General features: G+C 72.8%; 50 protein-coding genes (2 of these 50 running past the window's edge). 13 read left to right on the top strand and 37 right to left on the bottom strand.

Translation table 11 applies throughout. The features are described 5' to 3' along the window. The 3 genes from ELQ39_RS21795 to ELQ39_RS21785 all read left to right on the top strand — a co-directional run. Positions 1-190, top strand: the 3' portion of a protein-coding gene (locus ELQ39_RS21795; RefSeq protein ID WP_225628130.1) for a metal ABC transporter ATP-binding protein. Its footprint begins 581 nt before the window's first position; the window shows 190 of its 771 coding nt (coding positions 582-771); its start codon lies off the left edge, out of view; its stop codon occupies positions 188-190. After that, positions 190-1,092: a metal ABC transporter permease gene (locus ELQ39_RS21790; RefSeq protein ID WP_033275789.1), complete on the top strand. Its 903-nt coding sequence runs from the start codon at positions 190-192 to the stop codon at positions 1,090-1,092. Before ELQ39_RS21795 ends, ELQ39_RS21790 begins: the two co-directional genes overlap by 1 nt. A 61-nt stretch (positions 1,093-1,153) precedes the next feature. After that, on the top strand, positions 1,154-1,576 hold the full coding sequence (locus tag ELQ39_RS21785; RefSeq protein WP_190000547.1) for a Fur family transcriptional regulator: 423 nt from the start codon (positions 1,154-1,156) through the stop codon (positions 1,574-1,576). A gap of 295 nt (positions 1,577-1,871) precedes the next feature. Here ELQ39_RS21785 and ELQ39_RS21780 read toward each other — a convergent pair whose 3' ends face one another. Together ELQ39_RS21780 and recO are read right to left on the bottom strand one after the other, a co-directional pair. Beyond that, the gene (locus ELQ39_RS21780) at positions 1,872-2,705 is read right to left on the bottom strand and encodes an isoprenyl transferase (RefSeq protein ID WP_190000548.1); all 834 of its coding nucleotides are present in this window, start codon (positions 2,703-2,705) and stop codon (positions 1,872-1,874) included. A gap of 33 nt (positions 2,706-2,738) precedes the next feature. Then, the gene (recO, locus tag ELQ39_RS21775; protein ID WP_190000549.1) at positions 2,739-3,488 is read right to left on the bottom strand and encodes a DNA repair protein RecO; all 750 of its coding nucleotides are present in this window, start codon (positions 3,486-3,488) and stop codon (positions 2,739-2,741) included. Between the two features lie 209 nt (positions 3,489-3,697). Here recO and ELQ39_RS21770 point away from each other — a divergent pair, with 209 nt between their 5' ends. Then, positions 3,698-4,006 (top strand): hypothetical protein, encoded by a 309-nt coding sequence (locus ELQ39_RS21770; protein ID WP_242593521.1) that lies wholly within the window; start codon positions 3,698-3,700, stop codon positions 4,004-4,006. On the opposite strand, the gene ELQ39_RS21765 is transcribed toward ELQ39_RS21770, so the two are convergent. The 9 genes from ELQ39_RS21765 to ELQ39_RS21725 all read right to left on the bottom strand — a co-directional run bounded on the left by ELQ39_RS21765 (position 3,970) and on the right by ELQ39_RS21725 (position 15,130). Further along, entirely contained in the window at positions 3,970-4,635 is a 666-nt protein-coding gene (locus ELQ39_RS21765) for a response regulator transcription factor (protein ID WP_190000551.1), read from the bottom strand. The genes ELQ39_RS21770 and ELQ39_RS21765 overlap by 37 nt on opposite strands. Beyond that, entirely contained in the window at positions 4,632-5,903 is a 1,272-nt protein-coding gene (locus ELQ39_RS21760; protein ID WP_228757119.1) for a sensor histidine kinase, read from the bottom strand. The genes ELQ39_RS21765 and ELQ39_RS21760 overlap by 4 nt, the downstream gene beginning before the upstream one ends. Positions 5,904-6,046: 143 nt before the next feature. Beyond that, positions 6,047-8,128, bottom strand: a complete 2,082-nt coding sequence (locus ELQ39_RS21755; protein ID WP_242593519.1) for an MMPL family transporter — start codon at positions 8,126-8,128, stop codon at positions 6,047-6,049. 164 nt (positions 8,129-8,292) lie between these two features. Then, positions 8,293-9,468, bottom strand: a complete 1,176-nt coding sequence (locus tag ELQ39_RS21750) for a hypothetical protein (RefSeq protein WP_225628133.1) — start codon at positions 9,466-9,468, stop codon at positions 8,293-8,295. Positions 9,469-9,583: 115 nt separating this feature from the next. Beyond that, positions 9,584-10,606, bottom strand: coding sequence for an SCO2521 family protein (locus ELQ39_RS21745; protein WP_242593517.1), 1,023 nt, complete (start codon positions 10,604-10,606; stop codon positions 9,584-9,586). Between the two features lies 1 nt (position 10,607). Continuing rightward, complete coding sequence (locus tag ELQ39_RS21740; protein ID WP_242593516.1) at positions 10,608-11,570, bottom strand: SCO2522 family protein; 963 nt, start codon at positions 11,568-11,570, stop codon at positions 10,608-10,610. Beyond that, positions 11,567-12,484, bottom strand: coding sequence for an SCO2523 family variant P-loop protein (locus tag ELQ39_RS21735; RefSeq protein ID WP_225628136.1), 918 nt, complete (start codon positions 12,482-12,484; stop codon positions 11,567-11,569). The genes ELQ39_RS21740 and ELQ39_RS21735 overlap by 4 nt, the downstream gene beginning before the upstream one ends. 3 nt (positions 12,485-12,487) lie before the next feature. Further along, on the bottom strand, positions 12,488-14,332 hold the full coding sequence (locus tag ELQ39_RS21730; protein ID WP_006129643.1) for an SCO2524 family protein: 1,845 nt from the start codon (positions 14,330-14,332) through the stop codon (positions 12,488-12,490). Between the two features lie 45 nt (positions 14,333-14,377). Beyond that, positions 14,378-15,130 (bottom strand): SCO2525 family SAM-dependent methyltransferase, encoded by a 753-nt coding sequence (locus ELQ39_RS21725; protein WP_242593515.1) that lies wholly within the window; start codon positions 15,128-15,130, stop codon positions 14,378-14,380. A gap of 336 nt (positions 15,131-15,466) precedes the next feature. Between ELQ39_RS21725 and ELQ39_RS21720 the strand changes: the two genes are divergently transcribed. After that, positions 15,467-16,006: a GNAT family N-acetyltransferase gene (locus tag ELQ39_RS21720; protein ID WP_190000557.1), complete on the top strand. Its 540-nt coding sequence runs from the start codon at positions 15,467-15,469 to the stop codon at positions 16,004-16,006. A 75-nt stretch (positions 16,007-16,081) separates the two neighbouring features. Here ELQ39_RS21720 and ELQ39_RS21715 read toward each other — a convergent pair whose 3' ends face one another. Further along, a complete protein-coding gene (locus ELQ39_RS21715) occupies positions 16,082-16,786 on the bottom strand; it encodes a TerB family tellurite resistance protein (protein ID WP_225628139.1) in 705 nt (234 codons plus the stop codon). 188 nt (positions 16,787-16,974) lie between these two features. Continuing rightward, positions 16,975-18,696 (bottom strand): 2-isopropylmalate synthase, encoded by a 1,722-nt coding sequence (gene leuA, locus ELQ39_RS21710; RefSeq protein ID WP_225628140.1) that lies wholly within the window; start codon positions 18,694-18,696, stop codon positions 16,975-16,977. A 328-nt stretch (positions 18,697-19,024) separates the two neighbouring features. Between leuA and ELQ39_RS21705 the strand changes: the two genes are divergently transcribed. Genes ELQ39_RS21705 through ELQ39_RS21695 form a run of 3 tightly spaced genes read left to right on the top strand, consistent with a single transcriptional unit; the run spans position 19,025 to position 21,763 of the window. Further along, a complete protein-coding gene (locus ELQ39_RS21705; RefSeq protein WP_242593514.1) occupies positions 19,025-20,095 on the top strand; it encodes a M4 family metallopeptidase in 1,071 nt (356 codons plus the stop codon). A gap of 20 nt (positions 20,096-20,115) precedes the next feature. Further along, positions 20,116-20,382, top strand: a complete 267-nt coding sequence (locus ELQ39_RS21700) for a protealysin inhibitor emfourin (protein WP_190000561.1) — start codon at positions 20,116-20,118, stop codon at positions 20,380-20,382. Between the two features lie 58 nt (positions 20,383-20,440). After that, the gene (locus ELQ39_RS21695) at positions 20,441-21,763 is read left to right on the top strand and encodes a GH1 family beta-glucosidase (protein WP_242593513.1); all 1,323 of its coding nucleotides are present in this window, start codon (positions 20,441-20,443) and stop codon (positions 21,761-21,763) included. On the opposite strand, the gene era is transcribed toward ELQ39_RS21695, so the two are convergent. From era to ELQ39_RS21680, 3 genes are all read right to left on the bottom strand, one after another. Then, positions 21,760-22,713 carry a GTPase Era gene (gene era, locus ELQ39_RS21690; protein ID WP_242593512.1) on the bottom strand — a complete coding sequence of 318 codons (954 nt, stop codon included), beginning with the start codon at positions 22,711-22,713 and terminating at the stop codon, positions 21,760-21,762. The two genes, ELQ39_RS21695 and era, sit on opposite strands and share 4 nt — an antisense overlap. Before the next feature lie 95 nt (positions 22,714-22,808). Then, positions 22,809-23,162, bottom strand: coding sequence for a cytidine deaminase (locus ELQ39_RS21685; RefSeq protein ID WP_225628143.1), 354 nt, complete (start codon positions 23,160-23,162; stop codon positions 22,809-22,811). Positions 23,163-23,199: 37 nt separating this feature from the next. After that, a complete protein-coding gene (locus tag ELQ39_RS21680; RefSeq protein ID WP_190000565.1) occupies positions 23,200-24,099 on the bottom strand; it encodes a helix-turn-helix transcriptional regulator in 900 nt (299 codons plus the stop codon). A gap of 112 nt (positions 24,100-24,211) precedes the next feature. Here ELQ39_RS21680 and ELQ39_RS21675 point away from each other — a divergent pair, with 112 nt between their 5' ends. Further along, entirely contained in the window at positions 24,212-25,657 is a 1,446-nt protein-coding gene (locus ELQ39_RS21675; protein ID WP_242593511.1) for an MFS transporter, read from the top strand. On the opposite strand, the gene ELQ39_RS21670 is transcribed toward ELQ39_RS21675, so the two are convergent. The 6 genes from ELQ39_RS21670 to ELQ39_RS21645 form a co-directional block, all read right to left on the bottom strand. Continuing rightward, entirely contained in the window at positions 25,619-25,987 is a 369-nt protein-coding gene (locus ELQ39_RS21670) for an MmcQ/YjbR family DNA-binding protein (protein WP_190000567.1), read from the bottom strand. The two genes, ELQ39_RS21675 and ELQ39_RS21670, sit on opposite strands and share 39 nt — an antisense overlap. Then, complete coding sequence (locus tag ELQ39_RS21665; RefSeq protein ID WP_190000568.1) at positions 25,984-27,294, bottom strand: CNNM domain-containing protein; 1,311 nt, start codon at positions 27,292-27,294, stop codon at positions 25,984-25,986. Before ELQ39_RS21665 ends, ELQ39_RS21670 begins: the two co-directional genes overlap by 4 nt. Then, positions 27,291-27,788: an rRNA maturation RNase YbeY gene (gene ybeY, locus ELQ39_RS21660; protein WP_225628145.1), complete on the bottom strand. Its 498-nt coding sequence runs from the start codon at positions 27,786-27,788 to the stop codon at positions 27,291-27,293. Before ybeY ends, ELQ39_RS21665 begins: the two co-directional genes overlap by 4 nt. Positions 27,789-27,800: 12 nt before the next feature. Continuing rightward, positions 27,801-28,871: a PhoH family protein gene (locus ELQ39_RS21655; RefSeq protein ID WP_190000570.1), complete on the bottom strand. Its 1,071-nt coding sequence runs from the start codon at positions 28,869-28,871 to the stop codon at positions 27,801-27,803. A 205-nt stretch (positions 28,872-29,076) separates the two neighbouring features. Next, positions 29,077-30,222, bottom strand: coding sequence for a carbohydrate kinase family protein (locus ELQ39_RS21650; protein ID WP_242593510.1), 1,146 nt, complete (start codon positions 30,220-30,222; stop codon positions 29,077-29,079). A 95-nt stretch (positions 30,223-30,317) separates the two neighbouring features. Further along, the gene (locus ELQ39_RS21645; RefSeq protein WP_242593508.1) at positions 30,318-31,625 is read right to left on the bottom strand and encodes a glucarate dehydratase family protein; all 1,308 of its coding nucleotides are present in this window, start codon (positions 31,623-31,625) and stop codon (positions 30,318-30,320) included. A gap of 362 nt (positions 31,626-31,987) precedes the next feature. On the opposite strand from ELQ39_RS21645, the gene ELQ39_RS21640 reads away from it, so the two are divergent. After that, positions 31,988-33,331, top strand: a complete 1,344-nt coding sequence (locus ELQ39_RS21640; protein WP_242593506.1) for an MFS transporter — start codon at positions 31,988-31,990, stop codon at positions 33,329-33,331. Between the two features lie 397 nt (positions 33,332-33,728). Here ELQ39_RS21640 and ELQ39_RS21635 read toward each other — a convergent pair whose 3' ends face one another. From ELQ39_RS21635 to hrcA, 8 genes are all read right to left on the bottom strand, one after another. Next, a complete protein-coding gene (locus tag ELQ39_RS21635) occupies positions 33,729-34,637 on the bottom strand; it encodes a ribonuclease Z (RefSeq protein ID WP_242593504.1) in 909 nt (302 codons plus the stop codon). 6 nt (positions 34,638-34,643) lie between these two features. Further along, the gene (locus ELQ39_RS21630; RefSeq protein ID WP_190000575.1) at positions 34,644-34,997 is read right to left on the bottom strand and encodes a histidine triad nucleotide-binding protein; all 354 of its coding nucleotides are present in this window, start codon (positions 34,995-34,997) and stop codon (positions 34,644-34,646) included. Positions 34,998-35,075: 78 nt separating this feature from the next. Then, positions 35,076-38,219 carry a S41 family peptidase gene (locus ELQ39_RS21625; protein ID WP_391665023.1) on the bottom strand — a complete coding sequence of 1,048 codons (3,144 nt, stop codon included), beginning with the start codon at positions 38,217-38,219 and terminating at the stop codon, positions 35,076-35,078. Between the two features lie 108 nt (positions 38,220-38,327). Beyond that, positions 38,328-38,870 carry a hypothetical protein gene (locus ELQ39_RS21620; RefSeq protein ID WP_391664778.1) on the bottom strand — a complete coding sequence of 181 codons (543 nt, stop codon included), beginning with the start codon at positions 38,868-38,870 and terminating at the stop codon, positions 38,328-38,330. 113 nt (positions 38,871-38,983) lie between these two features. Continuing rightward, positions 38,984-39,724, bottom strand: coding sequence for a 16S rRNA (uracil(1498)-N(3))-methyltransferase (locus ELQ39_RS21615; RefSeq protein WP_242593500.1), 741 nt, complete (start codon positions 39,722-39,724; stop codon positions 38,984-38,986). After that, positions 39,721-40,794, bottom strand: a complete 1,074-nt coding sequence (locus ELQ39_RS21610; RefSeq protein ID WP_242593499.1) for a nitronate monooxygenase — start codon at positions 40,792-40,794, stop codon at positions 39,721-39,723. Before ELQ39_RS21610 ends, ELQ39_RS21615 begins: the two co-directional genes overlap by 4 nt. A 112-nt stretch (positions 40,795-40,906) precedes the next feature. Beyond that, positions 40,907-42,046, bottom strand: coding sequence for a molecular chaperone DnaJ (gene dnaJ, locus ELQ39_RS21605; protein ID WP_190000579.1), 1,140 nt, complete (start codon positions 42,044-42,046; stop codon positions 40,907-40,909). After that, positions 42,047-43,063, bottom strand: coding sequence for a heat-inducible transcriptional repressor HrcA (gene hrcA, locus ELQ39_RS21600; protein ID WP_190000580.1), 1,017 nt, complete (start codon positions 43,061-43,063; stop codon positions 42,047-42,049). Positions 43,064-43,225: 162 nt separating this feature from the next. Between hrcA and ELQ39_RS21595 the strand changes: the two genes are divergently transcribed. Together ELQ39_RS21595 and ELQ39_RS21590 are read left to right on the top strand one after the other, a co-directional pair. Continuing rightward, positions 43,226-43,954: an MBL fold metallo-hydrolase gene (locus ELQ39_RS21595; protein ID WP_242593497.1), complete on the top strand. Its 729-nt coding sequence runs from the start codon at positions 43,226-43,228 to the stop codon at positions 43,952-43,954. Between the two features lie 34 nt (positions 43,955-43,988). Further along, complete coding sequence (locus ELQ39_RS21590; RefSeq protein ID WP_242593494.1) at positions 43,989-44,795, top strand: DUF3097 domain-containing protein; 807 nt, start codon at positions 43,989-43,991, stop codon at positions 44,793-44,795. 139 nt (positions 44,796-44,934) lie between these two features. On the opposite strand, the gene hemW is transcribed toward ELQ39_RS21590, so the two are convergent. The 5 genes from hemW to lepA form a co-directional block, all read right to left on the bottom strand. Then, positions 44,935-46,167, bottom strand: coding sequence for a radical SAM family heme chaperone HemW (hemW, locus tag ELQ39_RS21585; RefSeq protein ID WP_190000583.1), 1,233 nt, complete (start codon positions 46,165-46,167; stop codon positions 44,935-44,937). A gap of 43 nt (positions 46,168-46,210) precedes the next feature. Beyond that, entirely contained in the window at positions 46,211-48,406 is a 2,196-nt protein-coding gene (locus tag ELQ39_RS21580; RefSeq protein WP_242593492.1) for a SpoIIE family protein phosphatase, read from the bottom strand. Between the two features lie 223 nt (positions 48,407-48,629). After that, positions 48,630-49,574: an NADP-dependent oxidoreductase gene (locus ELQ39_RS21575; RefSeq protein WP_242593490.1), complete on the bottom strand. Its 945-nt coding sequence runs from the start codon at positions 49,572-49,574 to the stop codon at positions 48,630-48,632. A 105-nt stretch (positions 49,575-49,679) separates the two neighbouring features. Further along, positions 49,680-51,554, bottom strand: a complete 1,875-nt coding sequence (locus tag ELQ39_RS21570) for an AMP-dependent synthetase/ligase (protein WP_242593488.1) — start codon at positions 51,552-51,554, stop codon at positions 49,680-49,682. Positions 51,555-51,799: 245 nt separating this feature from the next. Next, positions 51,800-53,668 carry a translation elongation factor 4 gene (lepA, locus tag ELQ39_RS21565; RefSeq protein ID WP_190000586.1) on the bottom strand — a complete coding sequence of 623 codons (1,869 nt, stop codon included), beginning with the start codon at positions 53,666-53,668 and terminating at the stop codon, positions 51,800-51,802. 251 nt (positions 53,669-53,919) lie between these two features. On the opposite strand from lepA, the gene rpsT reads away from it, so the two are divergent. Continuing rightward, complete coding sequence (gene rpsT, locus ELQ39_RS21560) at positions 53,920-54,186, top strand: 30S ribosomal protein S20 (RefSeq protein WP_006136062.1); 267 nt, start codon at positions 53,920-53,922, stop codon at positions 54,184-54,186. 183 nt (positions 54,187-54,369) lie between these two features. Here the strand turns inward: rpsT and ELQ39_RS21555 are convergent, their stop codons facing one another. Both ELQ39_RS21555 and holA read right to left on the bottom strand, forming a co-directional pair. Next, positions 54,370-54,765, bottom strand: coding sequence for a nuclear transport factor 2 family protein (locus ELQ39_RS21555; protein WP_242593486.1), 396 nt, complete (start codon positions 54,763-54,765; stop codon positions 54,370-54,372). Between the two features lie 132 nt (positions 54,766-54,897). Continuing rightward, positions 54,898-55,729, bottom strand: the 3' portion of a protein-coding gene (gene holA, locus ELQ39_RS21550) for a DNA polymerase III subunit delta (RefSeq protein ID WP_242593484.1). It continues 158 nt past the right edge of the window; the window shows 832 of its 990 coding nt (coding positions 159-990); its start codon lies beyond the right edge, outside the window; it ends in the stop codon at positions 54,898-54,900.

Below are 55,729 nucleotides of genomic sequence, written 5' to 3'. Positions count from 1 at the left end.
CCTCGTCCTGCACGAACTCGGGCCGCTGGAGCCTCTGATCGACCGGGCGGTCGTCCTCCGCGACGGCTGCGTGCTGCACGACGGCCCGCCGCCCAAGGCGGTCGGCCAGCACGCCCTGCCCGGGCACGACCACGTACACCCGCACGCACCGGCGGACGCCGGACCGATCCGCACGGGACTGCTGAGCTGATGGAGATCCTCGACTACGCCTTCATGCAGCGGGCGCTGCTCGCCGCCGTCCTGGTCGGCGTGACCGCCCCCGCCGTCGGCGTCTACCTCGTCCAGCGCCGGCAGGCGCTGATGGGCGACGGCATCGGCCATGTGGCGATGACCGGCGTGGGCCTCGGCTTCCTGCTGTCCTGGTCGCCGGTGTGGATGGCCGCCGTGGTCTCCGTCCTCGGCGCCGTCTTCATGGAACTGGTCCGCTGGTACGCCCGGACCCGCGGTGACATCGCCCTCGCGATGCTCTTCTACGGCGGCATGGCCGGCGGCGTCATGTTCATCAACCTCGCGCCCGGCGGCTCCACCTCGAACCTGTCGTCGTTCCTGTTCGGCTCGCTGTCCACGGTCTCGCCGTCCGACGTGACGGCGATCTGCGTGCTGGCCGCGTTCGTGGTGCTGGTCACCGTGGGTCTGCGACGGCAGCTGTTCGCGGTCAGCCAGGACGAGGAGTTCGCCCGGGTGACGGGGCTGCCGGTGCGGTTCCTGAATCTGCTCACGGCGGTCACCGCCGCGGTCACGGTGTCCGTGGCGATGCGGGTCGTGGGCCTGCTGCTGGTGAGCGCGCTGATGGTGGTGCCGGTCGCGGCGGCCCAGCAGCTCACCCGGAGCTTCGCCGCCACCTTCGCCGTCGCCGTCGCGATCGGCGTCAGCGTGGCCGTCGGCGGTACCGTCACCTCGTACTACCAGGACGTGCCGCCCGGCGCGACGATCGTGCTGCTGACCATCGGCGCCTTCATCCTGCTGACCGCGCTGGCCGCCCCGCTGGCCCGGCGCCGCGCCCGGGCGCTGGCCGCCGCACGGCCGGGACCCGACCCCGCGGAGTGCTCGATTCCGGCCAGTCGTCCGGCGGACGGCAAGGTCGGCGCCTGACTCGCCGGTTCCCGGACTGGCACAATGGCCGGGCAGCAGCCAGACGTGAGGAGGCATTCCGGTGACGACCGCAGGACCGCCCGTGAAGGGCCGCGCCACCCGGCAGCGTGCCGCCGTGGCGGCGTGCCTCCAGGAGGTCGACGAGTTCCGCAGCGCGCAGGAACTGCACGACATGCTCAAGCACAAGGGCGACTCGGTCGGGCTCACCACGGTCTACCGCACGCTGCAGTCCCTCGCCGACGCCGGTGAGGTCGACGTCCTGCGCACCGCCGACGGCGAGTCCGTCTACCGCCGCTGCTCCACCGGCGACCATCACCACCACCTGGTCTGCCGCAGCTGCGGCAAGGCCGTCGAGGTCGAGGGCCCGGCGGTGGAGAAGTGGGCGGAGGCCATCGCCGCCGAGCACGGCTACGTCAACGTGGCCCACACGGTGGAGATCTTCGGCACCTGCGCGGACTGCGCCGGCTGCGCGGACGCCTCCTGACGGCGGGCTGCGGGGCCGGGCGTCAGCAACGGCGCTCCCCGGCCGGCGCCCGTCACACGCGGGACAGGTGCCGGCCGAGCAGCGCCCGCGGCCGGTGCACGTCCGACGCCTGCCGCACCCCCTGCTTCACCGGCACCAGCGCGCAGTCCCCCGCCCGGTGCGGGCTGCGGAGCGGGCGGACGCGGCCGGACTCCGCGTAGCTGCTCGGCGGAGTCCTCGTGCCCCGTGCCCCGCTCCCTGGCCCGTCACGGCCCCTCCCCGGTCCCTCGGTGACGAGCCGTGATCCTGGCGCCGGCTACTCCTGGCGGCCCTCCATGGCCAGCAGCTCCTCGTTGGGGACGGCCCCGCCGAAGCGGCGGTCGCGGGAGGCGAACTCCAGGCACGCGCGCCACAGGTCGCGCCGGTCGAAGTCCGGCCACAGCACGTCCTGGAAGACCATCTCGGCGTAGGCGCTCTGCCACAGCAGGTAGTTGGAGGTGCGCTGCTCGCCGCTCGGCCGCAGGAACAGGTCCACGTCCGGCATGTCCGGGTAGTACATGTACCGCTGCAGCGTCTTCTCGTTGACCTTCGACGGGTCCAGGCGGCCCGCCTTCACGTCCTCGGCGAGCGCCTGCGCGGCGTCGGCGATCTCCGCGCGGCCGCCGTAGTTCATGCAGAAGTACAGGGTGAGCCGGTCGTTGTCCTTGGTCTGCTCCTGGGCGATCTGGAGCTCCTTGGCGACCGACTTCCACAGCTTGGGCATACGGCCCACCCAGCGGACCCGGATGCCCAGTTCGTCGAGCTGGTCCCGGGTCTTGCGGATGAAGTCCCGGTTGAAGTTCATCAGGAAGCGCACCTCGTCCGGGGACCGCTTCCAGTTCTCGGTGGAGAAGGCGTAGAGCGAGATGGCGCCCACGCCCATCTCGATGCCGCCCTGGAGCACGTCCAGCACGCGCTCGGCGCCGACCTTGTGCCCCTCGGTGCGGGGCAGGCCCCGCTGCTTCGCCCAGCGCCCGTTGCCGTCCATGACGATCGCCACATGGTTGGGGACGAGTTCCCCGGGAAGCTTCGGGGGCCGCGCGCCGGAGGGGTGCGGTTCCGGGGTCCTGTACTCCCGGCGCTGCCGCCCCAGGAATCCGCGTACGGCCATGTGTCTCTCGTCTCCTCGTGCTGACGGGGGTGGTTACTGCTTCTCGACGTACCGGAGCGAGCGCAGCCCGCGCTCCAGATGCCAGTGGAGGTAGGCGGACACGAGCCCGCTGCCCTCCCGGACGTACCGTGCCTCGCACGCGTCCGCGGTGGCCCAGTCTCCCGTGAGCAGTGCGCCCAGGAGTTCGAGGGCCTGCGGCGAGGGTACGACGCTCCCGGGGACGCGGCAGTCGGCGCATACGGTTCCGCCCGACGCGACCGAGAAGAAGCGGTTCGGTCCCGGCATGCCGCATCTCGCGCAGTCCGTGAAGCTGGGCGCGTAGCCGTTGACCGCGAGGGAACGCAGCAGGAACGCGTCGAGCACCAGGTGCGGGGCGTGCTCGCCCCGGGCGAGGGTGCGCAGTCCGCCGACCAGCAGCAGGTACTGCTGGACGGCCGGCTCGCCCTCGTGGTCGGTGAACCGCTCGGCGGTCTCCAACATGGCCGTGCCGGCGGTGTAGCGCGCGTAGTCGGTGACGATGCCGCCGCCGTACGGCGCGATCGTCTCGCTCTGCGTGCACAGCGGCAGGCCGCGTCCGACGAGCTCGCTGCCCTTGGCGAAGAACTGCACGTCCACGTGCGAGAAGGGCTCCAGGCGCGCGCCGAACTTCGACTTGGTCCGGCGCACGCCCCTCGCCACGGCGCGAACCCGTCCGTGACCTCGGGTGAGCAGGGTGATGATCCGGTCCGCCTCACCCAGTTTCTGGGTGCGCAGCACGATGCCGTCGTCGCGGAACAGACTCATGGCAGCCATTGTCGCGCACGTTCACGGCACCTCGCGGCGGCTCCAGTTCCGCGGGTGCGGGGCGGTGCGGTGGACGCATCGGGTTCCTCGCATGCGGATGATATGCCGATGACGCCGAAGGCGTGACGTTTCCGCAGGGGTGCAACCAGGAGACGCGGCCCCGGTCTCCTCCCCTGCGGAACCGACACTCCTTCTGTGAGGAGAGCGACATGACCGCGACCGTTTTCGAGTACGGCCCCCATCCGTCCGCCGCCGGGCAGCCGGGCAGCGACCACCTGCTGGCCCCGCCGGACCCGGCCACCCGAGTCGGCTCCCCCATCGACCCGCGCGACCGGCGTCGCCTCGACCTGCACGCCGCCCTGACCGCCGCCGGGATCCCGCCGCGCCCCGAGGACCGTGAGGCCATCGAGCACCTGAGCGCCCTGTCCGCCGGGGTCAACAGCACCATCCACCGCTGGCTCCGGCACACCCTCTGGCAGGGTCAGCCGGCGCCCGGTGCGACCAGACCCGACTCGTAGGCCACGACGACCAGTTGGGCCCGGTCGCGGGCGCCGAGCTTGCCCATCGTGCGGCTCACGTGGGTCTTCGCGGTGAGCGGGCTGAGCCCCAGCGTCTCGGCGATCTCCGTGTTGTTGAGGCCGCGCGCGACCAGCGTCAGCACCTCCCGCTCCCGGTCGGAGAGGCAGTCGGGGCCGGCGGTGACCGGCGCCGCCGCGGGACTGCGCAGGAAGCGCTCGATCAGCCGGGCCGTGGGTCCGGGCGACAGGAGCGCCTCACCGGCGGCCACCGTGCGGATGGCGTCGAGGAGCTCGGCGGGCCGGGTGTCCTTCACCAGGAACCCGGACGCCCCGGCGCGCAGCGCCTCCACGATGTTCTCGTCCGTGTCGTAGGTGGTGAGGACGAGCACCTTCACCCCCGCCAGGTCGTCGTCGGCGGCGATCAGGCGCGTCGCCTCGATGCCGTCGAGGTCCGGCATGCGGATGTCCATGACGACGAGGTCGGCCCGCCGCGCGCGGACGAGTTCGACGGCCTGCCGACCGGTGGCGGCCTGCCCGACGACCTCCATGTCGGGCGCCGACTCGACGAGCATCGCGAACGCCTCCCGCACCAGGGTCTGGTCGTCGGCGAGCAGCACACGGACGGTCATCGGGCCCGTCCCTTCCGGGTCGCGTCGGTCAGAGGCAGGGCGGCGGTCACCCGGAAGCCCCCGGCCTCGCGGGGACCGGCCTCCAGCGTGCCGCCCACACTGCGGGCCCGCTCCCGCATGCCGACGAGTCCGAACCCGGGGGTGCCGCCGGGGTCGGGTCCGGTGCCGTCGTCGGTGACGCCGATGTGCAGCACCCCGTCCCGGTCGCTCACGTCGACGCGTACGGCGGGCTTTGGACCGGCGTGCCGGACCGCGTTGGTCAGCGCCTCCTGCACCACGCGGTACGCGGCGGCCCCGACCGCGGGCGGCACCGGCTCCGCGACCCGCACACGGTGCTCCACGCGTGCCCCGGCCAGCCGCGCGGCCTCGACCAGGTCGGGCAGCCCGTCCAGCCCGGCGAGCGGACCCCGCGCGTCCTCGGTGCCGCCGCTGTCCCTCAGCACCTCGAGCGTGGCGCGCAGTTCACCGCGCGCGGTGCGGCAGGTGCCGGCGATGTCGTCGAGCGCCTTCGCCACGGCCGCCCGGTCCAGCCGGTCGGGGTCGGCGGCCAGGACGTGCGCCGCGACGGACGTCTGCACCCCGATGAGGGTGATGCTGTGGGCGAGCAGGTCGTGCAGGTCTCGCGCCATGCGCAGCCGCTCCTCGGCGACCCGGCGGCGCGCCTCCTCCTCACGGGTGCGTTCCGCCCGTTCCGCGCGTTCGACGATCGCGGCGACGTACTGCCGGTAGTAGCGGACGTCGAGGCCCAGGAAGAGGACGGCGACGACCCAGCCGGTGATGCGGACGAGTTCCGTGAACCCGTCGGGGTTGGTGAGGGCGTTCACCGTGAGGGTGGTGCCGATGACGACGGTGCCGATCAGCAGCGTCCGGCGCGGGGTGCCGGTCGCGGCGACCGTGTAGAGGGCCACCACGGTCGCGGCCACGGGCGCCCCGTGGTGGTTGTCCAGGGCGTGGTACGGCACGACCGGGGCCAGCGCCGCCAGGAGCGCCGGCAGCGGCCGCTTCCGCCGCCAGGCCAGCGGCACATGGGCGGCGAGCAGCAGGACCCAGCCGAGCGCGTCGGGCCGGCGGCCGTCGTCGGTCAGCAGCGCCAGCGTGACGCCCAGGGCGGCGGTGCACGCGGCGAGCACCGCGTCGTTGCGGAAGGCGTGCGGGCGGGTCAGGGGGTCACGGCTGAGCGCGGTGATGACGCCGTCCCTCGTACGGGAGTTCCCCGTGCGTGACTTCCGGGGGTCCGCGGATCCGGGGTCCGGGCGCCCGGCGTCCATGGTTCCGGAGCCCTTGTCACGGGACGCCCCGGTCCGGGAGGGCTCGGCTGCCTGTGCTGTCGTCGGGTGCACGGGGTCCATCCTCGGGGAGGAGGGCGCCCCTCCGGGAGGGAGGGGCGCCCTGTCACGGTCGTACGGGCGGATCACACCGGCTCCGGGTGCCGCTCCCGGTGTGCCTGCTCGGGCGTGCGGGACAGCGCGCCCGGCCACCACATCCGGCGTCCCAGCAGCACACTCGCCGTGGTGACCAGATAGGTGCGGACCAGGAAGGTGTCGAGGAGGACGCCGACGGCGATGACGAGGCCGAGTTCGACCAACGCGACCAGGGGGAGGGTGGTGAGCACCGCGAACGTCGCGGCGAGCACGACGCCCGCGGAGGCGATGACCCCGCCCGTGGTGCGCAGCGCGGTGAGGGCGGCCGCCTCGGGTTCGGCGCCGTTCAGGGACTCCTCGCGCATGCGGTGCATGAGGAAGATGCCGTAGTCGACGCCGAGGGCGACCAGGAACACGAAGGACAGCAGCCCGATCGCGGGGTCCGTGCCGGCGAAGCCGAGCAGCGGTCCGAAGACCAGCCCGCCGATGCCGAGCGCCGCGCCCCAGACGGCGACCACCGCTCCGAGCAGCAGCAGCGGGGCGACGAGGCTGCGCAGCAGGACGACCAGGATCAGGAACACGGCGGCCAGCACCAGCGGCACGATCACCGTGCGGTCGCGCGCCTCGCTGCGGGCGAGGTCGAGCTGCTCCGCGCTGGGCCCGCCGACATGGGCGCCGGTGCCGTCGAGCGTGTCGCGCAGGGCCTCGATGGTGCGGGTCTCCCCCGCCGACTCCGGCGGGGCGGTGGCGAACACGGTGATCTCGGCCCAGGTGCCGTCGGCCCGTCCCGGGGCGGCCTCGGCGACACCCTCCGTCTTCCGGACCCGCTCGACGACCTCGTCGGCGTCCCCGGCGGGCGCGATCACCGTGATCGGCTGGGCGCCGCGCTCCGGGTACTCCTCCGCCAGCGTGCGCATCGCGGCGACGGACTCGGGCCGGTCGGTGAAGGCGTCCTCCTGACGGAGGTCGCCGCCCAGGTTGAGCGTGCCCAGGGCGAGCGCGCCGAGGAGCACAGCGCCGCCGGTCAGCACGGCCGCGGGCCGACGGGTGGCGGACGTGCCCATGGCGGCGAACAGCGACCGCCGTGCCTTCGGCTCGCTGCCGAAGGCCGGGATCAGCGGCCAGAACACGCGCCGCCCGAGCAGCACCAGGACGGCGGGCAACAGCGTCGTCATCGCGACCAGCGCGGCGAGCACCCCGATCATGCCGACGGGACCCATGCCGCTGCTGCTGTTGAGGTCGGCGGCGAGCAGGCACAGCAGTCCGGCGGCGACCGTGCCGGAGGAGGCGAGCACGGCGGGTCCGCAGCCGCGCAGGGCGGCCCGCATGGCGTCGTACGGCCGCTCGTGGCGGCGGAGTTCCTCGCGGTAGCGGGAGACCAGCAGCAGCGCGTAGTCGGTCCCGGCGCCGAGCACGAGGACGGTCATGATGCCGCCGCTCTGTCCGGTGATCGTGATGCCGAACAGCTCGTGCGTCACGTACCCGGCGGCCATCGCCAGGGCGGTCGCGGCGCCCGCCACGGCGAGCGGCACCAGCCACAGGAACGGGCTGCGGTAGATCAGCACCAGCAGCACGGTGACCACGCCGATCGTGGCCGTCAGCAGCGTGCCGTCGATGGTGTCGAACACCTTGTCCATGTCGGCGCCGACCGCCCCGGGCCCGCCGACCTCGACGTTCAGCCCGCCCGTCCCGCCGACGGTCTCCCGCACCCCGTCGACGAAGGCCCGCTGCGCCTCCTCGTCCTGCCCGGGCCGCGTGCTGGAGACCGGGTACATCAGCGTGCTGCCGTCCGCGGAGGGAACGCCCCGCGGCACGTCCGACAGCTCGAACGCCCGCTCCACCTCGGCGATCTGCGCGGCGGCCGTCTCCCGGTCGGCGGCGGTCAGCCGTCCGCCGTCGCGGTGGTAGACCACCACCAGGTCGGTCGACTCGCCGCCGGGCAGCTCGTCCTGGACGCGCGCCACCTGCGTCGAGTCGGCGCCGTCGGGCAGGTAGTCGACCGCCCGGTTCTGCTGCACACCGGCGAACTTCCCGGCGAGCGGCCCGAGCAGCACCAGCGCCGCCACCCACAGCCCCACCACCGCCCAGGGCACGGCCCGCCGCCCCCGTGTGCCTGTCCTGACTGCCCTCATGGCCTCGGCTCCCCTTCCGGTCCGGTCGTCTGGATACGCTGTCCAGCCTTCCGGCGGCGGGGAGCCGGGACGTCCGGCGTGAGACCGAAACGGCGGGTACTGCGGCGGGCGGCCGGAGCGCGGCCGTTACTCCCCCGGGAGTACCGGCGGGGCCCTGTGGGAGGTCAGCCCCGGTCGACCATCCAGGTGCCGTCCTCCTCGTCGTCGACCCGGACCTCCAGCTCGCGCAGGCTCATGCCGGCCTCCCACAGCTCACGGAAGCGCTTCATCCGGTCGTGCACATGGTCCTGGCGGGCGATCAGCCGGGTCCGGATGTTGACGTCGCGCAGGTCCTGGTCGATCTCGAAGGACACGGCCTCGTCGTACACGATGAAGTCGTTGGTGGTGCCGCGCAGCAGATGCGGCGGCAGCTCCGGCAGGACCGCCACGCGCACCTCGATGTGCAGCACCTCCTGCTCCTCGCACAGCCGCAGCAGCCGGTCGTCCAGCTCCCGCGCGCTCTCCAGCAGGAACAGCCTGCGCACCGGGACGCCCTGTTCGATCGCCTCCGCCTGGGCGTGCAGATAGCGGCTGGCGGGCTCGCTGTTCCAGAACGTCCGGTCGACGGAGGTGCTGGTGGCGCAGATCGACTTCTCCGCGGCCCGGGTGAGGGTGAGCATCCAGTCGTGGTTCTCGCCCGGGCACTCGGCGGTGAGCGTGGTGAGGTCGCTCAGGTGTCCGACCACCCGCTGCATCTCCAGCCGGACGAAGGTGGAGAGGATCGGCAGGCCGGGCGAGAGGACCTCGGCGAAGTTGGCGGCCAGGTCGGACACGGACCCGATCCGCACCAGGTTCGGCGCCGGCGGTTCGGGCTCGGCCGGGCGGGGCGGGGGCACCAGGCGCGTCTCGACGAGCTGCTTCATGTCCTCGGTGTGCCGGGTCAGCCCGTGGTGGAGTTCGTCGTAGCGCCGTAAGCCTCCGCGCACGGTGGCGGCGGTCTCGGCCAGCAGGCTCTCCGCGCGCCGGGCCCGCTCCTCGGCGGCCCGGTCCGGGACCGGCACGAGGTGCTGGACGGCGACGGCGGCGACGGCGACCAGGGCGGCGGCGCCGAGCTGCCGTGCCGCGCCGTCCTCCGGGCTGAGCAGCGCGGCGAGGCCCCAGGCGAGCAGTCCGGCGACCAGGCCCACCAGCAGCCTGCGCTGCCACGGGACGGGGCCGGGACGCTCGGCCGGACCGCCGGACCGGGTGGTGTCCGGGGCGCCGGGCGTCTTCGCCGTCCGGTCCACGGGGTGTTCGGGTGTGCCCACCGCGCCCGGCGGGCCGGCCGTGTCGTCGGGCTGAGGTGTCTGTGCCGTGCTCATCTCGCTTCTCCCCCCGTTGGGAAACACGTCGGTTCGGGATGCGGAATGTGCGTGGGGGTCCGGACGAGGCCGCTCACGGCTGGTGGGCGTCTCGCGGGCAGGGGTCGGGGACGCGTCAGGGCGCGGGCTCCACCTCCCGGTGCACGGGCGGGATCGCGTGCAGGGTGAGCTGGTCGCGGACGCGCTGCACCAGGGCGAGCCACTGCCGGGTGAACCCGGGCCGCTCCTCCAGCGCCTCCCACAGCGGCGCCAGCTCCCCGGACACGCGGGCCCGAGGCATCCACAGGTGCAGCAGATGGTCGACGGCCGGCCGCAACGCCCGCACCAGCGGCGGGAGTTCGCCGTCCGGCGCGGAACGGGGCCAGGATCCGGGCGCGGCGGGGCCGAGGCGGATGCCGTCGAGGACGCGGACCAGGGTGGTCAGCAGCCAGTCGTGCAGGGCCAGGTCGTCGCAGAGCCCGGCCAGGTCGGCGGCGGGGATGTCCTCCGGGACCCGCAGACGCACGGTGCGCAGCTCGTCCTCGGCGAGGGTGAACCGCTCCAGGGCGGGCGGCTCGCCCGGCGGCGAGGTCAGTGCGACCCAGCGCAGCCGGGTCGGCCTGGACCTCAGCGGCGGCCGCTGGTCGAGCAGCGGGTGCCGCAGCAGCCGGGTGAGCAGGCCCCCCGCGATCAGCCCCACGTCGAGGTCGCCGTGGCGTCCGCCGTCGAGCAGCCCGGCGGCGACCGCGTCGCAGGGCAGCTTCCCCAGCGGCTCGACCAGTCCGGGCCGCACCAGGTAGTCGCCCCAGGGCCGGCGGTGGTCGGGCCCGGAGGCGGGGAGCGTGAAGTACGCGGAGGTCTGCAGCACGCGTCCCTCGGTGAGCGCGGCCCGCGCGGCGACCGTGCCGACGGCGCGGACCCGGGCGCCGTTGGCGCTGGGCAGCGGGCAGTCGACGCCGGTGAGGGTGTCCGGGGAGCGCCCGTAGAGGTTGGGGCGCTCGGACACCAGGACCCGCTCGTCGGCGCGCAGCCGCAGCAGCCGGGCGGCGGCGCGGCTGTCGAGGGCCTGCCCGGCGGGCAGGAGGCAGGTACGGACCTCGCCGCAGGCCAGCACGGTGCGCGGTGCGGCGGTTTCCGGCTGTGCACCGGGGGCCGGCATCTCAGGTCTCCTCGCAGAAGACGTAGGAGACGCGGTCGGCGACCGGGCCGGGGACGGGCACGCCTTCGCCCGCGGACCGCTCGGCGATCTGACGCAGGGCCTCCCTGTCCACGTCGGTCTGGTCGAGGACGACCCGCACGGCGTGCTCGACCGGCAGGAAACGGCTGGGCAGCACCGAGCAGGTGCGGTAGGCGGCGAACGGGTCCGCCCGCGGGTCGAGCCGCACCAGCGGCGGCAGGTCGTCCCACTCGTCGGGGAACGCGCCGGTGTGCGGCTGCGGATCGAACACGGGCTCGCCCTGGTGGCGCAGCAGCCCGAGGCGGGCGAGCTGCCACACGGTGGCCAGGAAGGGGCAGGACCACAGGCGTTCGCCGTCGGGCGTCTCGTTCCACAGTTCGACGTCGAGGAACACGGAGTGGCGGCGGGCGGCGGTCTCGCGGGGCGGCTCCCAGACGGCGGCCTTCCGCATCGCCTGCGGGGCGCGGGCGGTGGGGCTGCGCACGCCGTTGGCGAGCCAGCCGGTCTGCGCGGCGGGCGGCCGGTGGCCGTAGCTGCCGGGCGGCGGTTCCTCGACGATCCGCCCGGCCACGGCCTCCGCGACGGGCACCTTCCCGCTGACGGCGCAGGCGGACTCGCGGGCGAGGTAGTCGACGGTGAGGCCGGCGCGCTCGGCCTCCGCCAGCAGCATGGGGACGACCTCGGCGGGGCTCGCGAACCGGGTGAAGTAGTCGTCGACCAGGAAGCAGGTGCTGACGCGGGCGCGCCGCCGGCCGGCCCGGTCGGCGGCGAAGGCCCGGGCGGCCTCCGCCCAGGGGCGGACCCGCGCGAAGTGCCGGCGCAGATGCTCCGGACCCGCCTCGAAGTCCTCCATGTACAGGTGCCCCAGCTCCAGGGAGAGGTGGGACAGGGGGACCGCCTGGGTGCGGGGTTCGGCGGTGGTCTCACGGAACACCGCTTCGGTCATGGCAGCCCCCAGTAGGCGTCGTCGGTGAGCCGCCGGGAGATCTCCTCGAGCGCCTCCAGCGTCTCCTTGTTGGCGATCTGGGTGGCCAGGACGTCCTCCTCGGTGATCAGCTGCTCCCGCCACTGCAGGATCGGCTCCAGCGGCACGGTGCCGAGCACCACGCTGTCGCCGATGCGCTGGTCGGAGGCGAGCCGGCGGAGCGCCCGGTTGCAGGACTGCATCCAGGCGGCCTGGGCGGGCGAGCCCTGCGCCCACATGGCCGACTCCGGGTCGGGCACGGCGGCCCGCACGAAGCGGATGTTGCCCTGGAGGGTCTCCTCGTCGTGCCCGCGGTCGACGCCGCTGCGGAGGATGCCGTTCTCCTTGTGCACCAGGCCGGCGGCGGCGATGACGTGCTGCCGGGTCCAGCGGTGGAACACCAGCCAGCGGTAGGCGACATGGCGCATCTGCGGGTGCGCGGTGGCCGCGAGGACGAGGTCGACGGCGTAGCTGCGGCCGGCGCTGAGGTCGACCATGACGAGGTCGAACTCGCTGTTGAGCCGCAGCAGCAGGTCGATGCAGCGCTCCAGCGTCTCCTCGCCGGTGGCGAACTCGCCGCCGCCCGCGTCGCCGGGGTAGAGGACGAGCCGCCCGGACTGGTTCTGCCGGGCGCGCAGCACCGGATGCTCGGTGTGCCGCCAGATGTCGATGCTGGCCGGTTCGGTGACCTCGCCCTCCAGGTAGGAGTGCAGGCCGCGCTCCTCGGTGCCGCGCAGGGCGCTGGGCACGTCGAAGACGGCGGCGGCGGTGGGCGAGCCGAAGTCGAAGTCGACGTAGGCGACGTGGTCGCCGGTGAGGGCGCGCTGGTAGGCCAGGTTGGCGCTGGTGACCGAGCGGCCCGTGCCTCCCTTGTCGGAGGCCGCGAAGACGAGCACGGCTCAGCCCTCCTGCGCGGCGGCGTCCCGGGCCTGGGCCAGGGTGTCGAGTTCCCGCAGGACGGGCAGGGCGAGCGCGAAGGCGGTGGCGGGCCGCTCGTCGACCAGACCGCGGGCGTGGTCCAGCCGGTTCTCTATGCTCCGCATCGCCCGGGCGCGGCTGCCGTCGTCGCCGGTGGACGCCTCCAGTTGCTCCCTGCCGAACAGGTGCGTGGCCTCGCTGAGCAGGTCACGGGCCAGGTCGGCCAGCTCGGGACTGCGGATGGGCTCCTGCTCGTAGAGGTTGCGGGCGGCGACCAGGCACTCGGTGACGCGTTCGGTGACGCTCCAGGACAGGCGGCGGTTGACGTCCTTGGCGTCCGGGAAGACGGCGCGCACGTCGTCCCAGAGGCCGGCGCCGTGGCCCTCCTCGATCCTGCGGCTCCACAGGTGCTCGAAGGTCTGCTCGGCGAGCCGCAGCAGCCGGTCCTGCGCCTCGATGTTCCGGGACAGCTCGGCGAGCTGCACGGTCCGTTTGAGCAGTTGGGCGGAGAAGTCGGTCATGCGCCACTGGAGCCGTGACCCGGAGCGCTCCGACCCGGCGAGCGGCATCAGCACGCCCGGGTCGTGCAGCCGGACGACCGGGTCGTTCCGGGTCATGCGGCTGGTGACGCGGCCGCGGTCGGCGAGCCGCTCCATGATGGAGACGGTGCGGGTGAGGTCGTCGTCGGTGGCCCTGCGGCGCACCAGGTCGTGGACGAGGATGGCCGCGACGGTGAGGGAGAAGTACTCGGACTCCAGGCGCAGTCCGGTGGTCTGCCAGGGCAGGTCCTCCAGGGGCCAGCGCTCGCTGCCGAAGCGGGCGACGGCCGACCAGTACTGCTGGCTCAGCTCCCAGCGCAGCCGCAGCGCCTCGGCGAGTTTCTGCTGGTCGGCGTCGAGCAGTCCGAGGGTGAGGGTGCGCTCGGAGAAGAGGTCCTGGATGCCGTCGAGGGCGACGACGGTGAAGTACACGTAGGGCAACCGGTCGGCGATGCCGTCGGGCTGGCCGGGCACCGGGGTGTCGAGGTCGGTGACCTTGGGTGCGTCCTTGACGACGCCCCAGGCCCAGCCGCACTCGAAGAGCTGGCTCTCGTCGCGGATGGACTCGTCGACCTCGATGCCGCGGCTGAGGCTCTCGATGATGGTGGCGCGCAGCGGCCGGAAGCGGCGTGCGAACTGCTGGAGGACGGCCCGGTCGGAGTGCCGGTTCTGGCCGATCACCTGGATGAGGCGCCGGCCCTGCTCGGACTCGGCGTCGAAGACGTTGACCGCGAAGGAACGCAGCAGGCTGACCATGGCGGCGGTGAGCCGCAGATTGGTGGCCTCGCGGAGTTCGCCGAGTGCCCGGCGCACTTCGGGGCGGGTGGTGCTGTTCTCGTAGACCTTGAGGAAGCCGAGGGTCGCCAGGCAGAGCGTGACGGACATCGAATAGGAGTCGACGACGCCTAACTTGCCTTGTTCATAGGTCAGTTCGACTTGCGGATCGACGGTCTTGAAGTACGGTCCGCCGGCGAAGGTGGGGGCGTCGTCGGGGCCGGTGTGGGTGCGCATGAACTGGGCCAGCGCGGTGATCAGGTTGGGCGGGATCTCCAGCCGGCTGCCCACGCGCTCCATCGCCTGGAGCACGTCCCGTTCGGTGGTGTCGGGCTGGTCCAGGCGGAACGCGGGGATCTCGGTGGCGGGGTACAGCAGGCAGAGCAGCCGCTCGGCGTCCGCGACGCTGCTCAGCCCGTCGGTGTCCCCCCACACGAGCTTGCCGTCGTCGAACGAGTGGCGGGCCGCGGCCCGCCAGATGTCCAGCAGATGCTGGCGTGGCTTGATCTGCATCCCCCTACCCCTCGTACAGACCGTGTGCAGACATGGTCCCCGTTCCTACGTGTCCGCAATCGCCGAATTTCGCCGTCCCAGGGCGAGAATGATGCCCTCGTGCCCCTCGCGCACCATGTGGTGCAGATCGTGGATCTCCAGGTCGTCGGCCCAGTCGCTCAGGCTTTCACGGACCCGCTCCTCGTTGACCCGGTAGGCCGGATAGCGATGGTCGCCCACCTGGTAGCCGACGGATTCCTTCATGAAGGCGGTGGCGAACGGCGCGCCCTCGGTCAGCGCGCCCATGAAGCAGGTGACGCCGCGGCGGAACTCGTCGGGGCACTCGGACATGGAGTCGGCGACGAAGAACATGGTGCCGATGTCCCAGCGGCGCTGGCCGTCGAGGTCGAGGAGGTTGGCGCGCTCGACGCGGACGATCTCGCCGAACCGGCCGCGGGGTTCGACGGCGGCGTAGGCCGGGTGTTCGCTCAGCTGGTCCCAGAAGGGGTCCCAGACGGTGTCGAACCCGGCGGGGGACGCCTGCTTCTCCAGGTACTCCACGTTCGGCTGCGCGTACTCCAGGAGCAGGACCTTCTCGCACCAGGGCAGCATGGACAGCGCCGGGTACAGGTTGGCGCCGGCGCCGACGTCGACGCCGCGGCCCGTACGCGGGACGCCGTCCTCGAAGCACTTGCCGAAGTAGTCCCGCATCAGCCGCACGATCAGCAGATCCACCTCGAGGGGACTGCGGTAGTTCGCGTCGACGTAGGCCTCAGGATCGAACTTCGACCACGGGGCGTCGGCGTTACGGTCCATCATCACCCTGCCGCGTTCCATTCAGTGTCGGACAAGACCGTGTGCCCTGTCTGCGCCGTTCCGCTGAACGTCGGCAGGTGAAGCAGCATCTCCGGTTCTCGCACGGTAGGCCGAAGTGGCAGGCCGAGACAGCCAGGAACACGCCGTTCCATGCCGACGGGCGCACGGAAGGCGCACGCCGGTTGTCCGTGCACCCCTGAACTCGCCCTTGCACGCGGTGAGTTGACGGCTCACTCTAACCAGAGACGCCACCGGCCGCCACCGGAAGCAGCAATCCCTTCCGGGTGAACGCCGGTGTCTTGGCGTTGACGCATCCGCATGTCCCGACTGGGGGGTGGCATGACCGCCGAACCGCTGGAGCGCACCCTGGACCGGCACGGGCGACTCGCGGGACCCGAGGGGTTCCCGGAGCCCGGACGCCTGGTCCTGAGGGGGGCCCTCGAGTCCGATCTGCCCGAGCTGCGCCGGCTCGACGAGGAGGTGTTCCAGGAGGTCGCCTATCCCGCCTTCCTGCTCCGCCAGCTGTACGACGTCTACGCCGAGCACTTCCTGGTGCTGGACGACGGCGCGGGCGGGCTGCGCGGCTACGTGCTGGCCGCGACCACCGCGTTCGGCCGGGACAGCTGGATCCTCGGTCTGTGCGTGACCGAGGGGGACCGCCGGCACGGGCTGGGCCGGGAGCTGATGACGGAGATCCTTCAGCGGCTGCGCCGGGACGGCATCGAGACGGTGCGCCTGACCGTCGAGCCCGCCAACCGGGCCGCGATCCTGCTCTACCGCTCCCTCGGCTTCGTCCCCGAGGAGCCGGACGGGGGCCTGCGCCGGGACTACTTCGGACCGGGCGAGCACCGCAGGATCATGCGACTGGAGCTCTGCTAGACCGGCCGTCGGTTCCGGGCGGCGTCCGCCGGACACGCGTCGATCCGGGACGGCGTCCGCAGGACACGGCCGGGTTCAGGACGGCGTCCGCGCCGCCGCCAGCAGGCGGCCGACGTCGTCGGAGCAGATGGTGAGGGCCGCGCCCACCGTGGCGAGGGCGTCCCGCTCCGCGGGGGTGTACGGACCGTCGGCCAGGGCGATCCGCGCGCCCTGCAGCAGGATCGACTCACGGCCGGGTGCGGCCAGGTGCGGGGCCAGCGGGTCCAGCGCCTCGTGCAGTTCGATGGACAGCCCCGCCACGCAGGGCTCGCCGGTGAACCGGCCGGTGTCCTCCTCCAGCGCCTCGACCAGCGCGGCCAGCTGCTCCTCCGTGCAGTCCTCGAAGCCGGCCGCGCGCACCCCGGCGGCGGCGGTCTCCAGGGCGGCGCGGGAGCAGGTGCCACCCGCGGCGAGCACGGCGAGGGCCACGGTGTGGACGGCGTCCCGCAGCATCGCGGAGAAGCGGGTGGTGGTGGGGTGGTCCAGCACGTCGGTGCCGAAGTGGCCGCGGCAGGCGGCGCACTCCACGGTCGGCGCGCACACCCCGCGCGGCAGCACGGGCACGCCCAGCACGGTGAACCGGCGGCGTCCGGTGAGCCTCTGGTAGTTGCGGTCGCCGCCGCAGGTCGGGCAGAAGAACTCCCCGTCGCCGACGGCGGTCCACGCGGTGCGGGTGCCGACCAGGCGGCGCGCACGCCGGGCGGCAGCGGTACGGCCGTCGGGTCCCCGTTCTGGCAGCACGTCGCACCTCCATCAACGCCACACAGCTCCGTCGCCGCGCTTGCGTGATGTTAGCCACATCCGGCAGGCGGAGTCAGTACCCGGGACGAGACCTTTCCGTGACCATCACAGCTATTGGCCGGTAACCGACGCCGGGGCCCCGTCCGCCGTGACGGCGGACGGGGCCCCGGATTCGCTCCTGCCGCTGATCAGCGGGCCGCGCGGTTGACGGCGGAGACGACCGCCTTCAGCGAGGCGCGGGTGGTGTTCGCGTCGATCCCGATGCCCCACAGCACCTTGTCGCCGATGGCGCACTCGATGTACGAGGCGGCCTGCGCGGAGGCGCCCTCGCTCATGGTGTGCTCCTGGTAGTCCAGCAGGCGTACGTCGATGCCGATGCCCTGGAGCGCGTCGAAGAAGGCCGAGATCGGGCCGTTGCCGGTGCCGACCAGGGTGGTCTCCTCGCCGTCGACCGTGGCCTGGACGGTGAGGGTGTCCACGCCGTCGTGGTCGGTGGTGCTCTGGCCGCCGGCGACCTGGATGCGGCCCCACGGGTTGTCCGGGTTGGGCAGGTACTCGTCCTGGAAGACCGCCCAGATGTCGGCCGGGGTGATCTCGCCGCCCTCGGCGTCCGTCTTGGCCTGGATGATCTTCGAGAACTCGATCTGCATCCGGCGCGGCAGCTCCAGCTTGTGGTCGTTCTTCAGGACGTACGCCACACCGCCCTTGCCGGACTGCGAGTTGACCCGGATGACCGCCTCGTAGGAGCGGCCGACGTCCTTGGGGTCGATCGGCAGGTACGGCACGGCCCACTCGAGGTCGTCGACGGTGACGCCCTTGGCCTTGGCGTCGGCCTCCATGGCGTCGAAGCCCTTCTTGATGGCGTCCTGGTGGGAGCCGGAGAAGGACGTGTAGACCAGGTCGCCCACGTACGGGTGGCGCGGGTGGACCTCCATCTGGTTGCAGTACTCCCACGTACGGCGGATCTCGTCGATGTCGGAGAAGTCGATCTGCGGGTCGACGCCCTGCGAGAACAGGTTCATGCCCAGGGTGACCAGGTCGACGTTGCCGGTGCGCTCGCCCTGGCCGAACAGGCAGCCTTCGACGCGGTCGGCGCCGGCCATCAGCGCCAGCTCGGCGGCGGCGACGGCGGTACCGCGGTCGTTGTGCGGGTGGACGGACAGGCAGACGTACTCGCGCCGGGAGAGGTTGCGGTGCATCCACTCGAAGCGGTCGGCGTGCGTGGACGGCGTCGAACGCTCCACGGTGGCGGGCAGGTTGAGGATGATCTCGCGGCCGGGACCGGGCTGGTAGGTGTCCATCACCGCCTCGCAGACCTCCAGGGCGAAGTCCAGCTCGGTGTCGGTGAAGATCTCCGGGCTGTACTGGTAGCCGAACTCGGTCTCGGGGCCCAGCAGCTTCTCCGCGTACTCCATCACCAGGCGGGTGCCGTCGACGGCGATCTGCTTGATGTCGTCCTTGGAGCCGCGGAAGACCACGCGGCGGAAGACGGGCGCGGTGGCGTTGTACAGGTGGACGGTGGCCCGCCTGGCGCCCTTCAGGGACTCCACCGTGCGCTCGATCAGGTCCTCGCGGGCCTGGGTCAGCACGGAGATGGTCACGTCGTCCGGGATGGCGTCCGGGTCCTCGACGATGGAGCGGACGAAGTCGTAGTCGGTCTGACCGGAGGCGGGGAAGCCGACCTCGATCTCCTTGTAGCCCATGCGTACCAGCAGGTCGAACATCGCGCGCTTGCGCACGGGCGACATGGGGTCGATCAGGGCCTGGTTGCCGTCGCGCAGGTCGGTGGAGAGCCAGCGGGGCGCGGTGGTGATCCGCTTCTCGGGCCAGGTGCGGTCGGGGATGTCGACCTGCTCGTACCGGCCGTACTTGTGGATCGGCATGGGGCTGGGCTGCTGGCGGTTCGCCATGATGCGGGGGCTCCTCGATGGTCCGCGGAAGTGTCCTGGGACGGCCGACGGCGCAGCGCCAAACTCCGCGGGGAGGGGGTCGGCCTCTAACGCAGACCCTCACCGCGGCAGCTAAGGAGAAGCAGCCCGAAGTACATGATGCTCCGGAGCATAACCGAGTCGCCCACCGTGCGGGGTCGCGTATCAGTATGCGGGATCGGCGGGATGAACGGGACAAAGAGTGCGGTATACCACTTCCGCCGCGGGCGGCGGGCGGTTATCGCGGGGGAATTCATCCGTCATGGTCGCGGGCAGTGACAGCCCGGTCACCCAGTGCGATGGTTCCGGCATGACGACGAACGGGGGCCACGAGCCCGTCTTCTGCACCATCGTCCCGCCGCACGTCCTCGACCGGCTCTCCCAGGCCGAGGACCCCGTGGTCCACGGGCCCGCGCGCCGCACCCTGCGCCGCGACGCCTACGAGCGCACCCGGCGCCGGCTGACCACGGTGGTCGGCGCACCGGCCGTCGCCACGCTCGCCGGGGCCGAGCCCGGCAAGCCCCGGCGCACGGTGTACGACGCGGGGCACGGCACCGACCTGCCCGGCGAGAAGGCGCGCGGCGAGGGCGAGGAGCCCGGCCAGGACGCCACCGTCAACCGCGCCTACGCCGGACTGGGCGCCACCTTCGACCTGTTCCTGAAGGAGTTCGGCCGCGACTCCATCGACGGCCACGGACTGCCGCTGGACGCCACCGTGCACTACGACCGGGACTACAGCAACGCCTTCTGGAACGGCGAGCAGATGGTGTTCGGCGACGGGGACGGGGAGATCTTCCTCGACTTCACGATCGCCGTCGACGTCATCGGCCACGAACTCGCCCACGGCATCACGCAGTACACCGCGAACCTCGACTACTTCGGCCAGTCGGGCGCGCTCAACGAGTCGGTGTCGGACGTCTTCGGCGCGCTCATCAAGCAGTACACGCTCGGCCAGACCGCGGAGGAGGCCGACTGGCTGATCGGCGCCGGCCTGCTCGCCCCGCGCGTCACCGGCACGGCCCTGCGCTCGATGAAGGAGCCCGGCACGGCCTACGACGACGACGTGCTCGGCAAGGACCCGCAGCCGGCCACGATGGACGACTACGTCCGCACCGGCCGGGACAACGGCGGCGTGCACATCAACTCCGGCATCCCCAACCACGCGTTCTACCTGGCGGCCACCACCCTCGGCGGGCACGCCTGGGAGCGCGCCGGGCAGATCTGGTACGACGTGCTGACCGGCGGGGAGCTGGACCAGAACGCGCAGTTCACCGACTTCGCGACGCTCACCGTGAAGGCGGCGCGCGCCCGGTACGGAGAGGGCGCGGAGCTGGTGGCCGTCACCAAGGCGTGGGAGCGGGTGGGGGTGCGCACGCTGTAGTTCCGTACTAGACACGGACCATGCGGATTCAGGTGCGGCGCACGGGCGGCTTCGCGGGGATCGAGCGGCAGGCCGAGGTGGACACCTCGGGACGGGCCGACGCGGCGGAATGGCACGCCCTGGCCGAGCGGGCCCTGGCGGGCGGGCACGCCGCTCCGCCTGCCGGGGTGCCGGACGGGTTCAGCTACACGATCACGGTGGACGGCAGGACGGTGCGCTGCGCGGACCCCCGGCTCACGGAGGAGCAGCGGACGCTGATCCGCCGGGTGCTGAAGGAGGGCGCGTAACCGGTCCGTCGCGTAAGGGCGTTGACGTGACCCGGGCGCGGTGCGGATGATCCGGGCCATGGCGACGACGAGCCCGATCCCCCGTTTCCCGGCCGGCTTCCTGTGGGGTGTGTCGACCTCGGCACACCAGATCGAGGGGGCCGTCGACGAGCGCGAACCGTCGGTGTGGGACGTCTTCACGGCCGAGCCGGGAAAGGTGCGGGACGGCTCGACGGCGGCGGTGGCCTGCGACCACGTCCACCGCCACCGCGAGGACGTGGCGCTGCTCGCGGACCTCGGCGTGGACGCGTACCGCTTCTCGGTGTCCTGGCCGCGGGTGCGGGCGGAGGGCGGCCCGGACTTCTACGACCGGCTGGTCGACGACCTGCTGGCGGCGGGGGTGCGGCCGGTGCCGACGCTGTTCCACTGGGACCTGCCGGCGGACCTCGACTGGCTGGAGCGGGACACGGCGGAGCGGTTCGCGGAGCACGTGGCGCGGGTCGTCGCGCGCCTCGGCGACCGGGTGACGAAGTGGATCACGCTGAACGAGCCCGCCGAGCACACGCTGCTGGGCCATGCGCTGGGCGTGCACGCGCCGGGCCGGACGCTGCTGTTCGACGCGCTGCCGGTGGCACACCACCAGCTGCTGGCGCACGGCCTCGCGGTACGGGCGCTGCGCGCCGCCGGGGCGTCCGACATCGGCATCGCGAACTCGCACGGTCCGACCTGGGCGGCCTCGGACGACGAGGCGGACGTGGCGGCGGCGGACTTCTACGACACGCTGCTGAACCGGCTGTTCGCCGACCCGCTGCTGCTCGGCCGCTACCCGGAGGGCATCGGCGAGCTGATGCCGGGCGACGTGGCGGCGGACCTGAAGGTCATCGCGGAGCCGCTCGACTGGTACGGGATCAACTACTACGCGCCGACGCGGGTGGGCGCGCCCCAGGGCGCGGAGATCGAGTTCGGCGGCGTCCGCATGCCGGCCGAACTCCCCTTCTCCGTGCGGGAGATCGAGGGGTACCCGGTGACGGGCTTCGGCTGGCCGGTGGTCCCGGAGGCGCTCACGGAGCTGCTCGGGATGTTCCGCGGACGCTACGGCGACCGCCTCCCCCCGGTGGTCGTCACGGAGAACGGCTGCGCGTACGAGGGTCTGGACGACACCGACCGCATCACCTACCTGGACGGCCACGTCCGCGCGCTGCACCGGGCGGTGGAGGCGGGGGTGGACGTCCGCGGCTACTTCGTGTGGTCGCTGCTGGACAACTTCGAGTGGGCGGAGGGGTACGGCCGCCGCTTCGGCCTGGTCCACGTGGACTTCGACACGCAGCGGCGGACGCCGAAGGCGTCGTACGACTGGTACCGCGCGCTGCTGAGGGAGCAGCACGGGTGCCGGCGCTCCTAGAAGCCGAGTCGCCGCAGCTGCTTGGGATCCCGCTGCCAGTCCTTGGCGACCTTGACGTGGAGGTCGAGGAAGACGGGAGTCCCCAGAAGCGCCTCGATCTGCTTGCGGGACTTGATGCCGACGTCCTTCAGGCGCTTGCCCTTGGGGCCGATGACGATGCCCTTCTGGCTGGAGCGCTCGATGTAGAGGTTCGCGTGGATGTCGAGCAGCGGCTTGTCGGCGGGGCGGTCCTCGCGCGGCAGCATCTCCTCGACGACCACGGCGATGGAGTGCGGCAGCTCGTCGCGGACGCCTTCCAGCGCGGCCTCGCGGATCAGCTCGGCGACCATGACCTGCTCGGGCTCGTCGGTGAGGTCGCCCTCGGGGTAGAGGGCGGGGCCCTCCGGCATGAGCGGGATCAGCAGGTCGGCGAGAAGCTCGACCTGCTTGCCCGCGGTGGCCGACACCGGGACGATCTCCGCCCAGGTGATGCCCAGCTCCTTGCCGAGCTGGTCCACGGCGATGAGCTGCTCGGCGAGCGCCTTGCTGTCCACCAGGTCGGTCTTGGTGACGACGGCGATCTTGGGAGTCTTTTTGATCCCGGCCAGTTCCTTGGCGATGAAGCGGTCGCCGGGGCCGATCTTCTGGTCGGCGGGCAGACAGAACCCGATCGCGTCGACCTCGGCCCAGGTGGTGCGCACGACGCCGTTCAGCCGCTCGCCGAGCAGGGTGCGCGGCTTGTGCAGACCGGGGGTGTCCACCAGGATCAGCTGCGCGTCCGGCCGGTGCACGATCCCGCGCACGGTGTGCCGGGTGGTCTGCGGCCGGTTCGAGGTGATCGCCACCTTCTGCCCGACCAGAGCGTTCGTGAGGGTGGACTTGCCCGCGTTGGGCCGTCCCACGAAGCAGGCGAAACCGGCCCGGTGAACGGCGTCGGCCGGCTGCTCGGATGACTGGGTACGAACACTCATGCCGCCCATTCTCCCTGATCGCCGAGGCGCCTCCGACCAAGGTGCGCCCCGGCCGCGCCGTACCCTCCGGTGCCGGTTCGGCGGGCGGGCGCCGGTCAGCCCGCCGTGACCGTCTCCCGCACCGTGCCGTCCGGTCCGGCCACCAGCACCGGAGTGTCCGCCCCGCCCAGGTCCCGTACGGCCGCACGGTCCTCGTCGGAGGCCGACTCCGCCTCCGTCACCACCGCCGCCGCCTCCAGCGAGGTCGCGCCGGACGCCACCGCCATCGCCACCGCCGTTCGCAGCGCGCTGAGCTGCAGCGATTCCAGGGAGACCGTGCCGGCGACGTACGTACGGCCGGTCTCGTCGCGTACGGCCGCGCCCTCGGGCACGCCGTTGCGGGCGCGGACGGAGCGGGCCAGGGTGACGATCTTGCGGTCCTCGGGGGTGAGGTCGGGAGTCTCGGTCATGGGGTGAGCATACGGAGCACGCCCGTCGCCGGCCCGCTCACCCCGCCACCGGGTACATCGCTCCCCGCCGGCCCTCCGGCGAGGCCAGCCACTCCAGCTTCGCCGCGGTGTTCGCCTCGTCGAGCGGCGTGTGCAGCACGATGGTCAGATCGGGCCGGGCCGGCACCCGCAGGGCCGTCGACTCCAGGCTGAGCAGACCGACCAGCGGATGGTCCAGCTCCTTGCGGATCTGCCCGGCGTCCTCGATGTCCCGCTCCTCCCACAGCGCCGCGAACTCCGCACTGGCCTCCTTCAGGTCCGCCAGCACCTGCTGGAAGCCCTCGTCGTCCGGGTTGGCCGCGCACGTGGCGCGGAACTGGGCGACGACCGTGCGCGCGTTGTGCTCCCAGGTACGGCTGCGGGAGCGGTACAGCGGGTCGGTGAAGTAGTCGATGATGCAGTTCCACGTCGTCCCGGGCCGCATGCCCAGCACCGCCGCCGCCGCGTCGTTGTACAGCACGCAGTTGTAGTACCGGTCCATGATGTGCGCCGGATACGGCATCCACGTGTCGATCAGCCGCCGCAGTCCCTCGCACATGTCCCGGTTCGCCGGCTCCACCTCGGCGGCGGGCGGGTTCAGCCCGGCCAGCGTGTACAGATGGCGGCGCTCGGCGTTGCTGAGCCGCAGCACCCGGCCGACCGAGTCCAGGACCTGCGGGGAGACGGAGATGTCGCGGCCCTGCTCCAGCCACTGGTACCAGGACGCGCCCACCCCGGCGAGCACGGCCACCTCCTCGCGGCGCAGCCCCGGCGTCCGGCGCCGCGCCCCGCCGTCCGGCAGGCCGACCTCGGCCGGGGAGATCCGGGCCCGCCGGCTCATCAGGAACTCCCGCAGCTCACTGCGGCGCCGGTCCCGGCCCGGCGACTCGCCCGGTGCCTTCGTGATCACATCCGGCACGTACGCACTCTCCCCCCGTGGCGAACCCTCTGACGCTCTGTGCCTGGTGGTGGCACCACCAGAACAATCCGTGTCTCCCCACAACTATTCCGGGGGCCCGAGGCTCCTGTCCATGGCGATCGACACCACTCCGACCCCCGTGGCCGGACAGCGGACCGCTGCCCGGCTCTCGACGCGCGACCGGCTCGTCCTGTTCGTGCTCTGCGCGGCCCAGTTCATGGTCGCTCTCGACTTCTCCGTCCTGAACGTCGCCCTGCCCGTGCTCGGCGCGGACCTGGGCATGAGCACCTCCGCCCTCCAGTGGGCGGTCACCGCGTTCGCGCTGCCGTCCGGCGGATTCCTGCTGCTCTTCGGACGCATGGGCGACCTCTACGGCCGGCGCCGCCTCTTCCTTTCCGGCCTCGCCCTCTTCGGCGCCGCCTCCCTCCTCGCCACCCTCGCCTGGGACCCGGCCTCCTTCCTCACCGGACGGGCCCTGCAGGGGCTCGGCGCGGCGGCCATCGTCCCGACCGGCATGTCCCTGCTGACGACGACCTTCCCGGAAGGCCCCGCCCGCGACCGCGCCCTCGGCATCTCCGGCACCCTGCTCTCGCTGGGCTTCACCGTCGGCATGGTGGCCGGCGGTGTGCTGACCGACCTGCTGAGCTGGCGCTCCACGATGGGCCTGCTCGCCCTGTTCGCCCTGATCGTGCTGCCCCTGGCCCCGCGCCTGCTGCCCGAGTCGCGGACTCCGGAGCGGCCCCGGCTCGACGTCCCCGGCGCCGCCACCGTCACCGGCGGCCTGCTCGCGCTCATCTACGCCCTGACCACGGCCGCCGAGCACGGCTTCGGCCGCACCGACGTCCTCGTCACCCTCGTCGTGGGTCTGTCGCTCCTGGCCGCCTTCGTGGCCGTCGAGTCCCGCAGCGCGGCGCCGCTCGTCTCGCTGCCGATGCTGCGCCGCCGCACGGTGGCATGGGGCAACCTGGGCGGACTCGTCACCTTCTCGATGATGTCGACGGTGGTCTTCGTCCTCACCCTGTACCTCCAGGAGGTTCTCCACCTGGGCGCCTTCGAGACCGGTCTGGTCTTCGGGGTGCAGGGCGTGCTGTCGGTGGTGGCCGGTTCCTGCGCGCCCCGCGTCATCGGCCGCTTCGGCGCCCGCCGCACCCTCGTCGGCTCGCTCGCCGGGCAGGGGGCCGTCGGGCTGTCCCTGCTCGCGCTGGGAGAGGGCGGCCGGTCGGTGGTTCTCGCCACCGCCGCCGTGTCCCTGGCCAGCATGTGCCACCTCGGCGCGATCATCTCCTACGGCCTGACCGTCACCTCCGGCGTCGCCGACGAGGAGCAGGGACTGGCGACCGGCCTGGTCACCTCCACCCAGCAGGTCGGCATCACCGTCGGCATCCCGCTCCTCGGCGTGCTGGCCACCACCGCGACCGACCTGCGGTCCGGCGTCCACCTGGTGCTGGTCCTGGACGCGGCGATCGTGCTGGCGGCCGCCGCGCTGGTCGCGGTGGGGCTGCGGGTGGCCAGGACCGGCTCAGGGGCGGTCGAGGCGAAGACGGTCGGCACGCGGTAGGCCCGCCACGACGAGGTCGTACGAGTCCTCCACGAGCTCCCGGACGAGACGGTCCGGGAGCTCGCCGGGTCCGCCGTCGACCGTCACCGTGTTCCAGTGCCGTTTGTTCATGTGCCAGCCCGGGACGATCAGGTCCGGGTGCTCGGCGCGCAGCCGGATCGCGTCCTGCGGATCGCACTTGAGGTTGACCTTCAGCGGGCGCGCGCCCAGGTCCGTCAGGGCGAACATCTTCCCCAGCACCTTGAAGACCGAGGTCTCCGGGTTGAAGGGGAATTCCTCCACCGCCGCGTTGAAGGAAAGGCAGAGCGTGCGCAGCCGCGCCGGGGTCACTCCTCCACCGCCTCCTCGCCGGCCGGGGGCTTCGCCGGGCCCACCGGCTCCACCAGCACCGTCACGATCTTGTTCCGGCGTCCGGCCGCGGCCTCCGCCGTCAGCCGCAGCTCACGGCCGTCCGGAAGTTCGACGACCGAGGACGCGCCCGCGATCGGCACCCGGCCCAGCCGCTTGGCGAGCAGCCCGCCGACGGTCTCCACGTCCTCGTCGTCGAACTCCTCCAGCCCGTACAGCTCGCCCAGGTCCGTGATGTCGAGGCGGGCGGTGACGCGGTGGCGGCCCTCGCCGAGGTCCTCGACCGGGGGCAGTTCGCGGTCGTACTCGTCGGTGATCTCGCCGACGATCTCCTCGAGGATGTCCTCGATGGTGACGATGCCCGCGGTGCCGCCGTACTCGTCGACGGCGACGGCGACGTGGTTGCGCTCCTTCTGCATCTCGCGCAGCAGGTCGCCGGCGTTCTTGGTGTCGGGCACGAAGAACACGGGCCGCATCGCCGTCGACACCAGGTCGTTCTCCGCGTCCCTGCTGATGTGCGTCTTGCGGGCCAGGTCCTTCAGGTAGACGATCCCGACTATGTCGTCCTCGCTCTCGCCGGTCACCGGGATGCGGGAGAACCCGGAGCGCAGGGCGAGCGTGAGGGCCTGCCGGATGGTCTTGTACCGCTCGATGACCACGAGGTCGGTGCGCGGCACCATGACCTCCCGCACCAGCGTGTCGCCCAGTTCGAAGACGGAGTGCACCATGCGGCGCTCCTCGTCCTCGATCAGCGACTCCGCCTCAGCGAGGTCCACCAGCGCGCGCAGCTCCGCCTCGGAGGCGAAGGGCCCGTGCCGGAAGCCCTTGCCGGGTGTGAGGGCGTTGCCGATGAGGATCAGCAGGGAGGGGATCGGGCCCATGATCCGCGCCAGCGGCACCAGCACGTACGCGGCGACCGTGGCCGTGTTCAGCGGGTGCTGACGGCCGATGGTGCGCGGGGAGACGCCGACGGCGACGTACGACACGAGGACCATGACGGCGATGGCGATCAGCAGCGCCTCGGCCGTGCCGTCGAACTCGCGGACGCTGCCGTAGGTGATCAGCGAGGCGGCGGACATCTCGCAGGTGACGCGGACCAGCAGCGCCACGTTGAGGTAGCGGGTGGGGTCCGCGGCGATCTGCGCGAGCTTGGCGCTGCCGCGGCGGCCGGAGCGTACGGCCTCCTCGGCGCGGAAGCTGGAGACGCGCGCGATGCCGGCCTCCGCGCAGGCGGCGAGCCAGGCGACGACGACGAGCGCGAGCGCCCCCAGGACGAGCTGGGCGCTCATGACACGGTCGGGGCCGGAGAGGGGCCGGTGAGGCCCTTCTCCGCGCGCCAGCCGTCCACGATGGCCGCCTGGAGGCCGAACATCTCGGCCTTCTCGTCCGGTTCCTCGTGGTCATAGCCGAGCAGGTGCAGCACGCCGTGGACGGTGAGCAGCTGCAGCTCCTCGTCCATGGTGTGCCGCGTGGGCGCCTCGGCGCCCTGCCTGGCGGCGACCTCGGGGCAGAGCACGATGTCGCCGAGGAGCCCCTGCGGGGGCTCCTCGTCGTCCTTGGACGGGGGCCGCAGCTCGTCCATGGGGAACGACATGACGTCCGTGGGCCCGGGCAGGTCCATCCACTGGATGTGCAGCTGCTCCATGGCGCCCGCGTCCACCACGATCACCGAGAGCTCGGAGAGCGGGTGGATGCGCATCCGGGCCAGTGCGTAGCGGGCGATGTCGAGGATCGCCTGCTCGTCGACCTCGGTGCCGGACTCGTTGTTGACGTCGATCGACATCTGGTGCTCGGTCTACTTCCCCTTGTGCCCGGACCGGCCGCGGCCGCCCTTGTGGGTGCCGTTCTCGGTGCCGTGCTGGCTGTCGTACTTCTCGTACGCGTCGACGATACGGCCCACCAGCTTGTGCCGGACGACGTCGTGGGACGACAGCCGGGAGAAGTGCACGTCGTCCACGCCCTCCAGGATGTCCTGGACCTGGCGCAGACCGGACTTGGTGCCGTCGGGCAGGTCCACCTGCGTCACGTCACCCGTGATCACGATCTTCGAGTCGAAGCCGAGGCGGGTGAGGAACATCTTCATCTGCTCGGGGCTCGTGTTCTGGGCCTCGTCCAGGATGATGAACGCGTCGTTGAGCGTGCGGCCGCGCATGTACGCCAGCGGCGCGACCTCGATCGTGCCCGCGGCCATCAGCCGGGGGATCGAGTCGGGGTCGAGCATGTCGTGCAGCGCGTCGTACAGCGGGCGCAGGTACGGGTCGATCTTCTCGTAGAGCGTGCCCGGCAGGAAGCCCAGCCGCTCGCCCGCCTCGACCGCAGGCCGGGTCAGGATGATGCGGTTGACCTGCTTGGACTGCAGGGCCTGCACCGCCTTGGCCATGGCCAGGTAGGTCTTGCCGGTGCCGGCGGGGCCGATGCCGAAGACGATGGTGTGCTTGTCGATCGCGTCCACGTAGCGCTTCTGGTTGAGCGTCTTGGGGCGGATCGTGCGGCCGCGCGAGGACAGGATGTTCTGCGTGAGCACCTGGGCCGGGGTCTCCTGGCCGTCGCTCTCCCCGTTCTCGCTCGCCTTGAGCATGGCGATCGAGCGTTCCACTGCGTCCTCCGTCATCGGCTGCCCGGTGCGGAGCACCAGCATCATCTCGTCGAACACGCGCGAGATCAGGGCCACCTCGGTGGCGTCGCCGACCGCGCTGATCTCGTTGCCCCGGACGTGGATGTCGGCCCCCGGGAAGGCCTTCTCGATCACACGCAGGAGCGAGTCGCCCGACCCCAGCACGGTCACCATGGGGTGCTGGGCGGGGACGGTGAACTGCACTCTCGCCTGCCCCTGCGCGGGGGTGTGAGCTGTGGGTGTCTGAGTCATGGGCCGGCTCTGAGGCCTGCGGTTCCTCCTCGTCACGGCCGCGCAGCTGAGGGCGGCCTCGCGACTCCCAGGGTACGACGGCGGGGTGACAAGCCCGTAGACCTTTTATCCGACCGGGCGGCCGACCCCGCTCGCTTCTCTTCCCCCGGTGCGCCGTCGCACGCCTCCCCGCCTGCGCGGGCTCACGCCTCCCGCCTGCGCCGGATCACGCCGAGCGGCGGAACCCGATCGTCGGGACGGCCCGCCGCAGCGGCCAGGGCCGCACCGCCTCCTCCGGTACCAGCCCGGCCAGGAAGCCGTACCGGCGCAACGCGGTGGGCTCCTGCTCCCGCACCGACTGCACCCGGCGCCACCAGGCGGCGATCTCCGCCCAGCCCGGTGCGGACAGCGAGCCGCCGAACTCCTGGACGGACAGCGCGGCCGTCAGTCCGGCGAAGGCCAGCCGGTCGGCCAGCGGCCAGCCCGCCAGCGAGCCGGTGACGAAGCCGGCGACGAACACGTCCCCCGCCCCGGTCGGGTCCAGCGCCTCCACCTCGATCGCCGGGACCGACGCGGTCTCCCCCGTCCGCCGGTCCACCGCGTACGCGCCCTCGGCGCCCAGCGTGACCACGACGACCGGCACGTGCTCGGCGAGGGCGTGGGCGGCGGCGCGCGGGGTGTCCGTGCCGGTGTAGCGCATGGCCTCCGCCGCGTTCGGCAGGAACGCCTCGCAGTACCGCAGGTCGTGCAGGCCCGCCAGATCCCACGCCCCGGTGTCGTCCCAGCCGACGTCGCCGAAGATCCGGGTGCCCTTGCGGGCGGCCTGGGCGATCCAGGGGGCGCTGCGGCCGGGGGTGAGGGAGGCGACGGCGGCCCGGGCGCGGGGCGGGCAGTCGGGGGCCGGCTCCTCGGGGGGCGGTTCGTGGCCGTGGGAGACCATCGTGCGCTCGCCCTCGTACGCCATGGAGACGGTGACCGGGGAGTGCCAGCCGGGGACCGTGCGGGACGGGGAGAGGTCGATGCCCTCGCCCTGCTCCAGCGCGTCCCAGCAGTACTCGCCGTAGTGGTCGTCGCCGAAGGCCGCCGCGAGGGACGTGCGCAGGCCGAGCCGGGCCAGGGCGGTGGCCATGTTGGCCACGCCGCCGGGGCTCGACCCCATGCCGCGCGCCCAGGACTCGGTGCCGCGTACGGGGGCGGAGTCGAGCCCGGTGAAGACGATGTCGAGGAACACGGTGCCGGTGAGATAGACGTCGCAGGCCGGGTCGTCCGGGCCGCGCAGGGCGGCCAGCGGGTCGATCTGGGCCGGGCAGGGCGGTCCCGCGACGGGTTCCTTCCCGGCTCGTCTGCCGTTCCTCTTCCCGGTGGACGCCATCACGGTGCGCTCCCTGACGTGGTGCGGTTTCAGCCAGTGTGCACCACACCGCCGACGGGGAGGCGGCCGTCAGGCCGCGCCGTGTCCCGGACCGCTCACCAGCGGGGCACGGCCGGCCGGACCCAGTCTGGATCGGCGATCCGCATGGCGGCCGCGTCGTCGCGGTCGCGCAGCGCGCCGTCGTCGTCCAGCCACCGCCGGTGCAGGAACGCCAGCCGGTCGCGGTCGAGTTCCACGCCCAGGCCCGGCGCGTCGGACACCCGGACCGTGCCGTCCTCGAACGTCATCCGCTCGGTGAGGACGTCCTCGGACTGCCAGGGGTAGTGGGAGTCGCAGGCGTGGTGCAGGTCGGGCACGGTGGACGCCACGTGCGTCATCGCGGCGAGGCTGATGCCGAGATGGGTGTTGGAGTGCATGGAGACGTCCACGCCGAAGGTGCGGCAGATCGCCGCGAGGTGCTGGGTGTTGCGCAGGCCGCCCCAGTAGTGGTGGTCGGAGAGCACCACCTGGACGGCGTCCCGGGTGAACGCCTCCTCGATCTCGGCGAACGTCGTCACGCACATGTTCGTCGCGAGCGGCACGTCGGTGCCGGCGGCCACCTCCGCCATTGCGGGCGTGCCGAGCGCGGGGTCCTCCAGGTACTCCAGGACGTCCCCGAGTTCCTCGGCGACCTTCAGCGAGGTCTCCACGGACCAGGCGCCGTTGGGGTCGAGGCGCAGCGGGTGGCCGGGGAAGGCGGCGGCGAGGGCGCGGACGGCGGCGATCTCCTCCTCGGGCGGGAAGACGCCGCCCTTGAGCTTGAACGACGTGAAGCCGTACCGCTCCGTGAAGCGGCGGGCCTGCTCCACCACGCCCGCCGGGTCGACGGCCGCGCCCCAGTCGTCCTTCTCCGCCGCCACCCCCTCGGGGTGCTCGGCCCACTTGTAGAACAGGTACGCGCTGTACTCGACGGCGTCGCGCACCTTGCCGCCCAGCAGGGCGTGCACGGGCAGGCCGAGGCTCTTGCCGAGGGCGTCGAGGCAGGCGACCTCCAGGGCGGAGAGCACGGACAGCCGCAGCTTGCCGGCGGTCTGCACGCCGCGCAGCCCGCCGACGTCGACCTGCCCGGAGACCCGGGCGGCGTCGACGGCGACCTCGTCGGCCCCGGCGAACAGCCGGTTCAGGTCGTCGACGCGGTGTCCGACGAGCCGGTCGGCGAGCGGACGGGCCAGCTCCAGGTACTTGGTGTCGCCGTACGTCTCGCCGAGCCCGGTGATCCCGTCGGCGGTCACCACCTCCACGATCAGCCGGGGGGTGTACGGCTGGTGCACGCCCTGGGTGTTCAGCAGGGGCGGGTCGGCGACCAGGACAGGAGTGAGGCGGACCCCGGTGACGGTCAGGTCGCGGGAGGGGGTAGCGGTCACAGGGCGGCTCCTACGAGGTCGGGTCCGGCGTCGAGCGGGGTCCTGAGGCCGGTGAGGTCACGGGCGGACGGATCAGTGGGTTCATCCCCCTATATGGACGGCGTCCATGTATGAGAACGAAGGCTAGAGGGGTGAACCCGGGGCGTCAATGGCGCGACCGCCGATGCCTCAGAGGCAAAAAGCGCGCTGCTACCCAGCCCTTCCGACACCCAAACACGCAAGTGATCCAGATCACACCTTTCTCACTCCCGTTGCGCCCTACACGCTTGATACAAATTGCCCGCGCGTTCTCGTCCGTCGACGGTCGTCGCCCCCACCGCCTCTTTTTCACACCGTCCCTTTCGCACGCCCTGGGAACGCCCGTGTACGCCCCTCGCACCACCCCCTGGCCCCTCGTCGCCCTTTTCACGGCCGGGTACCTCGCCCCGTATCTGCTGCCGACCACCGTCGGGCGGCTGGAACGAGGCCTGGATCTGACGCCCACCCAGGCGGGCGGCGTCGGCAGCCTGTTGCTGCTCAGCTCGGCCACGGCCGGGTTCTTGCTGGCCTCCCGCGTCGAGCGGACCGGCGCGCGCACCCTGGCCCGGCTGGGTCTCGTCCTCGCCGCCGTCGGTTACGGCGGGGCCGCCCTCACCACCTCCGTCCCGGCCGTCGTCGCCGGCGCCGTCGTCGGCGGGTTCGGGTCGGGCACGGCCACCACGGTCGCGGCGACCCGGATCGCCGCGGAGAAGGACCCCCACCGGGCGTCCACCCTGGGCCTGCTGAGCGTGTCCGCGCTGGCCGGCGCGGTCTATCTGACCGTGCCGCACCTGCCCGGGCACGGGCTCACCCTCGCCGCCATCGCCCTCACCGCGCTCGCGGTGTGGCCGCTGACCTCGCGGCTGCCCGGAGGCACGACAGGGCAGGCCGCGGCCGAGTCGGCGGAGGCCGACGGCTTCGTCACGGGGCGGCTGCCGCACCGGCGTTCGGGCATGGTGCTGGCCGGGGCGATGCTGCTGTGGTCGCTCGCGCAGAACGCGCTGTGGGGGGTCAGCGGACGTATCGGCGTCGGCCAGGCGCATCTGTCCGAGCCGACCGTGGGCGTGGTCTTCGCGGTCGCGCTGGGCGCGGGGCTGCTGGGCGTGCTGGCCGCGGGGGCGCTCGGCTCGCGGCTGGGGCGGGCGCTGCCCATCGGGGGCGGGACCGTCGTCATCGCTTGCTGCATCGCGCTGAGCGCTTCCGCGACGGGGCTGGGGAGTTTCGCCTTCGGGGAGATCGCCTGGAACACGTTCTACCCGGTGGTGCTGTCGTATCTGATCGGGCTGGCCGCGTCGCTGGACCCGCGGGGGCGGTGGGCGGTGCTGGTGGGGTCGGCGTCGTCGCTGGGGACGGCGGCGGGGCCGCTGACCGGGAGCGTGCTGTCGGCGCAGGCCGGGTTCCCGGTGATGGGGGCGGTGCTCGCGGTGGGGCTGCTGCTCGTCGCGGTGCCGATGACCGGGGTCGCGCTGCACACGGGCGGGCGGCCGCTGCTGCCGGGGGCTGTGCGGAGGCGGGGCGGACATCCTGCCGCTGTCGTCGCCGCGACGACGGGGACTCCGTCCGGGGTGGTGCCGGAGGTCGGCGCTCCGGAGCAGCCGGTCGTCGAGATCGCCCTCGACGGGGCGGCGGTGCCTGCGCGGGGCGCGTACGACACTGCGGCGGCCACTCGGGCGCCGGGTGGCATGTGAGGCACGTGGGGACAGCCACGGCCGGCTGAAAGGCGCCGCCGCGCCCACGGGCGCGCTTGAGGGGCGCGGGGAACTGCGCGACCGGCCACAGACCACCCGCACCCGACGCTCCGGACCTGCCCGCCGCGGGAGCGCGCCTGCCCGCAGGCCACAGCGCCCTCCAGGGGCGCGGGGAACTGCGCGACCAGCCACGAACCACCCGCACCCGACGCTCCAGCACTGCCCGCAGCGGGAACGCGCCTGCCCGCGGCCCCAGCGCCCTTCAGGGGCGCGGGGAACTGCGCCCTACAGGGGCGCGGGGAACTGCGCCCTACAGGGGCGCGGGGAACTGCGCGACCAGCCACAGACCACCCGCACCCGGCGACGCGGAGGTGCGCCCACCCGTGCCGGCCGGCAGCTAGGCGCGCCGCTTCGGTAGCTGGATGCGGTCCAGGTCCCTCGCCACCGTCAGGTCGCCCTCGTAGCCCGCCGCGCGCGCCTGGCGTTCGAACTCCGCCGGGTCCGTGTAGCGCTGGCTGAAGTGGGTCAGGACCAGGTGGCGGACGCCCGCCTCGCGGGCGACCCCTGCCGCCTGACCCGCCGTCAGGTGGCCGAACTCCACCGCCAGGGACTCGTCCTCGTCGAGGAACGTCGACTCGATCACCAGCATGTCGCAGCCCTCGGCCAGCGCGTACACGCCGTCGCACAGGCGGGTGTCCATGACGAACGCGAACCGCTGTCCGCGCCGGACCTCGCTGACGTCCTCCAGGGCGACGCCGTTCAAGGAACCCTCGCGCTGGAGGCGGCCGACGTCCGGCCCCTTGACGCCGTGCGCGGCGAGCCGGTCGGGCAGCATGCGGCGGCCGTCGGGTTCGACGACCCGGTAGCCGTACGCCTCGACGGGGTGGGAGAGCCGGCGCGCCTCCAGGGTGTAGCCGGAGGTGCGGACGAGCGGGCCGTCGGTGTCGACGGGGGCCTCGAGGAGGGCGACGGTCTCGCGGTAGGCGGTCGCGTACCGCAACCGGTCGAAGAACCGCTGCCCGGAGCGCGGGTAGTGCACGCTCACCGGGTGCGGCACCTTGTCGAGGTTGATCCGCTGGATCACCCCGGCGAGCCCCAGCGAGTGGTCGCCGTGGAAGTGGGTGACGCAGATCCGGTTGATGTCGTGCGCGGCGACCCCGGCGCGCAGCATCTGCCGCTGGGTGCCCTCGCCGGGGTCGAAGAGGAAGCCCTCGCCGTCCCAGCGCAGCAGGTAGCCGTTGTGGTTGCGGTGCCGGGTCGGGACCTGGCTGGCGGTGCCGAGCACCACCAGTTCACGGACGGACAACGCGGCCTAGCCGGGGGGCCACTCGAGACCGCGCCCGCCCAGCACGTGGGCGTGCGCGTGCCACACGGTCTGGCCGGCGCCGCTGCCCGTGTTGAACACGATGCGGTAGCTCTCCAGCTTCTCCTGGTCCGCGACGGCCTGCGTCTCGCGCAGCACGTCCGCGGCGAGCCCCGGCGCCGCGGCGGCGAGCGCCGCGGCGTCCCTGTGGTGCGCCTTCGGGATCACCAGGACATGGGTGGGCGCCTGGGGGTTGATGTCACGGAACGCGACGGTCGTGTCCGTCTCCCGCACGATCGTCGCCGGGATGCTGCCCGCGACGATCTTGCAGAACAGACAGTCGTCCTGCGGTTCCCCTGCCATACGCCCTCCTCGGCCCGGCGATCACTACAGGGGCATGCTACCGACCCGGCCCCGGCCCGTCGTGCCGCACGGGTGGGGTCACGACAGCTGCGGCGGCACCTTCGCCGGGGTCTCCTCCAGCGCCTCCAGCGCCAGCCGCACCGCCTCGTCGAGCTGGACGTCCCGCCCGGCCGCGTAGTCCTGCGGGCGCTGGACGACCTCGATGTCGGGGTCGACGCCGTGGTTCTCGACGTCCCAGCCGTAGCCCTCCAGCCAGAAGGCGTACTTGGGCTGGGTGACCAGCGTGCCGTCGACGAGCCGGTAGCGGCTGTCGATGCCGATGACGCCGCCCCAGGTGCGGGTGCCGACGACGGGGCCGATGCCGAGCGCCTTGATCGCCGCGTTGACGATGTCCCCGTCGGATCCGGAGAACTCGTTGGCGACGGCGACGACGGGTCCCCGGGGCGCGTCGCGCGGGTAGCTCTCCGCGCGCATCCCGCGCGGCAGGTCCCAGCCGACGATCCGCCGGGCCAGCTTCTCCACCACGAGCTGCGAGGTGTGGCCGCCGCGGTTCTCCCGCACGTCCACGACCAGGCCCTCGCGCAGCACCTCCACGCGCAGGTCGCGGTGGATCTGCGCCCAGCCGGGCGCCTGCATGTCGGGGACGTGGATGTAGCCGAGCCGGCCGCCGGACTTCTCCAGCACGTACGCCCGCCGGTCGGCGACCCAGGCGTGGTAGCGCAGCGGCTCCTCGTCGGCGAGCGGGACGACGACGGCGTGCCGCGGCTCGCCCCCGCCGGCCGGTGACACGGTCAGCTCGACGGGTTTGCCGGCCGTGCCCACCAGCAGCGGCGCGGGACCGGTGACCGGGTCGACGGGCTGTCCGGCGACGGCGACGATCGCGTCGCCGGGACGGATCGCGACGCCGGGCGCGGCGAGCGGGGAGCGGGCCTCCGGGTCGGAGGTCTCGGCGGGCAGGATGCGGTCCACCCGCCAGCTGCCGTCCTCGTGCCGGGAGATGTCCGCGCCGAGGAGTCCCTGCCGGGCTCCGCCGCCGAAGCCGCCGCGCGGGGTGACGTAGGCGTGCGAGGTGCCGAGTTCGCCGTGCACCTCCCAGAGCAGGTCCACCAGGTCGTCGTGGGTGGCCAGCCGGTCCAGGACGGGCCGGTAGCGGTCCAGCACCCCGTCCCAGTCGACGCCGCTCATGTCGGGACGCCAGAAGTTGTCCCGCATGATGCGGCCGTTCTCCTCGAACATCTGCCGCCACTCGGCGGACGGGTCGACGAACTGCCGCACCCGCGCCAGGTCGACGGTGATGTTGCTGTCGCTGTCGTCGTCGGAGGAGGCGCGCCGGTCGCTGGGCACGACCTTGAGGCGCCCGTCGGTCCACAGCAGCACCCGCTTGCCGTCGCCGCTGACCTCGAAGTGGTCGGCGTCCACGGCGAGGTGCTCGATCCGCTGCTGGGCGAGGTCGTAGCGCTCCAGGTCGGTCTTGGGGTCCGGGTCGTCGGGTGTGGCCCGGGACGCCCCGAGCACGCCGCGCACCGGGTGGCGCAGCCACAGCACGCCGTCCTTGGCGGCGCGCAGGTTGCTGTAGCGGGCGGCCTCGACCGGGAACGGCACGATGCGGTCGGCGAGCCCGTCGAGGTCGATGCGGGTGGTGGGGGTGCCCTCGCTGTCGGGGGTCTCGTCCCGGTCGGGGGTCTCGAAGGGACGGCCGTGCCGCTGCGGCCCGAACGGCGACGGGGTGGCCGCCGCCAGCGTGATCAGGTACGGCCGTGCGCCCTCGACGAAGGCCAGGTCGAAGACGTGCTCGTCGTAGACCGGGTCGAAGGAGCGGGTGGACAGGAACGCGAGGTGCTTGCCGTCGAGGGTGAAGGCGGGCGCGTAGTCCTGGAAGCGCAGCGGGGTCGCCTCGGTGACCGACAGGTCGGTGGTGTTGGCGAGCTTGATCTGGCTGAGCGGGCGCGGGCCGGGGTGGGACCAGGCGAGCCAGGTGGAGTCGGGCGAGAAGACCAGCCCGGAGACGTCGCCGTCCTCGCTGCGGTCGACCTCGCGGACCTCGCCGGTCTCCCGCTCGACGAGCAGGACGCGGCCGTCGTGCGAGGCGATCGCGGCGCGGCTGCCGTCGGGCGCCATCGCCAGGCCCACGACCCTGCCGAGCTGTCCGGCGGCCAGCCGGCGCGGGGTGGCGCCGGGGGCCGGTCCGGTGGCGGGGGCGAACTCCAGGGCGTCGTCGCCCTCGGCGTCCGTCACCCACACCACCCATTCCTCGCCGTCCGCGCGGAAGGTGCGCGGGCGCCGGGCGCGGACGCCCGGGGTGGCGGCGAGCGCACGGGCGGGTCCGGAGCGGTGGGTGACCCAGTGCACGGTGCCGCGTACGCAGACGGCGCTGCCGCGCGCGGTGTGGTCGGGGGACGCGGAGCCGAACCAGCGGGCCGCGTTCACCGGGAACGGCTGGAGGTCGACGCGCTGCCCGCCGAGCCGGACGTCGAGGCGGCGCGGCTCGGCGGTGTCGAGGTCGTCGAGGATCCACAGCTCGCCGGCACCGGACCAGACGACCCGGATGCCGTCGGTGGCGGCGTGACGGGCGTAGAACCCGTCCAGCGGGGTGTGGCGGCGCAGGTCGGAGCCGTCGGCGAGGGAGGAGTACAGCGCGCCCGTGCCCTCGTGGTCGGAGAGGAAAGCGATCCTGTCCCCCGCCCACAGCGGGTACTCGATGTTCCCGTCGAGGTCCGCGTGCAGCCGGACGAACTCGCCGTCGCCCTCCCGGTCGATCCACAGCTTGCCCGCGGTGCCGCCCCGGTACCGCTTCCAGGCGGCGGCCTCGCGGCCCATCGTCGCGGACAGCAGCACCGTGTGCGGGCCCGCGGCGACCTCGCCGACCGGCCCGTACGGCAGGGTCTCGGCGGGTCCGCCGTCGAGCGGCACGGCGCGCGCCCAGGTGCGGCGCAGGCCGGCCTGGCCGTGCGTGCTCAGCGCGAGGACCCGGCCGTCCGCGGTCCAGCCGCGGACCTGGGTCTTCATGCTGCCCCAGTGGGTGAGCCGCCGGGCGGGGCCGCCGTCGACGGGGGCGACGTGCACCTCGGGCGCGCCGTCGCGGGTGGAGGTCCAGGCGACGGTGGTGCCGTCCGGGGAGATCCGGGGATGGTTCACCGGCACGTTGTCCGCGCTGACCCGCCAGGCGCGGCCGCCGTCGAGCGGGGCGAGCCACACGTCGTCCTCGGCGGTGAAGGCGACCAACTCGCCGCGCAGATGCGGAAAACGGAGGTATGCGCTGGATGCGACCGATGCAGGCTGTGTCACCCGGTCACCCTATGGGCGCGCGTGCGGTCCGGCCAGGGGTTCCGATCACTTGCCCTCGACGGGGCGACAGGACGGGTACTGGTCGCACCACACCGTGGTGGTGACGGTCACGGTGACGGTGGGCCGGGGGCCCCGCTGCGTCGGTTCGCCCACGCGCGGCGGGCTCTTGGAGTCGCAGTCGCCCAGTCCCTCGACGCGGAACACCTGCCGGCCGTCCACCTTCGCGGTGATGTCCCCACGAACGCAGGCGTTGTTGACGGCGTGGGTGACCCGTCCGGTGACGGTGATCTCCTTGCCGCCCTCGGTCTCGCCCTCGCAGTCGACCGAGGCGGCGGTCTCCTGAGACGCCGGCGACGCGGACCTGTCCCGGTCTCCGAAGGACGCGGTGCAGGTGAGCCAGCGGACCTTGTCCTTCTGGCGGTTGAGCTCCTTGGTCACGGTCCCGTCGGTGGTGATCGCCACGGCGGCGGAGCTGAGGCTGCCGCCTTCGCACGCGGTCACGCCGGTGACCGCGGCCACGGCGAAACCGGCGGCAAGTGCGAGCCGCCGCCCTCGTGTTCCCCGCGGGAACCTCGTCATCGCCCCCATGCAGGGCAGCGTGCCACTGCCGCTCGCGCGGCGGTAGGGCGCATTGGGCCACGTGTGCCTCGACAAGCCCCTCCGGCGTTCGGGGAGCGTGGTCGTGGCGGAGCCCTCCGGCCTCAGGACCAGCGGCCGGTACGGCCGAGCAGCAGCGCCGCCGCGGCGGTTCCCGCCGTGGACGTCCGCAGCACACTCCGCCCCAGGCGGTACGCCCGCGCCCCGACGCTCTCGAACAGCGCCAGCTCCTCGGGTGACACCCCGCCTTCGGGTCCGACGACCAGCACGACGTCCCCCGTGTCCGGCAACGGGACCGAGGCCAACGGCTCCGTTCCGGATTCGTGCAGCACCGCCGCGAACCGCGCTTCGGCGAGAAGTGAGGCAACCTGCTTGCTCGTCGCCGCGTCAGCGACCTCCGGGAACCGCACCCGGCGGGACTGCTTGCCCGCCTCCCGGGCGGTGGCCCGCCACTTGGCGAGGGACTTGGCGCCCCGCTCGCCCTTCCACTGCGTGATGCAGCGCGAGGCGGACCACGGCACGATCGCGTCGACACCGACCTCGGTCATGGTCTCCACGGCCAGCTCGCCCCGGTCGCCCTTGGGCAGCGCCTGCACGACGGTCAGCCGGGGCGTCTCCACCGGCTCCTCGACGACCTCGCCGAGCCGGACGATCAGCCGGTCCTTGCCCTCGGTGCCGTCCACCTCGCCGGCGGACCAGCGGCCCGCGCCGTCGGTGAGGACGACCTCCTCGCCGGCCCGCAGCCGCTTCACGGCGACGGCGTGCCGGCCCTCGGGGCCTTCGAGGACGTAGCGGCCGGTGCCGTGCGTGTCGAAGTCGTCGACGACGAAGACGGGGGCGGTCATCGGGCACCTCCGGCCGACAACGCTGTCCGGGCGGCGGCCAGTTCGGCGACCAGGACCTCCACCAGCTGTCCGGCGGGCAGCTCGCGGGCCATCCGGTGACCCTGTCCCGCCCACAGCGCGAGGCCCTGCGCGTCCCCGGCCTTCGCGGCGGCCTGGCGCAGCGGCGCGGTGAGGTGGTGGACCTCCGGGTACGCGGCGGGCGCGTACGGCCCGTGCTCGCGCAGGAAGCGGTTGACCAGGGCGCGCGCCGGGCGGCCCGTGAAGGCGCGGGTCAGCTCGGTGCGGACGAAGAGGGGGTTGGTGAGGGCCTGCTTGTGCAGGGCGTGCGCGCCGGACTCGTGGGCGGTGACGAAGGCGGTGCCCAGCTGCGCCGCGCTCGCGCCGGCGGCGAGGACGGCGGCGATCTGGCCGCCGCGCATGATGCCGCCGGCGGCGACGATCGGGATGCCGACGGACTCGCGGACCTGGGCGACCAGGGACAGCAGTCCGACGCCGGTGCCGTCCGTCTCGGGGATGTCCCGGTGGGTGCCCTGGTGGCCCCCGGCCTCGACGCCCTGGGCGATCACCACGTCGGCGCCGGCCCGTTCCACGGCGCGTGCCTCCTCGGCGGTCGTCGCGGTGACGAAGGTGAGGGTGCCGACGCGGTGCAGCGAGTCGATCACCTCGCGGGCCGGCACGCCGAAGTGGAACGACACGACCGGCACGGGGTTGTCGAGCAGCACGGCGAGCTTGGCGTCGTAGCCGTCGTCGCGGCCGCTCTCGGGGTCGCCCAGCTCGGTCTCGTACCAGGAGGCCTCGCCGGCCAGCTGGTGGGCGTAGACGTCGACGGCGGCCGGGTCGGCCGTCTCGGGCTGGGGCAGGAAGAGGTTGACGCCGAAGGGGCGGGAGGTGAGTCCCCGCAACTGCTTGATCTCCTGGTACATCCCGTCCGCGGTCTTGTACCCGGCGGCAAGGAAACCGAGCCCGCCCGCGTCGGACACGGCGGCGGCGAGCTGCGGCACCGATACGCCGCCCGCCATGGGCGCCTGCACGATCGGGTGCGGGAAGAGATCGGTCAGTACGGAGGACATGACCGCATGTTGTCACGTCCCCCGACCAACTCCGAATTGGCCCTTCCCCTTGGCATAAGCCACTTTTCACCGGGCCGCCGACCACGCCGGCAACCCCTCGCGGGGGACGGGATCAACGCCCGTTGAACGCGTCCTTCAACCGCGAGAACAACCCCTGCTGCCCCGGCTGGAACTGCCCCGTGGGCCGTTCCTCGCCGCGCAGCTTGGCCAGTTCGCGGAGGAGGCGCTCCTGCTCCGGGTCCAGCTTGGTCGGGGTCTGCACCTCGACGTGCACGATGAGGTCGCCCCGGCCGCCGCCGCGCAGGTGCGTGACGCCCCGGCCGTGCAGCGGGATCGACTGGCCGGACTGGGTGCCGGGCCGGATGTCGACCTCCTCCATGCCGTCCAGCGTCTCCAGCGGCACCTTGGTGCCGAGCGCCGCCGCGGTCATCGGGATGGTGACCGTGCAGTGCAGGTCGTCCCCGCGCCGCTGGAACGTCGGGTGGGGCAGCTCGTGGATCTCCACGTACAGGTCGCCGGCGGGACCGCCGCCGGGCCCGACCTCGCCCTCGCCCGCCAGCTGGATCCGCGTGCCGTTGTCGACACCGGCCGGGATCTTGACCGTGAGCGTGCGGCGGGAGCGGACCCGGCCGTCGCCCGCGCACTCCGGGCAGGGCGTGGGCACGACCGTGCCGAAGCCCTGGCACTGGGGGCAGGGGCGCGAGGTCATGACCTGGCCCAGGAAGGACCGGGTGACCTGCGAGACCTCACCGCGGCCGCGGCACATGTCGCAGGTCTGCGCGGTGGTGCCGGGGGCCGCGCCCTCGCCGCTGCACGTGGTGCAGACGACGGCCGTGTCGACCTGGATGTCCTTGGTCGTGCCGAAGGCGGCCTCGTCCAGCTCCACCTCGATCCGGATCATCGCGTCCTGGCCGCGGCGGGTGCGCGAGCGCGGTCCGCGCTGCGACGCCGTGCCGAAGAACGCGTCCATGATGTCGGAGAAGTTGCCGAAGCCCCCGGCCCCGAAGCCGCCCGCGCCGCCGGCGCCGCCGGACTGCGAGAGCGGGTCGCCGCCGAGGTCGTAGACCTGCTTCTTCTGCGGGTCCGACAGCACCTCGTAGGCGGCGTTGATCTCCTTGAACCGCTCCTGGGTCTTCGGATCCGGATTGACGTCCGGATGCAGCTCGCGGGCGAGCCGCCGGAAGGCCTTCTTGATCTCTTCCTGCGACGCGTCGCGGCGTACGCCGAGTACGGCGTAGTAGTCCGTGGCCACCTATGACTCCGCCAGGATCTGTCCGACGTACCGTGCCACTGCGCGTACCGCTCCCATCGTTCCGGGGTAGTCCATGCGGGTCGGTCCGACCACGCCGAGCTTGGCGACAGCCTCGCCGCCCGAACCGTAGCCGACCGACACGACGGACGTGGAGTTGAGTCCTTCGTGGGCGTTCTCGTGACCGATCCGTACGGTCACACCCGGATCCTTCGCCTCGCCGAGCAGCTTGAGGAGCACGACCTGCTCCTCCAGCGCCTCAAGGACGGGCCGGATCGTGAGGGGGAAGTCGTGGCCGAAGCGGGTGAGGTTGGCGGTACCGCCGATCATCAGCCGCTCCTCGTTCTCCTCGACGAGCGTCTCCAGGAGAGTGGAGAGCACCGTGGAGACCGTACCGCGGTCGTCGGCCTCGAAGGCTTCCGGGAGGTCCTCCACCAGGCTCGGCACATCGGTGAACCGGCGGCCCGCGACCCGGCTGTTGAGCCGCGCCCGCAGGTCGGCCAGGGACGCCTCGCCGAACGGCGCCGGGCAGTCGACCATGCGCTGCTCGACCCGGCCGGTGTCGGTGATCAGCACCAGCATCAGCCGCGCCGGGGCGAGGGACAGCAGCTCCACGTGCCGCACCGTCGAACGGGTCAGCGAGGGGTACTGCACCACGGCGACCTGCCGGGTGAGCTGCGCGAGCAGCCGCACCGTGCGGGCCACGACGTCGTCGAGGTCGACGGCGCCCTCGAGGAAGTTCTGGATGGCCCGCCGCTCGGGCGGGCTCATCGGCTTGACGCCGGCCAGCTTGTCGACGAACAGCCGGTAGCCCTTGTCGGTGGGGATGCGCCCGGCGCTGGTGTGCGGCTGGGCGATGAAGCCCTCCTCCTCCAGGGCCGCCATGTCGTTGCGCACGGTGGCCGGGGAGACGCCGAGGTTGTGCCGCTCGGTGAGGGCCTTCGACCCCACGGGCTCCTCGGTGCCCACGTAGTCCTGGACGATCGCGCGCAACACCTGGAGCCTGCGTTCACTGAGCATCGCGCACACCTCCAGCTGGCTTCCGCCCGGTAACGACTCTGGCACTCTTCGCACGCGAGTGCCAGACTTCCCCGGCCCAGTGTACGGCCGGGGGGTACGACGTCGGCAAGGCCGGTCCGTGCCGTGGTGCCGGGTGACGTCGTCCCCGCTAGCGTCCCGGTCATGACCGTGACTTGGGAAGAGTCGGGATGGGAGCAACTGGCCCCGGGGGTCGGGCGGCGCCGGCTGCCGGGGTGGGACTGCACCGCGGGGATCGTCGTGGGCGCGGACGGCGTCCTGGCCGTCGACGCGGGCTCGTCCCTCGCCGAGGGCGCGCGGTTGCGGACCGAGGCGCGGGAGCTGACCGGCCGCCGTGTGACGCATCTCGCGCTCACCCATCCGCACTTCGACCACGTCCTCGGGGCGCCGGCGTTCGCGGACGCCGAGGTGTACGGCGCGGTCGGTCTGGACGTGGCGCTCGCCGGGCGGGGACGGGAGGAGCTGAGCGCGGACGCGGTGCGCTGGGGTCTCGACCCGGCGGCGGCCGACGAGGCGGTGGCGGCGCTGGTCCCGCCCCGGCACGCGGTGTCCGGCGAGTGGACGCTGGACCTGGGCGGCGGCCGCCAGGCGCTGCTGGCGAACGTGGGTCCCGGCCACACCGCGTACGACCTGGCGGTGCTGGTGCCCGGCGACCCGGAGGTGGTGTTCTGCGGCGACCTGGTCGAGGAGTCGGACGAGCCGCAGGCGGGTCCGGACGCCGTGCCGTCCCGCTGGCCGGCCGCGCTGGACCGGCTGCTGCGGCTGGGCGGCGAGGACGCGGTGTACGTCCCCGGTCACGGCGCGGTGGTCGACGCGGCGTTCGTGCGGGCCCAACGGGACGCGCTGGCGGCCCGGTTCGGCGTGTCGGACTGATCACCGCACCGGTGTTCCTCGTATCGTCGGCAGAATGCGCCAGTACTCCGCCGATCTGACCCCTCCGTGGAAGAAGCCGCAGTCCGTCCCCGAGGTGCCGGCCGAGCCGGGCCTCGTGGTGGAGGAGCCCGGCACCGGGTTCTGCGGCGCCGTGATCCGCTGCGAGGCCGGCACCGTGACCCTGGAGGACCGCTTCGGCAAGCACCGGGTGTTCCCGCTGGAGCCGCGCGGGTTCCTGCTGGAGGGTCGCGTGGTCACGCTGGTCCGCCCCTCCTCCGGCCCGGCCCGCCCCACCCGCACGGCGTCCGGCTCGGTCGCCGTCCCCGGCGCACGGGCGCGCGTCGCCCGCGCGGGGCGCATCTACGTCGAGGGCCGGCACGACGCCGAGCTGGTCGAGAAGGTGTGGGGCGACGACCTGCGGATCGAGGGGGTGGTCGTGGAGTACCTGGAGGGCGTGGACGACCTCCCGTCGATCGTCGACTCCTTCGCGCCCGGGCCCGACGCGCGGCTGGGGGTCCTGGTGGACCATCTGGTGCCCGGCACCAAGGAGTGGCGGATCGCGCAGGCGGTGACGAGCGAGCACGCGCTGGTGGTCGGGCATCCGTACATCGACATCTGGGAGGCCGTGAAGCCGGCGTCGGTGGGGATCGAGGCGTGGCCTCGGGTGCCGCGGGGGGTGGACTGGAAGACGGGGGTCTGCGAGGCGCTGGGGTGGCGGGTCGCCAACACGGGTGAGGCGTGGAAGCGGATCCTGGACTCCGTCCGCTCCTACAAGGATCTCGAGCCGCAGTTGCTGGGGAGGGTGGAGGAGCTCATCGACTTCGTCACGGCTCCGTCGTGACACCCGTCCTCAAACGCCGGAGGGGCTGATTCTCAGCCCGTCCGGCGTTTGAGGACGAGGCCCGAAGGGCCGAAAGGGGTTCTGGGGCGCAGCCCCAGGGTCGGGACGGGAAGGGGCGGCGGGGGCGAGGCAACTCCGGTCAGTCGACCAGGTCCCGGACCACGGCGTCAGCCAACAGGCGTCCCCGCAGGGTGAGGGCCGCGCGGCCCTCCGCGAAGGGCTCCGGACGGAGCAGACCGTCCGACAACGCCCGCCGCGCAGCGGCAAGCCCCTCCGCCCGCAGCAACTCCAACGGCACCCCGTCCAGCAGCCGCAGCTCCAGCAGAATCCGCTCGACCCGCCGGTCCTCGTCCGACAGGATTTCGCGGCCCGCCCCCGGCGACCTCCCCTCCGCCAGCGCAGCGGCATACGCCCCTGGATGCTTCACGTTCCACCACCGCACCCCGCCCACATGCGAGTGCGCCCCCGGCCCGGCCCCCCACCAGTCGGCGCCCCGCCAGTACAGCTCGTTGTGCAGACAGCGCCCCGCCTCCGAGGTCGCCCAGTTCGACACCTCGTACCAGGAGAACCCCGCCGCCGACATCATCTCCTCGGCGATGAGGTACCGGTCGGCGTGGACGTCGTCGTCCGTCATCGGCACCTCCCCCCGCCGGATCCGCCGGGCCAGCTGCGTGCCCTCCTCGACGATCAGCGCGTACGCGCTCACATGGTCGGGGCCCGCCCCGATCGCCGCGTCCAGCGAGGCGCGCCAGTCGTCGTCCGACTCCCCCGGCGTGCCGTAGATCAGGTCGAGGTTGACGTGGTCGAACCCGGCCGCCCGCGCCTCGGCGACGCACGCCTCGGGCCGGCCGGGGGTGTGCGTGCGGTCGAGGACCTTCAGCACGTGCTGCCGGGCGCTCTGCATGCCGAAGGAGATCCGGTTGAAGCCGCCGGCCCGCAGTTCGGCGAGGTAGGCGGGGTCGACCGACTCGGGGTTGGCCTCCGTCGTGATCTCGGCGTCCGGCGCCAGCCCGAACTCCTCGCGGATCGCGCCGAGCATCCGCACCAGGTCGCCCGCGGCGAGCAGCGTGGGCGTGCCTCCGCCGACGAACACCGTGCGCACCGGGCGGGGGTCGTCGCCGAGCACCTTGCGGGCCAGCCGGATCTCGTCGACGAGGGTCTCCGCGTAGTTGTCGCGGGAGGCCAGCACGCCCCCGGTGCCGCGCAGCTCGGTCGCGGTGTAGGTGTTGAAGTCGCAGTAGCCGCAGCGGGTCGCGCAGTAAGGGACGTGCAGGTAGAACCCGAGGGGGCGGTCGGCCGCCCCGGCGAGCGCGGACGCGGGCAGCGCGCCGTCGGCGGGGACGGGCTCGCCGTCGGGGAGTGCGGAAGGCATGTGCTCCATTGTCCCGCACCGCGCGCGATCCCCTTCCTGGCCCTCACTCCGCCTGGAGCACCAGCAGGGCCATGTCGTCCGCCGGGGGCCGCGCCCCGAACTCGTGCACGAGCCGGGTGATCCGGTCCGCTATCGCCCCGGCCTCCATCCCGGCGCAGCCCGCCAGCGCCCGGGCCAGTCCGTCGCCGTCGTCGAACTGCCGGGACCCGGAGCGTCGCTCGGTGACCCCGTCGGTGACGCAGAGCAGGGTGTCGCCGGAGTACATCTCGAAGGTCTCGCCGGAGTACCCGGCGTCCTCGACGACCCCGAGCAGCGTCTGCGGCTGGGCGACGGCCCGGACACCGCCCTCGGGGTCGAGGAGCAGGGGCAGGGGGTGGCCGGCGGAGGCGAGGGTGCAGCGGACGCCGCCGTCGAAGGGCACCAGCTCGCCGTAGAGGAGGGACAGGAAGCGGGTCTGGGGGCCGTCGCCGGGAGCGGTGGGGCGTGCCCCGGCCGCCACCAGCGCGCGGGCGGCGGCGTCCGCGGCCTCGGTGGCGTCGTCGAGGAGGAGCTGGTTGAGCCGGTCGAGGACGTCGGCGACGCGGTAGCCCTCGCGGGCGAGCAGCCGTAGCCAGGGGCGGACCAGGCCGATGACGACGGCCGCCTCGGGGCCCTTGCCCTGGACGTCGCCGACGGCGAAGCACCAGCGTCCGTGGCCGGCCGGGAAGAGGTCGTAGAAGTCGCCGCTGGGGCCGCCCTTGTCGCACGGTTCGTGGACGAGGGCGCTGCGCACGCCGGGGATCTCGGCGACGGCGCCTGGCAGCAGGCCGCGCTGGAGCACGGCGCTGATCGTGGCCTGGCGTGCGTACTGCCGGGCCGCCCCGATGGCCAGCGCGACGCGCCGTCCCAGGTCCTCCACGAGCCCGGTGATCTCGTCGGGGAAGCGGTCGATGCCGCCGCGCCCGATCACCAGCGTGCCGAGCGGGCGGCCCCCGGCGACGAGCCGGTACGCGAGCGCGGTCCCGGGCGGCGCGAGGGCGGGCCCTTCGGCCTCACCGGACGGCGGCTCGTCGGCGTGCCCGGACACGGCGGGCGCCGGCCCGTCGCCGTACCCCGACACTCCGGACGCCGGCCCGTTGGTCTCCCCGGACGCGGCGGGTGCCGGTCCGTCGGCGCCCTCCGCGACCGGGCCGCCCGCGCGCCCGGGCCGGTCCGGCGTGGCCGGGTCCCCGCCGTCCACGGCGGTGGCCCGAGGCCACGGATACCGCACCGGCCCGGTGCCGAGCGGGTCGTCGGCCTGGGGCGGCGGCGTGCGTTCGAGCGCCCGGCTCAGCTCCTCCACCAGATGCTCGCTGGCGTGCCAGACGCGGGCGAGGCGGCCTCCCGCGCCGGGCCGGCCGCCGTACGCGGTGGCCTCGTCCTCCAGCCAGACCGCGCACCAGTCGGCGAGCCGCGGCACGATCAGCTGGCCGGTGAGGGAGGCGACCAGATCCTCGTCCAGCTGCCCGGCGAGCAGGTCGGACGCCTCGGCGAGGAAGGACAGCGCGCCCCGGCCCAGCCAGGCTCCGTCGCGTCCGGGGCGGCGGGCCAGCCAGTCGTCGCCGTAGGAGGCGGCACGCCAGGCGTCCCGGGGGCCGTCACGCGGGCCGTCCCGGAGGCCGGTGTGCCCGCGCGGAGTGAGAGGGTCGAGCGGGTCGGAGGCGAGAAGCGCGGCGGCGCGCAGGTCTCGCGCGGGGGCGCGTTCCCCGGCGTACGCGGCGGGCGGGTCCAGGGGCGCCTCCTCGCGCGTCGGCAGCCGCGCCCACACGGTCTTGCTGCCGGCGCGGTAGGTGACGCCCCAGGACTCGGCGAGCGCGGCGACCAGGCGCAGGCCGCGCCCGTACTCGGGGAGATCGTGCGACGGCGTCTCCGCGGCGTCGTCGCGCGGCGGGCGGGAGGGGTGCAGGTCGGCGACCTCGACCACGAGCGCGCCGGTGTCCTCCTCCAGCCGGCAGGTCAGACGCACCTCGGTGCCGGCGTGCACGACCGCGTTGGTGACCAGCTCGCTGGCGACCAGGGCGGCGTCGTCGCCGACGCGGCCGGTGAGGAGGTCGGCGCCGTCCGCCGCGGATTGCGTCCACTCGGTGAGCGCCTTGCGCAGCAGCGCGCGTGCGGAGCCCGGCGCGAGGGGACTTCCGGACAGCGTCGTCTCCACCCGCGTACTCCCCCGCACGTCGGAGGCGCACGAGGTGGTCTCCCGTTGGGTCGGAATGGCCCGCATGGGCAGCTCCCCGGGCAGTTCGTACGAAGAGAACTCGATCGCTTGCCGACAGAGTGACAGAACGGACCCGCCCATAAGCGTGGAGTCACGAAAGTGGATCGCTTGTCGGGGGGACAGTGCCACCCGTTCGGTCAGGAACGGTGCCGAGACCGCTCGCTTTCGGTCATCGCAGAACGAGGAGTGTCGGGTCCGCGCCTCCCGCGCGGGCCCGACCACAAGAACCTCAGGAGAAGTCGAGGACCAGCCGCCCGCGCAGACCGCCGGCCTCGAGCAGCCGGTGTGCCTCGGCCGCGTCGGAGGCGGGCAAAACCTTGGCGACGCGCAGGGACAGCACGCCCTGCTCGGCCTGCCGTCGCAGGGTGTCCAGCAGTGCGGTGTCGGCGCGGACGCTCGCCACGATCACCGGGGTCACCGTGACGCCGCGCTCCGCGGGACCCTGCCAGCCGCGCAGCGCGACGAACGCGCCGCCGTCCGCGACCGCGGGGACGGTCTCCTCGCGCTGGTTGGAGCCGTCCACCAGCCCGGGCACGCCGTCGGGTGCCAGTCGCCGGATGCGGGCGGCGACGTCCGCGCCCCGGTCGACGACGTGGTCGGCGCCGAATCCGCGCACCAGGTCGCGGTCGTGCGGGGCGGCGTCCGCGACGACGGTCAGGCCGTCGGCCTTGGCGAGTTCCACCGTGTAGCCGCCGACGGCGCCCGCGGCGCCGGTCACGGCGACCGTCGCGCCCTTCGGCAGCGCGAGGGTGTCGAGGGCCAGCCGGGCGGTGGCGGCGTTCATCAGGAGGGTGGACGCCTCGGCGTGGTCCGTCCCGGCGGGAGCGGGGACGACGGACTCCGCGGGCACGACGATCTGTTCGGCGTAGGCGCCGCCCTGCGGCCGAGTGAACATCACGAGGGCCACGACCCGTTGCCCCACGCTCAGCCGGCCGTCCGCGCCGGGGCCGAGCTGGTCGATCACGCCGGCCGCGTCCATGCCGGGCACGTACGGGGGCGGCACGTCCCGCATCCGGGCGGCGTGGCCGCCGGTGCGCAGCATGACGTCGGTGGGATTCACGGCGGCGGCGTGCACCCTGATGCGGACCTCGCCGGGTCCCGCCTCGGGTGTGGGGAGCTCCAGCTCCCGCAGGACGCCGGGGCCGCCGTAGGTGGTTAACGCGATTGCCTTCATGGCGAGAGGCAACCGCGCCGGCCCGCCGTCGATTCCCGGGACCGGCGACAAAAAAGCGGAGGGACGGCGTCGGCCGGGAGAGCGTGTCTCCCGGCCGACGGCCCGTCACTTCTCGCGCGCGCCCTCGTACATCTCCTCGATGAGGTGCTTGTACTCGCGCTCCACCACCGGGCGCTTGAGCTTCAGGCTCGGGGTGATCTCGCCGTGCTCCACGTCGAGGTCGCGCGGCAGCAGGCGGAACTTCTTGATGGTCTGCCAGCGCTGCAGGCCCTCGTTGAGCTGCTTGACGTAGCCGTCGACCATCTCGACGGTGACGGGCGCCGCGACGATCTCCGCGTACGGCTTGCCCTCCAGGCCGTTCTCGGCGGCCCAGGCGGTGATGGCGGCCTCGTCGAGCGCGATGAGGGCGGTGCAGTAGTTGCGGTCGGCGCCGTGCACCAGGATGTTGGAGACGTACGGGCAGACCGCCTTGAACTGGCCCTCGACCTCGGCCGGCGCGATGTACTTGCCGCCGGAGGTCTTGATCAGGTCCTTCTTGCGGTCGGTGATGCGCAGGTAGCCGTCGGCGGACAGCTCGCCGATGTCGCCGGTGTGGAACCAGCCGTCCTCCTCCAGTACCTCGGCGGTCTTGTCGGGGAGGTTGTGGTAGCCCTCCATGATGCCGGGGCCGCGCAGCAGGATCTCGCCGTCCTCGGCGATGCGGACCTCGGTGCCGGGCAGCGGCTTGCCGACGGTGCCGGTGCGGTAGGCCTCGCCCGGGTTCACGAAGGAGGCCGCGGAGGACTCGGTGAGGCCGTAGCCCTCCAGGATGTGGATGCCGGCGCCGGAGAAGAAGTAGCCGATCTCGGGCGCGAGGGCGGCCGAGCCGGAGACGCAGGCGCGCAGCCGGCCGCCGAAGGCCTCGCGGATCTTGGCGTAGACGAGCTTGTCGGCGAGGGCGTGCTTGGTGCGCAGTCCTGCCGGGGCGGTCGCGGTGCCGGTGCGGCGGAAGTTGTCCTGGGTGACCTTGGCGTACTCGCGGGCGACGCCCGCGGCCCACTGGAAGATCTTGTACTTGGCGCCCCCGCCGGCCTTCGCCTTGGCGGCGACGCCGTTGTAGACCTTCTCGAAGATGCGAGGAACGGCGGCCATGTAGGTCGGCTGGACCACCGGCAGATTCTCGATGATCTTGTCGACGCGGCCGTCGACCGCGGTGACGTGGCCGACCTCGATCTGGCCGGAGGTGAGCACCTTGCCGAAGACGTGCGCCAGCGGCAGCCACAGGTACTGCACGTCGTCGGAGTGGACCAGGCCGGTCGCGGCGATCGCCTTGGCCATGTACGACCAGTTGTCGTGCGGCAGGCGCACGCCCTTGGGACGGCCGGTGGTGCCGGAGGTGTAGATGAGGGTGGCGAGCTGGTCCTTGGTGAGGGCCGCGACCCGCTCCTTGATCAGCTCCGGCTCCTTCTGGAGGCGGGCGGCGCCACGCTTCTCCAGCTGGGCCAGGGTGATCACGAAGTCGTCGGCGGTGACGCCCTCGTCGTCGATCACCACCACGCGGGTCAGCTCGGGCAGCTCGTCGCGCTTGGCGACGGCCTTGGCCGCCTGCTCGGCGTTCTCCGCGATCAGTACCCGGCTCTGCGAGTCGGAGAGGATGTACGCGGACTCCTCGGCGTTGGTCTGCGGGTAGATCGTGGTGGTGGCGGCGCCGGCGCAGAGGATGCCGAGGTCGGTGAGGATCCACTCGACCCGGGTGGCGGAGGCCAGGGCGACCCGCTCCTCCGGCTGCACGCCCAGTTCGATCAGGCCGGCCGCGATGGCGTGGACCCGCTCGGCGGCCCCGGCCCAGGTCAGCGACTTCCAGTCGTCCGGGCCCTCGCCGGAGGCCGGTGGGACCGGGTAGCGGTAGGCCTCGGCGTCCGGTGTGGCCGCCACACGCTCCAGGAAGAGGGTCGCCACGCTCGGCGGACGGTTCTCGATCAGTGTCTGTGTGTCGCTCACGACATCCTCCGGGGCCCGCGACGGTGCGGCTGGCTCAGTGCGGCTGGGGTTTCCTCGCGTCGTTGTTTAACTCGCGAGTAACTATCGAGCACGGACAGAGTAAAGGTCGACCGGCCACTGCGTAAGGGGCCACGGCCTGTAACTTCACACGAACGGGCACCCGTGGAACGCGCGAGGTCCGCCGCACGCACGTGCGACGGACCCCGATTCGCCCGGTTCGCGGAGTGACCCCCGGTAACCTTCGGCTACTTCTTGGCCTTGCCGGATCCCGCGTTCTCGTCGCTGGAGAGGACGGCGATGAAGGCCTCCTGAGGGACCTCCACGGAACCCACCATCTTCATCCGCTTCTTGCCTTCCTTCTGCTTCTCCAGCAGCTTCCGCTTACGGGAGATGTCACCGCCGTAGCACTTGGCGAGGACGTCCTTGCGGATGGCGCGGATGGTCTCGCGGGCGATGACACGGGACCCGATGGCCGCCTGCACGGGCACCTCGAACGCCTGCCGCGGGATCAGCTCCTTCAGCTTGGCGACGAGCCGCACGCCGTACGCGTACGCCTGGTCCTTGTGGGTGATCGCGGAGAACGCGTCCACCTTGTCGCCGTGCAGCAGGATGTCCACCTTGACCAGGCTGGACGTCTGCTCACCGGTGGGCTCGTAGTCGAGGGAGGCGTAGCCGCGGGTCTTGGACTTCAGCTGGTCGAAGAAGTCGAAGACGATCTCGGCGAGCGGCAGGGTGTAGCGGATCTCCACCCGGTCCTCGGAGAGGTAGTCCATGCCGAGCATGACGCCGCGCCGGTTCTGGCACAGCTCCATGATCGAGCCGATGAACTCGCTGGGCGCGAGGATCGTGGCCCGCACGACCGGCTCGTAGACCTCGTGGATCTTCCCCTCGGGGAACTCGCTCGGGTTGGTGACGGTGTGCTCGCTGCCGTCCTCCATGACCACGCGGTAGACCACGTTGGGCGCGGTGGCGATCAGGTCGAGCCCGAACTCGCGCTCCAGCCGCTCACGGATCACGTCCAGGTGGAGCAGGCCGAGGAAGCCGACGCGGAAGCCGAAGCCGAGGGCGGCGGAGGTCTCCGGCTCGTACACCAGGGCGGCGTCGTTGAGCTGGAGCTTGTCGAGGGCCTCGCGCAGCTCCGGGTAGTCCGAGCCGTCCAGCGGGTACAGCCCGGAGAACACCATCGGCTTGGGGTCCTTGTAGCCGCCGAGGGCCTCCGTGGCGCCCTTGGACTGGCTGGTGACGGTGTCGCCGACCTTCGACTGGCGGACGTCCTTCACCCCGGTGATCAGATAGCCCACCTCGCCGACGCCGAGACCGTCCGCGGCCAGCATCTCCGGCGAGTTGGTGCCGATCTCCAGCAGCTCGTGGGTGGCGCCGGTGGACATCATCCTGATGCGCTCGCGCTTGTTGAGCTGCCCGTCGATCACCCGGACGTAGGTGACGACACCGCGGTAGGAGTCGTAGACCGAGTCGAAGATCATCGCGCGGGCGGGGGCGTCCGCGACGCCGACCGGGGCCGGGATGTCGGCGACCACGCGGTCCAGCAGCGCCTCGACGCCGAGACCGGTCTTGGCGGACACCTTCAGCACGTCGTCGGGCTCGCAGCCGACCAGGTTCGCCAGCTCCTCGGCGAACTTCTCCGGCTGCGCGGCCGGCAGGTCGATCTTGTTCAGCACCGGGATGATCGTCAGGTCGTTCTCCATCGCCAGGTACAGGTTGGCGAGGGTCTGCGCCTCGATGCCCTGGGCGGCGTCGACCAGGAGGATGGTCCCCTCGCACGCGGCGAGCGACCGGGAGACCTCGTACGTGAAGTCGACGTGCCCCGGGGTGTCGATCATGTTGAGGATGTGCGTCTTGCTCTTGTCGTGGGTCGGGGCCCACGGCAGACGCACCGCCTGGGACTTGATCGTGATGCCGCGCTCGCGCTCGATGTCCATGCGGTCGAGGTACTGAGCGCGCATCTGCCGCTGCTCGACCACACCGGTCAGCTGGAGCATCCGGTCGGCGAGCGTGGACTTGCCGTGGTCGATGTGCGCGATGATGCAGAAATTGCGGATCAGCGCCGGGTCGGTACGGCTCGGCTCGGGCACATGGCTAGGGATCGCGGGCACGCAGGGTCCTGATTCTTGAGGCGTCCGCATACGTGTGCTTGTCCGTCTGCGGTCTCGGGTCGGATCGATACGTAGCTTCCATGGTCCCACGGGTGGCGACCGGGGACGGGTTTGGGCCACGGAATGGGCCGCTGGTAGTGTGGGGGGCTGTGTCTCATGCCCTCTCAGCGCGAGGCACACCCCAAGAAATCACCCGGTGCGAAGCCGTGCGTCTGCGTACGGCCCGTGCCAGAACCTGTAGAGGCTCATTCGTGGCGAACATCAAGTCCCAGATCAAGCGGAACAAGACCAACGAGAAGGCCCGGCTGCGCAACAAGGCCGTCAAGTCCTCTCTGAAGACCGCGATCCGCAAGGCCCGCGAGGCCGCCGCCGCGGGTGACGCCGAGAAGGCCACCGAGTACCAGCGCGCCGCTGCGCGCCAGCTCGACAAGGCCGTCTCGAAGGGCGTCATCCACAAGAACCAGGCCGCCAACAAGAAGTCGGCGCTGGCTCGCAAGGTCGCGGCCGTCAAGGGCTGAACACCCTGATCTGACCGTCGGCGGGACCCGGGCGGGCCCTCTCTCATCCGCCCCCGGCCGACACCCCCGAGCTCGTACGCGGCCTGCGTTCGCCACGCGGGTACGGGCTCGACAGCTTCATCCGAAGGCCCCGTCCCCCGCCCTTCCCCAGGGTGGGAGGCGGGGCCTTCATGTACCCGGGCGCTACGACCAGAAGTCGTTCACCACGTCGAGGTCCGCGACGCATTCGTCAAGGTCGGTGATCTTGTCCCCGACGATCCGGAAGACGATGCCTCCGTCCTCGTCCACGTGCCGGCCCCGCCGGTCCGCTGTGAAGTGGTGCAGTGTCACGGCATGCCCCCTGCCGTCGACGAGGACCTGCCGCAACTCGACCCTGAACGTCCCTTCGGTCTCCTCACCGAGCCGCCGGTACATGTCGAGGATCGCGTCATGTCCCTTGAAGTCGCCCGACAGGATCCCGGTCCCGGGCACATGGTGCGTCGCGTCGGCCGCCATGAGGCCGCGCAGGGCGTCCATGTCCCCGCGCGTGAAGGCGTCGTACCCCTTGCGGACAAGTTGCGCGTTCGGATGTTCAGCCATGTCGCTCGCCACCTCTCGTACTTGGCGGCCTGAGCTGATACCTCCGATTGTCCTCTCCGTGCGGCGCGGTGCCACTCGATCCCCGACAGTGGACGACCGACGTCCGGCGGGGGGGGGGCGGGTGGCGGGTGGTTACGCCCGGCGTCCGGAGCGGGCCGCGCGGGCGATGGTGACGACCGCCTTCTCCAGGGCGTACTCCGGGTCGTCCCCGCCGCCCTTCACGCCCGCGTCGGCCTCGGCGACCGCGCGCAGCGCCACGGACACCCCGTCCGGGGTCCAGCCGCGCATCTGCTGACGCACGCGGTCGATCTTCCAGGGGGGCATGCCCAGCTCGCGTGCCAGATCGGCGGGCCTGCCGCCGCGCGCCGAGGACAGCTTGCCGATGGCCCGCACCCCCTGCGCCAGCGCACTGGTGATCAGCACCGGGGCCACACCCGTCGACAGCGACCAGCGCAGCGCCTCCAGGGCCTCCGCCGTACGTCCCTCGACCGCCCGGTCGGCGACCGTGAAGCTCGACGCCTCGGCCCGCCCGGTGTAGTAACGGCCGACGACCGCCTCGTCGATGGTGCCCTCGACGTCCGCGACCAGCTGGGTCACCGCGGAGGCCAGCTCGCGCAGGTCGCTGCCGATGGCGTCGACGAGCGCCTGGCACGCCTCGGGAGTCGCCGAACGCCCCGCCGTCCGGAACTCGCTGCGCACGAACGCCAGCCGGTCCGCCGGCTTGGTCATCTTCGGGCAGGCCACCTCCCGCGCGCCCGCCTTGCGCGCCGCGTCCAGCAGGCCCTTGCCCTTCGCGCCGCCCGCGTGCAGCAGCACGAGGGTGATCTCCTCGGCGGGCGAGGACAGGTACGCCTTGACGTCCTTGACCGTGTCGGCCGACAGGTCCTGCGCGTCCCGTACGACGACGACCTTGCGCTCGGCGAACAGCGAGGGGCTGACCAGCTCGGCGAGGGTGCCCGGCTGG

This window comes from Streptomyces sp. GB4-14 (assembly GCF_022696125.1).
GTDB classification, from domain to species: Bacteria; Actinomycetota; Actinomycetes; order Streptomycetales; family Streptomycetaceae; genus Streptomyces; species Streptomyces werraensis.
This window is presented reverse-complemented; position numbering and strand designations above follow the sequence as displayed.

What these genes read in the sequence shown, in the direction of transcription:
- ELQ39_RS21790 (WP_033275789.1), top strand. Translation starts at nt 190, where the DNA reads ATGGAGATCCTCGACTACGCCTTCATGCAGCGGGCGCTGCTCGCCGCC.
- ELQ39_RS21780 (WP_190000548.1), bottom strand. Translation starts at nt 2,705, where the DNA reads ATGGCCGTACGCGGATTCCTGGGGCGGCAGCGCCGGGAGTACAGGACC.
- recO (WP_190000549.1), bottom strand. Translation starts at nt 3,488, where the DNA reads ATGAGTCTGTTCCGCGACGACGGCATCGTGCTGCGCACCCAGAAACTG.
- ELQ39_RS21770 (WP_242593521.1), top strand. Translation starts at nt 3,698, where the DNA reads ATGACCGCGACCGTTTTCGAGTACGGCCCCCATCCGTCCGCCGCCGGG.
- ELQ39_RS21765 (WP_190000551.1), bottom strand. Translation starts at nt 4,635, where the DNA reads ATGACCGTCCGTGTGCTGCTCGCCGACGACCAGACCCTGGTGCGGGAG.
- ELQ39_RS21760 (WP_228757119.1), bottom strand. Translation starts at nt 5,903, where the DNA reads ATGGACGCCGGGCGCCCGGACCCCGGATCCGCGGACCCCCGGAAGTCA.
- ELQ39_RS21755 (WP_242593519.1), bottom strand. Translation starts at nt 8,128, where the DNA reads ATGAGGGCAGTCAGGACAGGCACACGGGGGCGGCGGGCCGTGCCCTGG.
- ELQ39_RS21750 (WP_225628133.1), bottom strand. Translation starts at nt 9,468, where the DNA reads ATGAGCACGGCACAGACACCTCAGCCCGACGACACGGCCGGCCCGCCG.
- ELQ39_RS21745 (WP_242593517.1), bottom strand. Translation starts at nt 10,606, where the DNA reads ATGCCGGCCCCCGGTGCACAGCCGGAAACCGCCGCACCGCGCACCGTG.
- ELQ39_RS21740 (WP_242593516.1), bottom strand. Translation starts at nt 11,570, where the DNA reads ATGACCGAAGCGGTGTTCCGTGAGACCACCGCCGAACCCCGCACCCAG.
- ELQ39_RS21730 (WP_006129643.1), bottom strand. Translation starts at nt 14,332, where the DNA reads ATGCAGATCAAGCCACGCCAGCATCTGCTGGACATCTGGCGGGCCGCG.
- ELQ39_RS21725 (WP_242593515.1), bottom strand. Translation starts at nt 15,130, where the DNA reads ATGATGGACCGTAACGCCGACGCCCCGTGGTCGAAGTTCGATCCTGAG.
- ELQ39_RS21720 (WP_190000557.1), top strand. Translation starts at nt 15,467, where the DNA reads ATGACCGCCGAACCGCTGGAGCGCACCCTGGACCGGCACGGGCGACTC.
- leuA (WP_225628140.1), bottom strand. Translation starts at nt 18,696, where the DNA reads ATGGCGAACCGCCAGCAGCCCAGCCCCATGCCGATCCACAAGTACGGC.
- ELQ39_RS21705 (WP_242593514.1), top strand. Translation starts at nt 19,025, where the DNA reads ATGACGACGAACGGGGGCCACGAGCCCGTCTTCTGCACCATCGTCCCG.
- ELQ39_RS21700 (WP_190000561.1), top strand. Translation starts at nt 20,116, where the DNA reads ATGCGGATTCAGGTGCGGCGCACGGGCGGCTTCGCGGGGATCGAGCGG.
- ELQ39_RS21695 (WP_242593513.1), top strand. Translation starts at nt 20,441, where the DNA reads ATGGCGACGACGAGCCCGATCCCCCGTTTCCCGGCCGGCTTCCTGTGG.
- era (WP_242593512.1), bottom strand. Translation starts at nt 22,713, where the DNA reads ATGAGTGTTCGTACCCAGTCATCCGAGCAGCCGGCCGACGCCGTTCAC.
- ELQ39_RS21685 (WP_225628143.1), bottom strand. Translation starts at nt 23,162, where the DNA reads ATGACCGAGACTCCCGACCTCACCCCCGAGGACCGCAAGATCGTCACC.
- ELQ39_RS21675 (WP_242593511.1), top strand. Translation starts at nt 24,212, where the DNA reads ATGGCGATCGACACCACTCCGACCCCCGTGGCCGGACAGCGGACCGCT.
- ELQ39_RS21665 (WP_190000568.1), bottom strand. Translation starts at nt 27,294, where the DNA reads ATGAGCGCCCAGCTCGTCCTGGGGGCGCTCGCGCTCGTCGTCGTCGCC.
- ybeY (WP_225628145.1), bottom strand. Translation starts at nt 27,788, where the DNA reads ATGTCGATCGACGTCAACAACGAGTCCGGCACCGAGGTCGACGAGCAG.
- ELQ39_RS21655 (WP_190000570.1), bottom strand. Translation starts at nt 28,871, where the DNA reads ATGACTCAGACACCCACAGCTCACACCCCCGCGCAGGGGCAGGCGAGA.
- ELQ39_RS21650 (WP_242593510.1), bottom strand. Translation starts at nt 30,222, where the DNA reads ATGGCGTCCACCGGGAAGAGGAACGGCAGACGAGCCGGGAAGGAACCC.
- ELQ39_RS21630 (WP_190000575.1), bottom strand. Translation starts at nt 34,997, where the DNA reads ATGGCAGGGGAACCGCAGGACGACTGTCTGTTCTGCAAGATCGTCGCG.
- ELQ39_RS21620 (WP_391664778.1), bottom strand. Translation starts at nt 38,870, where the DNA reads ATGGGGGCGATGACGAGGTTCCCGCGGGGAACACGAGGGCGGCGGCTC.
- ELQ39_RS21615 (WP_242593500.1), bottom strand. Translation starts at nt 39,724, where the DNA reads ATGACCGCCCCCGTCTTCGTCGTCGACGACTTCGACACGCACGGCACC.
- ELQ39_RS21610 (WP_242593499.1), bottom strand. Translation starts at nt 40,794, where the DNA reads ATGTCCTCCGTACTGACCGATCTCTTCCCGCACCCGATCGTGCAGGCG.
- hrcA (WP_190000580.1), bottom strand. Translation starts at nt 43,063, where the DNA reads ATGCTCAGTGAACGCAGGCTCCAGGTGTTGCGCGCGATCGTCCAGGAC.
- ELQ39_RS21595 (WP_242593497.1), top strand. Translation starts at nt 43,226, where the DNA reads ATGACCGTGACTTGGGAAGAGTCGGGATGGGAGCAACTGGCCCCGGGG.
- ELQ39_RS21590 (WP_242593494.1), top strand. Translation starts at nt 43,989, where the DNA reads ATGCGCCAGTACTCCGCCGATCTGACCCCTCCGTGGAAGAAGCCGCAG.
- hemW (WP_190000583.1), bottom strand. Translation starts at nt 46,167, where the DNA reads ATGCCTTCCGCACTCCCCGACGGCGAGCCCGTCCCCGCCGACGGCGCG.
- ELQ39_RS21580 (WP_242593492.1), bottom strand. Translation starts at nt 48,406, where the DNA reads ATGCGGGCCATTCCGACCCAACGGGAGACCACCTCGTGCGCCTCCGAC.
- ELQ39_RS21575 (WP_242593490.1), bottom strand. Translation starts at nt 49,574, where the DNA reads ATGAAGGCAATCGCGTTAACCACCTACGGCGGCCCCGGCGTCCTGCGG.
- ELQ39_RS21555 (WP_242593486.1), bottom strand. Translation starts at nt 54,765, where the DNA reads ATGGCTGAACATCCGAACGCGCAACTTGTCCGCAAGGGGTACGACGCC.